Source organism: Streptomyces sp. NPDC127595, assembly GCF_042671685.1.
Classification (GTDB): domain Bacteria; phylum Actinomycetota; class Actinomycetes; order Streptomycetales; family Streptomycetaceae; genus Streptomyces.
In genome coordinates this window covers 1,170,867-1,226,162 of the sequence record NZ_JBHXWK010000001.1, presented here as the reverse complement: position 1 = coordinate 1,226,162, position 55,296 = coordinate 1,170,867, and the positions used below count along the sequence as shown (strand labels likewise).

General features: G+C 69.4%; 54 protein-coding genes and 4 pseudogenes (2 of these 58 running past the window's edge). 23 read left to right on the top strand and 35 right to left on the bottom strand.

Features of this window, described 5'->3' with window-relative positions:
* Window positions 1-109, bottom strand: the beginning of a protein-coding gene (locus ACFVKT_RS05355) for a winged helix-turn-helix transcriptional regulator (RefSeq protein WP_385727694.1). The gene continues 314 nt to the left of window position 1, outside the view; only the first 109 of its 423 coding nucleotides appear in the window; its start codon is at window positions 107-109; its stop codon lies off the left edge, out of view.
* Between the two features lie 87 nt (window positions 110-196).
* On the opposite strand from ACFVKT_RS05355, the gene ACFVKT_RS05350 reads away from it, so the two are divergent.
* Window positions 197-1,018: an NmrA family NAD(P)-binding protein gene (locus ACFVKT_RS05350; RefSeq protein WP_385727692.1), complete on the top strand. Its 822-nt coding sequence runs from the start codon at window positions 197-199 to the stop codon at window positions 1,016-1,018.
* Between the two features lie 118 nt (window positions 1,019-1,136).
* Here ACFVKT_RS05350 and arsM read toward each other — a convergent pair whose 3' ends face one another.
* On the bottom strand, window positions 1,137-1,892 hold the full coding sequence (gene arsM / locus ACFVKT_RS05345) for an arsenite methyltransferase (protein WP_385727690.1): 756 nt from the start codon (window positions 1,890-1,892) through the stop codon (window positions 1,137-1,139).
* Window positions 1,893-1,997: 105 nt separating this feature from the next.
* Between arsM and ACFVKT_RS05340 the strand changes: the two genes are divergently transcribed.
* The 3 genes from ACFVKT_RS05340 to ACFVKT_RS05330 are packed head-to-tail and all read left to right on the top strand — an operon-like array spanning window position 1,998 to window position 3,543.
* Window positions 1,998-2,372, top strand: a complete 375-nt coding sequence (locus tag ACFVKT_RS05340) for an ArsR/SmtB family transcription factor (RefSeq protein WP_385727688.1) — start codon at window positions 1,998-2,000, stop codon at window positions 2,370-2,372.
* Window positions 2,369-3,124 (top strand): aquaporin, encoded by a 756-nt coding sequence (locus ACFVKT_RS05335; protein WP_385727686.1) that lies wholly within the window; start codon window positions 2,369-2,371, stop codon window positions 3,122-3,124. The genes ACFVKT_RS05340 and ACFVKT_RS05335 overlap by 4 nt, the downstream gene beginning before the upstream one ends.
* Window positions 3,121-3,543, top strand: a complete 423-nt coding sequence (locus ACFVKT_RS05330) for an arsenate reductase ArsC (protein ID WP_385727684.1) — start codon at window positions 3,121-3,123, stop codon at window positions 3,541-3,543. The genes ACFVKT_RS05335 and ACFVKT_RS05330 overlap by 4 nt, the downstream gene beginning before the upstream one ends.
* 150 nt (window positions 3,544-3,693) lie before the next feature.
* On the opposite strand, the gene ACFVKT_RS05325 is transcribed toward ACFVKT_RS05330, so the two are convergent.
* The 4 genes and pseudogenes from ACFVKT_RS05325 to ACFVKT_RS05310 form a co-directional block, all read right to left on the bottom strand.
* The gene (locus ACFVKT_RS05325; protein ID WP_385727682.1) at window positions 3,694-4,779 is read right to left on the bottom strand and encodes an SDR family oxidoreductase; all 1,086 of its coding nucleotides are present in this window, start codon (window positions 4,777-4,779) and stop codon (window positions 3,694-3,696) included.
* Between the two features lie 13 nt (window positions 4,780-4,792).
* Window positions 4,793-5,248, bottom strand: a complete 456-nt coding sequence (locus ACFVKT_RS05320; RefSeq protein WP_385727681.1) for a MerR family transcriptional regulator — start codon at window positions 5,246-5,248, stop codon at window positions 4,793-4,795.
* 194 nt (window positions 5,249-5,442) lie between these two features.
* Window positions 5,443-6,762, bottom strand: coding sequence for an Nramp family divalent metal transporter (locus tag ACFVKT_RS05315; RefSeq protein WP_385727679.1), 1,320 nt, complete (start codon window positions 6,760-6,762; stop codon window positions 5,443-5,445).
* A 194-nt stretch (window positions 6,763-6,956) separates the two neighbouring features.
* Window positions 6,957-7,229, bottom strand: a pseudogene (locus ACFVKT_RS05310) (short-chain dehydrogenase); the annotation flags it as partial.
* Window positions 7,230-7,487: 258 nt separating this feature from the next.
* Between ACFVKT_RS05310 and ACFVKT_RS05305 the strand changes: the two are divergent.
* Window positions 7,488-8,900, top strand: coding sequence for a hypothetical protein (locus tag ACFVKT_RS05305; RefSeq protein ID WP_385727677.1), 1,413 nt, complete (start codon window positions 7,488-7,490; stop codon window positions 8,898-8,900).
* A gap of 132 nt (window positions 8,901-9,032) precedes the next feature.
* Here the strand turns inward: ACFVKT_RS05305 and ACFVKT_RS05300 are convergent.
* The 4 genes and pseudogenes from ACFVKT_RS05300 to ACFVKT_RS05285 form a co-directional block, all read right to left on the bottom strand.
* Window positions 9,033-9,791: pseudogene (locus ACFVKT_RS05300) on the bottom strand (SDR family NAD(P)-dependent oxidoreductase).
* Between the two features lie 25 nt (window positions 9,792-9,816).
* A complete protein-coding gene (locus ACFVKT_RS05295) occupies window positions 9,817-11,163 on the bottom strand; it encodes an MFS transporter (RefSeq protein WP_385727675.1) in 1,347 nt (448 codons plus the stop codon).
* Between the two features lie 77 nt (window positions 11,164-11,240).
* Window positions 11,241-11,825 (bottom strand): TetR/AcrR family transcriptional regulator, encoded by a 585-nt coding sequence (locus ACFVKT_RS05290; RefSeq protein ID WP_385727673.1) that lies wholly within the window; start codon window positions 11,823-11,825, stop codon window positions 11,241-11,243.
* A gap of 87 nt (window positions 11,826-11,912) precedes the next feature.
* Window positions 11,913-12,266 (bottom strand): VOC family protein, encoded by a 354-nt coding sequence (locus ACFVKT_RS05285; protein WP_385727671.1) that lies wholly within the window; start codon window positions 12,264-12,266, stop codon window positions 11,913-11,915.
* 165 nt (window positions 12,267-12,431) lie between these two features.
* Between ACFVKT_RS05285 and ACFVKT_RS05280 the strand changes: the two genes are divergently transcribed.
* From ACFVKT_RS05280 to ACFVKT_RS05250, 7 genes are all read left to right on the top strand, one after another.
* A complete protein-coding gene (locus ACFVKT_RS05280) occupies window positions 12,432-13,388 on the top strand; it encodes a GlxA family transcriptional regulator (RefSeq protein ID WP_385727669.1) in 957 nt (318 codons plus the stop codon).
* Window positions 13,389-13,496: 108 nt separating this feature from the next.
* Complete coding sequence (gene gap, locus ACFVKT_RS05275; RefSeq protein WP_385727667.1) at window positions 13,497-14,495, top strand: type I glyceraldehyde-3-phosphate dehydrogenase; 999 nt, start codon at window positions 13,497-13,499, stop codon at window positions 14,493-14,495.
* A 284-nt stretch (window positions 14,496-14,779) separates the two neighbouring features.
* Window positions 14,780-15,193: a cytidine deaminase family protein gene (locus tag ACFVKT_RS05270; protein ID WP_385727665.1), complete on the top strand. Its 414-nt coding sequence runs from the start codon at window positions 14,780-14,782 to the stop codon at window positions 15,191-15,193.
* Between the two features lie 83 nt (window positions 15,194-15,276).
* Window positions 15,277-15,990 (top strand): GntR family transcriptional regulator, encoded by a 714-nt coding sequence (locus ACFVKT_RS05265; RefSeq protein WP_385727663.1) that lies wholly within the window; start codon window positions 15,277-15,279, stop codon window positions 15,988-15,990.
* A gap of 149 nt (window positions 15,991-16,139) precedes the next feature.
* Window positions 16,140-17,393: an MFS transporter gene (locus ACFVKT_RS05260; RefSeq protein WP_385727661.1), complete on the top strand. Its 1,254-nt coding sequence runs from the start codon at window positions 16,140-16,142 to the stop codon at window positions 17,391-17,393.
* Between the two features lie 32 nt (window positions 17,394-17,425).
* Entirely contained in the window at window positions 17,426-18,787 is a 1,362-nt protein-coding gene (locus ACFVKT_RS05255) for an acyclic terpene utilization AtuA family protein (protein ID WP_385727659.1), read from the top strand.
* A 3-nt stretch (window positions 18,788-18,790) separates the two neighbouring features.
* Complete coding sequence (locus tag ACFVKT_RS05250) at window positions 18,791-19,108, top strand: DUF4387 domain-containing protein (RefSeq protein WP_385727657.1); 318 nt, start codon at window positions 18,791-18,793, stop codon at window positions 19,106-19,108.
* An 11-nt stretch (window positions 19,109-19,119) separates the two neighbouring features.
* Here ACFVKT_RS05250 and ACFVKT_RS05245 read toward each other — a convergent pair whose 3' ends face one another.
* The 17 genes and pseudogenes from ACFVKT_RS05245 to ACFVKT_RS05165 form a co-directional block, all read right to left on the bottom strand.
* Complete coding sequence (locus tag ACFVKT_RS05245; protein ID WP_385727655.1) at window positions 19,120-20,550, bottom strand: sensor histidine kinase; 1,431 nt, start codon at window positions 20,548-20,550, stop codon at window positions 19,120-19,122.
* A gap of 11 nt (window positions 20,551-20,561) precedes the next feature.
* Window positions 20,562-21,263, bottom strand: a complete 702-nt coding sequence (locus ACFVKT_RS05240; RefSeq protein ID WP_385727653.1) for a response regulator transcription factor — start codon at window positions 21,261-21,263, stop codon at window positions 20,562-20,564.
* 11 nt (window positions 21,264-21,274) lie between these two features.
* Window positions 21,275-23,509, bottom strand: coding sequence for an MMPL family transporter (locus tag ACFVKT_RS05235; RefSeq protein ID WP_385727651.1), 2,235 nt, complete (start codon window positions 23,507-23,509; stop codon window positions 21,275-21,277).
* A 153-nt stretch (window positions 23,510-23,662) separates the two neighbouring features.
* Entirely contained in the window at window positions 23,663-24,430 is a 768-nt protein-coding gene (locus ACFVKT_RS05230) for a hypothetical protein (RefSeq protein WP_385727649.1), read from the bottom strand.
* Between the two features lie 161 nt (window positions 24,431-24,591).
* Window positions 24,592-25,575, bottom strand: coding sequence for a sugar kinase (locus tag ACFVKT_RS05225; protein ID WP_385728174.1), 984 nt, complete (start codon window positions 25,573-25,575; stop codon window positions 24,592-24,594).
* 101 nt (window positions 25,576-25,676) lie between these two features.
* Window positions 25,677-26,654, bottom strand: a complete 978-nt coding sequence (locus ACFVKT_RS05220; protein ID WP_385727647.1) for an SMP-30/gluconolactonase/LRE family protein — start codon at window positions 26,652-26,654, stop codon at window positions 25,677-25,679.
* Window positions 26,651-26,776: pseudogene (locus ACFVKT_RS05215) on the bottom strand (aldolase); the annotation flags it as partial. The gene ACFVKT_RS05220 and the pseudogene ACFVKT_RS05215, both read right to left, overlap by 4 nt.
* Window positions 26,777-26,820: 44 nt before the next feature.
* Entirely contained in the window at window positions 26,821-27,456 is a 636-nt protein-coding gene (locus ACFVKT_RS05210) for a bifunctional 4-hydroxy-2-oxoglutarate aldolase/2-dehydro-3-deoxy-phosphogluconate aldolase (RefSeq protein ID WP_385728173.1), read from the bottom strand.
* Window positions 27,457-27,483: 27 nt separating this feature from the next.
* Window positions 27,484-28,281: a hypothetical protein gene (locus tag ACFVKT_RS05205; RefSeq protein WP_385727645.1), complete on the bottom strand. Its 798-nt coding sequence runs from the start codon at window positions 28,279-28,281 to the stop codon at window positions 27,484-27,486.
* Window positions 28,275-29,420, bottom strand: coding sequence for a galactonate dehydratase (gene dgoD, locus ACFVKT_RS05200; RefSeq protein ID WP_385727643.1), 1,146 nt, complete (start codon window positions 29,418-29,420; stop codon window positions 28,275-28,277). Before dgoD ends, ACFVKT_RS05205 begins: the two co-directional genes overlap by 7 nt.
* Window positions 29,417-30,178, bottom strand: a complete 762-nt coding sequence (locus tag ACFVKT_RS05195; RefSeq protein WP_385727641.1) for a FadR/GntR family transcriptional regulator — start codon at window positions 30,176-30,178, stop codon at window positions 29,417-29,419. The genes dgoD and ACFVKT_RS05195 overlap by 4 nt, the downstream gene beginning before the upstream one ends.
* Before the next feature lie 49 nt (window positions 30,179-30,227).
* A complete protein-coding gene (locus ACFVKT_RS05190) occupies window positions 30,228-30,986 on the bottom strand; it encodes an SDR family NAD(P)-dependent oxidoreductase (RefSeq protein ID WP_385727639.1) in 759 nt (252 codons plus the stop codon).
* Window positions 30,987-31,042: 56 nt separating this feature from the next.
* Complete coding sequence (locus ACFVKT_RS05185; protein ID WP_385727637.1) at window positions 31,043-33,136, bottom strand: alpha-galactosidase; 2,094 nt, start codon at window positions 33,134-33,136, stop codon at window positions 31,043-31,045.
* Window positions 33,133-34,032 (bottom strand): carbohydrate ABC transporter permease, encoded by a 900-nt coding sequence (locus ACFVKT_RS05180; RefSeq protein WP_385727635.1) that lies wholly within the window; start codon window positions 34,030-34,032, stop codon window positions 33,133-33,135. The genes ACFVKT_RS05185 and ACFVKT_RS05180 overlap by 4 nt, the downstream gene beginning before the upstream one ends.
* Window positions 34,032-34,928, bottom strand: a complete 897-nt coding sequence (locus ACFVKT_RS05175; RefSeq protein WP_385727634.1) for a carbohydrate ABC transporter permease — start codon at window positions 34,926-34,928, stop codon at window positions 34,032-34,034. The genes ACFVKT_RS05180 and ACFVKT_RS05175 overlap by 1 nt, the downstream gene beginning before the upstream one ends.
* A gap of 2 nt (window positions 34,929-34,930) precedes the next feature.
* Entirely contained in the window at window positions 34,931-36,223 is a 1,293-nt protein-coding gene (locus ACFVKT_RS05170; protein ID WP_385727632.1) for an ABC transporter substrate-binding protein, read from the bottom strand.
* Between the two features lie 208 nt (window positions 36,224-36,431).
* A complete protein-coding gene (locus tag ACFVKT_RS05165; protein WP_385727630.1) occupies window positions 36,432-38,564 on the bottom strand; it encodes a glycoside hydrolase family 27 protein in 2,133 nt (710 codons plus the stop codon).
* 254 nt (window positions 38,565-38,818) lie between these two features.
* Here ACFVKT_RS05165 and ACFVKT_RS05160 point away from each other — a divergent pair, with 254 nt between their 5' ends.
* From ACFVKT_RS05160 to ACFVKT_RS05150, 3 genes are all read left to right on the top strand, one after another.
* Entirely contained in the window at window positions 38,819-39,262 is a 444-nt protein-coding gene (locus ACFVKT_RS05160; protein WP_385727629.1) for a nuclear transport factor 2 family protein, read from the top strand.
* 191 nt (window positions 39,263-39,453) lie between these two features.
* Complete coding sequence (locus ACFVKT_RS05155) at window positions 39,454-40,332, top strand: LLM class F420-dependent oxidoreductase (protein WP_385727627.1); 879 nt, start codon at window positions 39,454-39,456, stop codon at window positions 40,330-40,332.
* Window positions 40,333-40,400: 68 nt separating this feature from the next.
* Window positions 40,401-41,921 (top strand): GMC family oxidoreductase, encoded by a 1,521-nt coding sequence (locus tag ACFVKT_RS05150; protein ID WP_385727625.1) that lies wholly within the window; start codon window positions 40,401-40,403, stop codon window positions 41,919-41,921.
* Between the two features lie 19 nt (window positions 41,922-41,940).
* Here ACFVKT_RS05150 and ACFVKT_RS05145 read toward each other — a convergent pair whose 3' ends face one another.
* The gene (locus tag ACFVKT_RS05145; protein ID WP_385727623.1) at window positions 41,941-42,579 is read right to left on the bottom strand and encodes a TetR/AcrR family transcriptional regulator; all 639 of its coding nucleotides are present in this window, start codon (window positions 42,577-42,579) and stop codon (window positions 41,941-41,943) included.
* Window positions 42,580-42,636: 57 nt separating this feature from the next.
* Between ACFVKT_RS05145 and ACFVKT_RS05140 the strand changes: the two genes are divergently transcribed.
* Window positions 42,637-43,104, top strand: coding sequence for a nuclear transport factor 2 family protein (locus ACFVKT_RS05140; protein ID WP_385727621.1), 468 nt, complete (start codon window positions 42,637-42,639; stop codon window positions 43,102-43,104).
* 4 nt (window positions 43,105-43,108) lie between these two features.
* Here the strand turns inward: ACFVKT_RS05140 and ACFVKT_RS05135 are convergent, their stop codons facing one another.
* Complete coding sequence (locus ACFVKT_RS05135; RefSeq protein WP_385727619.1) at window positions 43,109-44,320, bottom strand: low temperature requirement protein A; 1,212 nt, start codon at window positions 44,318-44,320, stop codon at window positions 43,109-43,111.
* A gap of 204 nt (window positions 44,321-44,524) precedes the next feature.
* Entirely contained in the window at window positions 44,525-44,977 is a 453-nt protein-coding gene (locus ACFVKT_RS05130) for a MarR family winged helix-turn-helix transcriptional regulator (RefSeq protein WP_385727617.1), read from the bottom strand.
* 224 nt (window positions 44,978-45,201) lie between these two features.
* Between ACFVKT_RS05130 and ACFVKT_RS05125 the strand changes: the two genes are divergently transcribed.
* Complete coding sequence (locus ACFVKT_RS05125) at window positions 45,202-46,017, top strand: DUF899 domain-containing protein (protein ID WP_385727615.1); 816 nt, start codon at window positions 45,202-45,204, stop codon at window positions 46,015-46,017.
* Between the two features lie 117 nt (window positions 46,018-46,134).
* On the opposite strand, the gene ACFVKT_RS05120 is transcribed toward ACFVKT_RS05125, so the two are convergent.
* Complete coding sequence (locus ACFVKT_RS05120) at window positions 46,135-46,554, bottom strand: MarR family winged helix-turn-helix transcriptional regulator (RefSeq protein WP_385728171.1); 420 nt, start codon at window positions 46,552-46,554, stop codon at window positions 46,135-46,137.
* Between the two features lie 273 nt (window positions 46,555-46,827).
* Between ACFVKT_RS05120 and ACFVKT_RS05115 the strand changes: the two are divergent.
* From ACFVKT_RS05115 to ACFVKT_RS05090, 6 genes and pseudogenes are all read left to right on the top strand, one after another.
* Window positions 46,828-47,271, top strand: a pseudogene (locus tag ACFVKT_RS05115) (YceI family protein); the annotation flags it as partial.
* Between the two features lie 216 nt (window positions 47,272-47,487).
* A complete protein-coding gene (gene wrbA / locus ACFVKT_RS05110; protein ID WP_385728169.1) occupies window positions 47,488-48,090 on the top strand; it encodes an NAD(P)H:quinone oxidoreductase in 603 nt (200 codons plus the stop codon).
* Between the two features lie 189 nt (window positions 48,091-48,279).
* On the top strand, window positions 48,280-49,203 hold the full coding sequence (locus tag ACFVKT_RS05105) for a zinc-binding dehydrogenase (RefSeq protein ID WP_385727612.1): 924 nt from the start codon (window positions 48,280-48,282) through the stop codon (window positions 49,201-49,203).
* A 283-nt stretch (window positions 49,204-49,486) separates the two neighbouring features.
* Window positions 49,487-49,873, top strand: a complete 387-nt coding sequence (locus ACFVKT_RS05100; RefSeq protein WP_385727610.1) for a hypothetical protein — start codon at window positions 49,487-49,489, stop codon at window positions 49,871-49,873.
* Window positions 49,874-50,589: 716 nt separating this feature from the next.
* Window positions 50,590-52,008, top strand: a complete 1,419-nt coding sequence (locus ACFVKT_RS05095; RefSeq protein ID WP_385727607.1) for a ferric reductase-like transmembrane domain-containing protein — start codon at window positions 50,590-50,592, stop codon at window positions 52,006-52,008.
* Between the two features lie 29 nt (window positions 52,009-52,037).
* Window positions 52,038-52,199 (top strand): hypothetical protein, encoded by a 162-nt coding sequence (locus tag ACFVKT_RS05090; RefSeq protein WP_385727605.1) that lies wholly within the window; start codon window positions 52,038-52,040, stop codon window positions 52,197-52,199.
* A gap of 103 nt (window positions 52,200-52,302) precedes the next feature.
* Here ACFVKT_RS05090 and ACFVKT_RS05085 read toward each other — a convergent pair whose 3' ends face one another.
* The 4 genes from ACFVKT_RS05085 to ACFVKT_RS05070 all read right to left on the bottom strand — a co-directional run.
* Window positions 52,303-53,028, bottom strand: coding sequence for a response regulator transcription factor (locus ACFVKT_RS05085; protein WP_385727603.1), 726 nt, complete (start codon window positions 53,026-53,028; stop codon window positions 52,303-52,305).
* Between the two features lie 378 nt (window positions 53,029-53,406).
* Window positions 53,407-54,087: a class I SAM-dependent methyltransferase gene (locus ACFVKT_RS05080; protein ID WP_385727601.1), complete on the bottom strand. Its 681-nt coding sequence runs from the start codon at window positions 54,085-54,087 to the stop codon at window positions 53,407-53,409.
* A gap of 435 nt (window positions 54,088-54,522) precedes the next feature.
* Window positions 54,523-54,765: a hypothetical protein gene (locus tag ACFVKT_RS05075; protein ID WP_385727599.1), complete on the bottom strand. Its 243-nt coding sequence runs from the start codon at window positions 54,763-54,765 to the stop codon at window positions 54,523-54,525.
* A gap of 48 nt (window positions 54,766-54,813) precedes the next feature.
* Window positions 54,814-55,296: the 3' end of a ferric reductase-like transmembrane domain-containing protein gene (locus tag ACFVKT_RS05070; protein ID WP_385727597.1), read on the bottom strand. The gene runs 924 nt beyond the window's last position; the window shows 483 of its 1,407 coding nt (coding positions 925-1,407); its start codon lies off the right edge, out of view — the gene reads right to left on this strand; it ends in the stop codon at window positions 54,814-54,816.

Sequence of the window (55,296 nt, the reverse complement as noted above, 5' to 3'; positions counted from 1 at the left end):
CCCCGATGCGGTCCAGGACGTCGCGGATGCCGCAGTCGGGGTGGTCCTCGCGTCCGCAGGGGTCGAGGTCGGCGGGGGTGGTGGTTACCCCGGTGTGCGTGAGTGACATCAGACTGCCTTCTTGTGGCTCGTGGACGTGCGGTCAAGGATCAAGCGTAGTTACCGATGAGAACCACAACGGCAGATTGCGACTGACATGATTCTGGTGACCGGAGCGAACGGAAACCTCGGCGCGGCCACTCTTGCGGCGCTTCACGCTCGCGCCGTCGCCGCGACGGGCGGCAGCCGCACGCCTGGCGAGGGGATGCGGCGTCTCGACTTCGACGACCCCGCAGGTCTCGATCTCGCCGGCGTATCGACCCTGGTGCTGATCTCCGCCGGTTTCGCGGAGGACGACCAGGTCGTCGCGCGGCACGCGGCGGTCCTGGACGCCGCCGTCCGCGACGGCGTCCAGCACGTCGTCTACACAAGCCTCACCGGCGCCGGTGACCACCTCGGTTTCGCACTCGCGCACCGTACGACCGAACGCCTTGTCCGGAGCAGCGGACTGCCGTGGACGATCCTGCGCAACGGCCTGTACGCCGAACTCTTCGGCGGTCTCCTGATGTGGTCCGACCAAGGTGTGGAGTCCGCGTTCGGGGACGGCGCGCTGGCCGCGGTCGCACGCGAGGATCTCGCCGAGGCGGCAGCGATCGTTGCGGCGAATCCGACACCGCACGACGGACGCGTCTACGAGCTCGTCGGCACGTCGATCACGGCGGGACAGGTGGCCGCCCGACTGGGGGTCCCGCACCACTCCATCAGCGTGGGCGAGTACCGGCGCCGCCTCCTCGACGAGACACCGGGACTGCTGCCGTTCCAGCCGCCGATGCTCGCCTCGATCGCCACTGCCGTCCGGCACGGCTTCCTGGACGGCACGGCGACCGACCTCCCGGACCTCCTTCACCGACCGGCCGGCGACCCACTGGCTGTGGCCGTCGCAGCCGCGTCGGCGACGAGACCAAAGGCCGGCGTCTAGCGGCAGCAGTCAGGCAGCCGGCACCGACATGCGCGCTCCCGACGATCGTGGCGCGCGGACGCGTTCGACCGGGACCTGACAGTTGGCCCGCACTACTGCGGGCCAAGGGCTGCCTGCATCACGCCGGCCCCGGCTTGGTGGCGCGGACGATCGCGGAGTGCATGCCGTCGGCCACAGGGTGGGTCGGGGTGATCTCGACGTCGGTGAATCCGGCGGCTTCCAGGCCCTGGCGGTACTCGGCGAAGGAGAGCGCGCCGGCGATGCAGCCGACGTAGTCGCCGCGCTCGGCACGCTGCTCCGGAGCGAGAACGTCGTCGGCGACGACGTCGGATACGCCGATCCGGCCGCCGGGCGTGAGCACGCGGAAGGTCTCGGCGAAGACGGCCGGCTTGTCGGTGGACAGGTTGATCACGCAGTTGGAGATGACCACGTCGATGGAGTTCCCGGGCAGCGGGATGGCCTCGATGGTGCCCCTGAGGAACTCCACGTTCGTCGCGCCCGCCTTCTCGGCGTTGGCCAGGGCGAGTTCGAGCATCTCGTCGGTCATGTCCAGGCCGTACGCCTTGCCGGTGGGGCCGACGCGGCGGGCGGAGAGCAGGACGTCGATGCCGCCGCCGGAACCGAGGTCGAGGACGCGCTCGCCGTCGCGGAGTTCGGCCACGGCGGTGGGGTTGCCGCAGCCGAGGGAGGCGGCCACGGCCTCGGCGGGCAGGGTGTCGCGTTCGTCGGCGGCGTAGAGGGTGGAGCCGAAGTTCTCGTCGACCTCCACGGCCTGCGGTCCGCAGCAGGCGGTGCCGCCTTCGGTGACCTGAACGGCCGCCGCGGCGTATCGCCGACGGACGGTTTCGCGCAGGTCGGTGGACTGTTCGCTCATGACTCACTCCTGGGTGACGGGGCACGGTGGCGCCCCGGAACGGCTTGTATTGACGTTCGTTGATGCAACCTTGCGCCTTGGATCGGAAGACGTCAACATAGACGCATGTCGAAACAAGAGCTTGTGGTGATCGGCCAGGACGCCGCCTGCTGCGAGGGCCTGAGTGCCGCACCCCTGGACGAGGAACGTGCCGGGGAGCTGGCGAAGGTGTTCAAGGCACTGGGCGACCCGGTGCGGCTACGGCTGCTGTCGATGATCGCCTCGCGCGGGGAGCGCGGCGAGGTGTGTGTCTGTGAGCTGACCCCGGCCTTCGAGCTGTCCCAGCCGACGATCTCCCACCACCTCAAGCTGCTGCGGCAGGCCGGCCTCATCGACTGCGAGCGCCGCGGCACGTGGGTGTACTACTGGGTGCTGCCCGGCGTCCTGGACCAGCTCGCCGCCTTCCTGGCAACGCCGCAGACCGCCGGGGCGAGTACGTGAGCGCGCCGCTCGGCCGCCGCGTCGCCGCCGAAGCCCTGGGGACGGGACTTCTGGTGGCGGTGGTCGTCGGCTCGGGCATCCAGGCCACCGAGCTGTCGGACGACGTGGGCGTGCAACTGCTGGCCAACTCGCTCGCCACCGTCTTCGGCCTGGGCGTGCTGATCACGCTGCTCGGGCCGGTCTCGGGTGCGCACTTCAACCCGGCCGTCACCCTCGCCGCCTGGTTCACCGGCCGTCGTGGCAACACCGGCCCCACTCTGCGCGAGGTCGCCGCGTACGTTCCCGCGCAGGTTGCCGGGGCGATCGGCGGCGCGGTTCTGGCCGACGCCATGTTCGCGAAGCCGCTGGTGGCGTTCTCCACCCACGACCGCCATGCCGGGCACCTGTGGCTGGCCGAGGTCGTCGCCACGGGCGGGCTGATCCTGCTCATCTTCGGCCTGGAGCGCATCGGCCGCGCCGCCATGGCTCCGGCCGCCGTGGCCTCGTACATCGGAGCCGCCTACTGGTTCACCTCCTCCACCTCCTTCGCGAACCCCGCGGTGACCGTCGGCCGCGCTTTCAGCGACACCTTCGCCGGCATCTCCCCCGTGTCCGTCGCCCCGTTCATCGCAGCCCAACTGCTCGGTGCCGCGCTCGGGCTGGGCGTAGTGGCGGTGGTGTACGGACGTGTCGTGTCCGTGCGGGACGAAGTCGTCGTCCCGCACACCGAGCCCGAACTCGCCGCCTCCCCTCTGCAAGGAAACCCGCTATGAGCACCGCAGCCCCGAGTCCCTCCGTGCTGTTCGTCTGCGTCCACAACGCCGGGCGCTCCCAGATGGCCGCCGCATTCCTCACCCACCTCGCCCACGACCGGGTCGAGGTGCGCTCGGCCGGATCGGTTCCCGCCGACGCCGTGAACCCGGCCGTCGTTGCGGCGATGAAGGAGAAGGGCATCGACATCTCCGCCGAGACCCCGAAGATCCTCACCACCGAGGCGGTCCAGGCATCCGACGTCGTCATCACCATGGGCTGCGGAGACACCTGCCCGGTCTTCCCCGGCAAGCGCTACCTCGACTGGCAGTTGGATGACCCCGCCGGCCAGGGCGTCGACGCCGTCCGCCCGATCCGGGACGAGATCGAACACCGCGTACAGGGCCTGCTCACCGAGCTCGGCATCCCGACGACGGCATGACGGGCGCGCGCACGACGATCAGTCTCCGTGCGGAGGCGACGGCGTGCGAGACGGCACTCGACCGGGCGGCCGCTCACGCCTTCGAGGCAGAGCACGGAGTCGTGCTGCGCGTGCGACCCGTGGTCAGCTGGGCCGATTCCACCCTGCCGTTCACGACAGGTGGCTGTCGTTCTCGGGCAGGGTCAGCCCCAGTCGGAACTGGCCCTCGGCGGTCGCCACGATCGTCTCGGTGACGTCCCGGGGCTCCCAACCCAGCATCGAACGGGCCTTCTCGTTGCTGATGACGGGGATGCGGCCCTGCAGACCCGCGGCCTCCCGCAGGCCGGGCTCGGTCTTCGCGGCCTCGCGCATCTGCTCGATGGTCAGTTCGGCGGAGGGCAGTAGGCCGGCGGCGGAGGGGAAGTGCTCGCGAAGGATCTGCGCGATGCCGAACAGGCTGATCGACGGTCCGCTCACGGCGAGAAACCGTTCGCCCGCCGCCTTCGGGTGCAGCATGGCCCGCAGATGCAGGTCCACCAGGTCGCGTACGTCGACCACGCCGAAGTACATGATCGGCACCACGGGCATCTGGCCGGTCAGCATGCGGCTGACCAGTCCGAGTGAGCCGGAGGGCCGGTCGCTCAGCGGCGGGCCGAAGACACCCGTGGGGTTGAGGACCACCAGCTCGATGTCTCCGTGGTCGTGAACGTAGTCCCAGGCCGCACGCTCCGCGAGGACCTTCGACTTGTGGTACGCGGGCAGACCCTCGGTGTCCGGGTCGGTCCAGTCCGCCTCCGAGTAGTGGTTGCCGGGCTTCGCCGTGTACCCGACCGCGGCGAAGGAGGACGTCATCACGACCCGCTGGACCCCGGCCTTGCGGGCCGCGGAGAGGACCCGCAACGCACCGTCCCTGGCGGGGAGGATGAGTTCGTCCTCCGTCTCGGGCGGAGCAACCGGGAAGGGCGACGCAACGTGCAGTACGTGGCTGACTCCCTCCATGGCTTCCACCCAGCCCGCGTCGGCGCCAAGGTCGGCGACAGCGAACTCCAGCCGGTCCGCCGGGTCGACGCCGGCCTGCTGAAGTGCGGCCAGCACGCGGGCCTCGTGTCCGAGTTCGCGGACCGTCACACGAGCCCGGTATCCCTCGCGCAGCACCCCAGCGACCATGTGACCGCCGACAAAGCCGGTGCCGCCCGTGACCAGTACCGTCTCGCCTTCGGGAGTGGAGGCGGTAACATTCTCTGCTTCTGTGCCCATCCTGTTCAGTCCTTCAGTGTGCGAATTGTTCCATTACGTGCGTGATCGCTTCGGCGGCTCGGTTCTCGGCGACGGCGTCCCCGTGGACACGGGCGTCCCACATCTCCGCCTTTCGGCGCAGATACGTCAGGCGTAGTTGAAGCTGCTCGATGTCGGCTGCCAGCTTTTCCGCCTGTGCGGCAAACAGATCCCGCTGCTCGGCCGCCGCGGAGTGTCCTTGGGCGAGCAGGTCCAGGTAGCGGCGCATCCCGCTGACTGTCATCCCCGACGAACGCAGGCAGGACAGTGCTTCGACACGGGCCACGGTGGCCGGCTCGTAGCGGCGGTGACCGCTGGACTCGTCCCGGGCGACGGCTCCCAGCAGGCCGATCTTCTCGTAGTAGCGCAGCGTGGGCTCGCTGAAACCCGACCGTCGCGCCATCTCCTGAACGGTCAGACCCACTGCCTGCCCTCCGGTCCGTGCTGCCATGCAGGAAGCCTCCGATACTTGAAGCGCTTGAAGTCAAGCTCAGGCATGTGTGCCCCCGGTTTTCCGGGCCGTGGGGCCTGGTCTCCGATGCCATGATGATCGACTTGGACGCGTTCCTGCCGCTGGGACGCCTGGCCGGGTGACGGACTGCCCGGCCCGGTCACTCAGCACCTAGGTGCTCACGGTCTGGGCCGTCAGAAGAAGTCCGCCCACGGCTGGTCCCAGATCTGCTTCACGCACAGGACCAGGAAGAGCAGCCCGGCGATGGCGAGCATGGCGTTGCTGAGCAGCCCGTTGCGCCATTCGCTGGGCGTGCGGGAGGAGTTGAGGAGCCAGATCAGGGTGAGGGCGAGGAAGGGCAGGAAGGCGGCGCCCAGGACGCCGTAGAGAATCACCAGGCGGAACGGCTGGCCCTGGAAGAGCAGGACGATCGGCGGGAAGGTCAGCCAGAGCAGGTACGCACGGAACGGCCAGGACTTCTCCCGGGTGCCCGACGCCACTTCCTCCCCGGTCGTCCTGGTGCCGCGATAACGCTCGACGAAGTCCGCGAACATCAGGCTCACGCCGTGCCAGACGCCGATGAGCGAGGTGAAGGACGTGGCGAAGAAGCCGATCAGGAAGAACTTGGCGGTCGCCGTGCCGTACTCCGCCTCCAGGATGTCGCTCAGCTGGATGAGGCCCTGGTCGCCGCTCGCGATGGCGACATTCGCGGAGTGCAGGAGTTCCGCGCCGACGAAGAGCATCGAGATGACGAAGATGCCGGTGGTGATGTACGCGACGCGGTTGTCGAGGCGCATGACCTTCATCCAGCCCGTGTTCGTCCAGCCCTTCGCGTTCACCCAATACCCGTACGCGGCAAGGGTGATGGTGCCGCCGACCCCGCCGATCAGGCCGAGCGTGTTGAGGACCGAGTCCTTCTCGTCGGGGAGTACGGGGAGGAGGCCGGCGAAGGCGTCGCCGAGGTTGGGGGTGACGCGGATAGCCAGGTAGACCGTGACGACGAACATCACGCCCACCAGCACGGTCATGACCTTCTCGAAGACCTCGTACTTGTTGAACCACACGAACACCAGGCCCACCAGGCCGCAGATGACCGCCCACGGCTTGATCGACCAGGAGTCCGGGAAGACGTCGGGGAACAGCGCCTGCAGCGGCAGCGCGCTCGAGGACATCGCCGCCGCGCCGTACACGAAGCCCCAGATGACCACGTAGACGACGAAGAAGTACGTCGTCCACCGGCCCAGGCTCGCCCAGCCGTCGAAGAGGGTGCGTCCGGTGGACAGGTGCCAGCGGCCTGCCGCCTCGGCGAGGGAGATCTTGACCACGCAGCCGATGACCGCGGCCCAGAGCAGGGTGTAACCGAAGTTGCTGCCCGCGACGAGCGTCGCGACGAGGTCACCGGCGCCGACTCCTGTCGCGGCGACGACGATGCCGGGTCCGATGTACTTCCAACTCGACTTGCGCGGCTGGGAGATGGACTCCCCTGACACTGAGTTCCCAGTGGTCTCCGTCATGTGAATCAAGAAAGCGTAAAGAGTACGAGGCCACAAGGGCGCGTACTTCGATCACCACTCGATGTACACAGCGCCCGAGCAGGGCGACCCGCCTCGGGACGGCGACGGCGCCCGTGGGCCGGGAGGGCGGGGCGCGACCCTGGCTGCTCGGCCCTACAACGCTTGGAGTGCCCGTAGGCGGCGGTCCGGTCCTAGCAGCGTCGTTGCCAGTCGAGATCATCGAGATCGATCGGGCCGCCATGCGGTGTCCCGCGCTGCTGACGGTGACCACCCGGAAGACGGGGGAAACGGGCTGCAGGTCCAGCGGCAGCCCGGTCAGAGCGAAGTGCCCGAGGTGGTTGGTGCCAACAGGAGCTCGTAGCCGTCGGCGGTTGTCCGGGTACGGGGTTGTACATCAGGCCCGCGTTGTTGATCAGCACGTCGATCCGGGCGCAGGGGCCGCGCAGTTCCCCTGCCGCGGCGCGGACGCCGACTCGTCGCCATCGCGATCACCCCGTGATCGGCGTGGCCCTCACGACGAGGTCCACGTAAACACTTGTCGCTTTCCCGGGGCGGCCTCTGCCGCGCGGGCGCGTGCACAGTATGAACAGAACTGTGTGATCAATGGTGCGCGGACCGGTGTGTTCCTAGCATCACAGCGCTCGGCGCGATGGCGCGCCACTGGATTCAGGAGCGTTGTTTTGCCCAGACCCAGTCGGAACAGACCTTCCCGTACCGGATCCCTCATGCGACGTGGCGTGGCACTGGCCGCCGGTATCGCGAGCGTCGTCGTCGGGTCGTTGAGCGGCGTCAGCACGGCCCAAGCCACCCAGCTTCACCCCGGGCCGGCCGCGTGCCCCGCGAGCCTGGGTGACAAGGCCACCTGTTACACCGGCCAGGACGCCAACGGGGCCTACTACGCGATCGCCGTGCCCAAGCACTGGAACGGCTCGCTGGTCGTACACGCTCATGGCGGCCCCGACCTGGGTGAAGGGTCGGATCCGGAACGGAGCATCGGCGACCTGGATCGCTGGTCCGTGATGGTGGACGAGGGATATGCCTGGGCCGGTTCGTCCTACCGCCGTGGTGGATACGGAACGCGGATGGCTGCTGCCGACACGGAGAACCTGCGCCGTCTGTTCGTGGATGAGTTCGGCAAGCCGAGACGGACTTACGTGCACGGTCAGTCCTGGGGTGGGAACGTCGCCGCCAAGGTCGCGGAGGTGTACGGCAAGAAGAACGGCCCGTACGACGGCGCTCTGCTCACCAGCGGTGTCCTTGCGGGCGGCTCCCGCGGCTATGACTACCGCGTTGATCTGCGGGTGGTCTATCAGTACTACTGCCAGAACCTTCCGCGCCCCACCGAGCCCCAGTACCCGCTGTGGCAAGGGCTACGTCCGTCGTCGACCCTTACGACAGCGGGCCTGCGGGCCCGCCTGGAGGAGTGCACCGGATACTCCTCGACTCCGCAGGAGCGCACCCCGCTGCAGCAGCGCAACCTTGACGACATCCTCGCGGTCACGCACATTCCCGAGCGGACGCTGGAATCGCACCTGCGCTTCTCCGTGTTCACCTTCCGCGACATCGTGCACAACCGGCTCGGCGACCGGAATCCCTTCAGCAACAAGGGTGTGCGGTACTCCGGTTCGCACGACGACGAGGCACTGAATGCCGATGTCGAGCGTTTCTCCGCCGATCCCGATGCCCGGCGTGATCTGTCCTACGACAGCGATCTCACCGGGCGGGTTTCGATCCCCGTGCTCACCATGCACGCCATCGGCGACCCCACCGCGTTCGTCGAACACGAGGCCGCGTACCGGGCGAGTCTTGAGGGCGCCCATCGCGGGGCGAACCTGGTGCAGACCTTCACCGGTGAGAGCGAGCACAGCGCCCTGAGTGACTCGGAGTACGCCAACTCCATTGCCGCGCTGGCAGCGTGGGTGCGCACGGGGAAGAAGCCCACGCCGCGGTCCGTCGCGTCCTCGTGTGCCTCCTTCGACCGCACCTACGGCACGGGGTGCTTCTACGATCCCGGCTTCCGCCCGTCGCCGTACGCCTCTCGTGTCCTGCCGCGGCCGGGCGGGCTGTCATGGCCGGCCATGACGGCATCGCAGGAGAGGTCTTGGAGCCGGATTGACGGTGTGGGGATCGCCCCGTAGTACGCACAGCGCCGCCGGTCGCCGAACGGCCACCGGCGGCGTCCGGACACGCATCGCACCACCCACCGCGTCGCGAGTTCGGTGACGGACCCGCCAAGGTCAGGGAAGGTTGTCACCGAAGCCTACGAATCCTCAGGCCGAGGATCCGCTGTCGATGACCAGGTCGGTGCCTACTACCGCGCCTGCCGCGGGCGAGGCGAGGTAGAGCACCGCGGCCGCCACTTCTTCGGCCTCCGCGACCCGGCCGAGCGGGTTCTGTGTCTTCACCCGCTCGGCACGGTCGGCCTCGGTCTCGCCCGGCCGCAGCGACATGGGAGCGGCGGAGGCGCCGGGGCTGACCGCGTTGATGCGGATGCCCTGGTGGATGTGATCGAGAGCGGCGGCGCGGGTCAGCGCGGAGACCGCCGCTTTCGAGGTGATGTACGCGGCGGCGTTCGGGATCCGCAGGTGAGCGCCCAGGTTGGAGGAGATGTTGACGATGGTGCCGCCGCCGTTCTCCTTCATGTGGGCGATCTCGTGCTTCATGGCCAGCCAGACGCCGGTGACATTGGTACGCAGCACCGCCTCCCAGTCCTCCTCACTCACCTCGCCGACGGGTACGGCGGCGCGGAGTATCCCGGCGTTGTTGACCGCGATGTCCAGTCCGCCGAAGCGGGTGACGCTCTCGCGTACGAGGTTCTGGAGACGGCCGGAGTCGGTGACGTCAGTGGTGACGGCGGCGGCCTAGCCGCCGGTGGCCTCGATGAGACCGACCGTTTCGTCCAGCGACACCTTGGTGCGTCCCGCGGCGACCACGGATGCGCCCTCGGCGGCGAAGGCGAGCGCTATCGCGCGGCCGAGGCCGGAGCCCGCGCCGGTGACGAGGACGGACTTGCCGGTGAAGCGGTTCATGTCGGTGACTCCCTTGAGTGATGGACTACTTGGTGCGGTGGTTCAGCAGGGCCACGACGGCGAGGGCAATCCCCGTCACGGCCAGAGACCTGGCGTCGCTGCCGAGCGTGAGCAGGAGGGCGAACAGGACGGTGGGGCCGAACTCCATCGCTGTGTTGAACACGCCTCCCGCGAGTCCGGTCTGCTGGTGCGGTACGCCTTCGGTGGTGAGCACGGCGGCGCCCGCGAAGGAGGCCGCGGTACCGGCCGGCAACAGCACAAGGCCCGGCAGCAGTCCGTACGCGTACCCGGCGTGCGCATCGAGCCCGGTGAACGCGAGCAGGGCGAGCCCGGCCGCGCCCGTGCCCAGCCCTGCGGCGGTGACGGCTCTGGCCCCGTGCCGTCCGATGAGCGGTCCTGCCGCCCGGCCCGAGGCGATCAGCACAACGGCGAACGGCACGAAGGCGGCCGAGGTCTGCAACTGCGACCAGTCGCGCACCTGTTGGAGGTGGAGTGAGAGGACCACGAAGGTCATCGAGGTCCCGCAGGCGCTCAGCGCGACGGCCGTGAGGGCGAGGGCCCGCCGCCGGTCAAGGAGGAACCGGGGTGGGAGCAGCGGGTCGCGGGCCCGGCGCTCGGCGTACCAGAAGGCGGCCAGCAGCGCGGTCCCGCCGAGCAGTGGCACGAGCACGCCGGCCGATGACCAGGGCTGGGCGTTGGTGACGACAAGCCCGTAACTGGCCAGGGACATCCCGACGGTGGCGAGCAGAGCACCCGGCAGGTCGAGACTCCTGCCCCGGCTCGGCGCGGTGTCCGGCAGCAGCCTGGGTGTGAGGGCGAGGGCCGCGGTCGCCACCACGAAAGGTACGGCGAAGGTCCAACGCCAGGAAAGCAGCGCCGAGATGACGCCGGAGAGCAGATGGCCCGCAGTCGCGCCGAGCACCGAGAGGCCGCCCCAGGTGGCCATCGCCCTGCCGTACGCGGCGGGGGAAGGGAAGACGGCGCGCAGCACGGCCATCGCGGCAGGCGCGATCAAAGCCGCTCCCGCGCCCTGTGCGAAGCGCGCCGCGAGGAGCGCCTCGATGCCGGGGGCGAGCGGGGCGGCGGCCGAGGCGGCGGCGAAGAGGACAAGGCCCGAGGTGAGGGCGCGTCGGCCGCCGTAGCGGTCGGCGAGGCGTCCGCCGAAAAGCACCAGCCCGGCGAAGGTCAGTCCGTAGGCGGCGCTGAGCAGGATCAAGTCGGCGCGCTCCAGGCCGAATTCACGCCCGATGCGGGGCAGCGGTACGGCGATCGCGGCGAGCGTGAAGATCAGCGTGGTCTGGACGCTGCCAAGGAGGACGAAGGCAGATCGGTGCCGCAGGGTTGCGTCGCCGGCGGCGCCTGTGTCGGTCATGTCTCCCCTGATATTTGACCGATCGGTTCATTATTCGGGCATATGAAAGGGAGCCCGGTGGCTCCGATGAGGGTGGTTCAGTCCAGCAGGGCCAGCACCTGCTCGGCCGCGTCCCGCACCCGGGCGGAATCGCTCGACGCTTTGCCGACGATCCGAATGCCCTGCATCAGGACGAGCAGCATGCGGGCCAGCGCGCGCGGATCGCGGTCCTCGGCAAGCTCGCCCTGAGCCTGGGCACGTACGAGCGCGGAGTAGAGGAGGGTCTCGATGTGCTCCCAGCTGATCTCGACCCGGCGGGCCGCGGCAGGGTCGTGCGGGGCCAGCTCAGCCGCGGTATTGGTGACGAAGCAGCCGTTCAACCGCCCTTCCGGGGAGGCGGCTTCCGCGGCGAAGCGGCGCACCACCGCCCGCACCGCAGGCAGTGCGGGGCCCGGCTGGGACAGTTCGACCAGGAGAAGCGGGTCGCGCGATTCGGCGTACCGGTCCATGGCCTTCAGATACAGCTCGTGCTTGCTGCCGAAGGTGGCGTAGATGCTGGCGCGGCCGATGCCGAGGTGCTCGACGAGGTCGGCCACCGACGTCGCTTCGTAGCCGCGCCGCCAGAACAGCTCAAGGGCTGACTGCAGCGCGGCGTCCGGATCGAATTCCTTGGTTCTGGCCACGCCCAAGACCATAGGCGGATCTAGAACGTTCGGTCAATTAACTGGTGTGTGACAGGGTTCGTGAGGCTTCGATGAGGTGGGGTGCGGTCAGGCGGGCTGCCAGAGCTCGACCCGGTTGCCCTCAGGATCGGTGACCCAGCCGAATCGACCGACGCCTTCCATGTCCTGCGTTTCCTTGGCCACGTCCGCTCCCTTGGCGCGCAACTGCGCGAGCATCGCATCCAGGTCCCTGACCCGGAAGTTGAGCATGGTCTGCTGGGCGCGGGACCCGAAGTAGTCGGTGTCGGAGTCGAACGTCGCGAACACCGTCGGCCCGGCCCCCGGACGCCACAGGCCGTTCTCATCGGCGTCCAGGCCCAGGCAGTCGCGGTACCACGCGCTCAGGGCCGCCGGGTCGGCAGCCCGCATGAAATATCCACCGATTCCAAGCACACGTTCCATGCGGCCAGTTTGGCAGGACGGCGAACCGGCGGGCAGGCACCACACCATCGCCCGGCGGGAACGGCGTGGAGTGAATGAACGGGTCCGGTAGCGAGCCAAGGCTCCCGGCGGGTCTCCCCAGCAATCGGAGCCAGGCTGACGCGACCCCCACGTACCCTCTTCTCCGTGCCAGCCCCATCCCCCCATCACGTCGCCGTCCTCGTGCTCGAGGGTGCGAAACCTCTCGATGTCGGCATTCCGGCCCAGGTGTTCACGACCCGCGCGAGCATGCCGTACGAAGTACGGGTGTGCGGCGCGGCACCGGGTCTCGTGACCGGCGGCGACGGCCTGTCGTACTCCGTCGCGCACGGGCTGCACGCGCTTGAGTGGGCCGACACCGTTTTCGTCCCCGGCTACCGGTTCCCCGACCGCGACGACCCCCCGCCGGCCGTCGTCGACGCGCTGATCGCCGCCCACGACCGGGGGGCGCGGCTCGCCGCCATCTCGACGGGCGCCTTCGCGCTCGCCGCCACGGGGCTGCTCGACGGCAAGCGCGCCACGACGCACTGGCATTACACGCGGGCACTCGCGGCGAAGCGTCCGCTCGTCCAGGTCGACGAGGATGTGCTGTTCGTCGACGAGGGCAGCGTGCTGACATCGGCCGGCGCCGCCTCGGGCATCGACCTGTGCCTGCACATCCTGCGCCGCGACCTCGGGGTGTCCGCGTCGAACCACGCGGCCCGACGCCTGGTCGCGGCCCCCTACCGCAGCGGCGGCCAGGCGCAGTACGTACCGCGCAGGGTGCCCGAGCCGCTCAGCGAGCGGTTCGCGGCCACCCGGGAGTGGGCGCTGCACAGGCTCGGCGAGCCCCTCACTCTTGAAGCGCTCGCCCAGCATGCGGCGGTGTCGCCGCGCACGTTCTCGCGACGCTTCGTCGAAGACACCGGGTACACGCCGATGCAGTGGGTCATGCGCGCCCGCATCGACGTGGCCCGTGAGCTGCTCGAGCGTTCACAGCGGAGTGTCGAGCAGATCGCGGCCGACGTCGGTCTCGGCACCGGTTCAAATCTGCGGCTGCACTTCCAGCGCATCCTCGACACCACGCCGAGCGAGTACCGGCGCACCTTCACCCAGGGCGAGTAGCCCGCCTCCCACCACCTGGCGCGATCCTTGCGAACCGTGGCGATCACGCCACTGTCACCGCCTGGTGCCGCGCGGCAACCTGGTGGTGAACCCGAAGGGACACCACTTATGACTCGTATTGCCATCAACGGATTCGGCCGCATCGGACGCAATGTGCTGCGCGCACTGCTCGAACGCGACAGCGACCTGGAGGTCGTCGCCGTCAACGACCTCACGGAGCCCGCCGCCCTTGCGCGACTGCTCGCCTACGACTCGACGGCGGGCCGGCTCGGGCGCCCGGTGAATGTCGACGGGGACGCCCTCGTCGTCGACGGCCGTCGCATCACCGTTCTCGCCGAGCGCGAGCCGGCGCAGCTGCCATGGGCCGAGCTCGGCGTCGACATCGTGCTTGAGGCGACCGGCCGCTTCACGTCGGCCAAGGCCGCCCGCGCCCACCTCGACGCGGGCGCGAAGAAGGTACTGATCAGCGCGCCTGCGGACGGCGCGGATGTGACGCTCGCGTACGGCGTCAACACCGACGCGTACGACCCGGCCCTGCACACGATCGTCTCGAACGCCTCGTGCACGACCAACGCCCTTGCGCCACTGGCCGCGGTGCTCGACGATCTTGCCGGCATCGAGCACGGCTTCATGACGACGGTGCACGCCTATACACAGGAACAGAACCTCCAGGACGGTCCGCACCGCGACGCCCGCCGCGCCCGTGCCGCCGCCGTCAATATCGTGCCGACCACGACGGGCGCCGCCAAGGCGATCGGCCTCGTGCTGCCGAAGCTCGACGGCAGGCTGTCTGGCGACTCGATCCGCGTGCCGGTTCCGGTGGGATCGATCGTCGAGCTCAACACGACCGTCGCCCGCGACGTGACGCGCGAGGACGTGCTGGCGGCGTACCGCGCCGCGGCGGAGGGGCCGCTCGCCGGGGTACTGGAGTACTCGGACGACGCGCTCGTCTCCTCCGACATCACGGGCAATCCGGCCTCGGCGATCTTCGACTCGGCCCTCACCCGCGTCGACGGCCGCCACATCAAGGTGGTCGCCTGGTACGACAACGAGTGGGGTTTCTCCAACCGCGTGATCGATACGCTCCAACTCCTCGCCGCCGGCTGACAGGTAGCCAGGGCGACCCTGCGGAGCGCTGGCGCGAGGCCGTCGGCGCTTCTGCACTCGCCCCGCCGCCGTGCGGTACAGGGACACCCTGAAGCAGGGCCGGACCGGTCGTCAGCCGGGTCCGGCCCTGCTCGTTTCAGTTGTCCTGGCCACGACGTCCTCGGCTGGGCCGAGCCCCAGAAGGATCCGTCACTCCTGGTCGAAACAAGCGCCCCGCCGATACTCGCTTGCACCCCATCGGAACTCGGGTCAACGTCACCTGACACCTGACGAAGGCAGAGAAGATGACCAGCAGGACTCACCCCGTCGACCACGAACTCATCGAGGCCGCGGCGCACGTCGCCCGCACGCACTGCCAGGGCGACAACCACACCATGGCAGCCGCGGGCCGCGCCCAGGACGGCCGGATCGTCACGGCGGTGAACGCCTATCACTTCACCGGAGGACCCTGCGCCGAGTTGGTCCTTATCGGCGCGGCGGCCTCCCAGGGCATCTACGAGCTGGACACCATCGTCGCCGTGGGCGACCGCGACCGAGGCGTTGTTCCGCCGTGCGGCCGGTGCCGTCAGGTCCTTCTCGACTACTTCCCCACCGTCAAGGTCATCGTCGGCGAGGGCGAGCGCACCCGAACCGTCCCTATCACCGACTTGCTGCCCGCGAGCTATGTATGGGCCAACCATCAAGTCGTCACCGAGTAGACCGCGCCACCCGCAACGTTCCGGAAAACACCTCGCAACGAACCTATTGACTGTTTGCTATAGCAGGAGTCACGCTTACGACCATGAGCAATGCCCTCGGTCCCATGGAGACCACATCGCTGGCCGACCAGGCCTACCAGCGACTGCGTGACGCGGTGCGCGAGGGCACCCTGCGGCCCGGCGAGAAGATCACCGAACGCGATCTCGCCGCTCGCCTCGGCGTCAGTCCGACGCCCGTGCGCGAAGCACTGCGCCAGCTGGTGCACGAGAAGGTCGTCGAGCGGGCGGGGCCCCGGGCGCTGCGGGTCGCTGACCATTCCGCCTCCGCGCGCTCGGAGGTCGTGGAGGCGGAGGTGCGGCTCTCCGCCCTGATGGCCCGCCTGGCCGCCCGCAATGCCACCGACGCCCAACTCGCCGAACTGACAGAGCTGCTGGACCGGGCCGATCACCTGGTCGCCGAGACGGAGCAGGCGCTGGCAGAACAGGGGGAGGGCGCCCAGGTGACCGACCGGCTCACCGGCGTTTTCCGACTGCTGCGGCAGTTCCACCACCAGGTCGAAGCGTCCGCGGGCAACACCGTCCTCGAAGGCCTGCTGCACCAGGCCCGCGCCTTCAGTGACGAGGAGCGCCTGGACCTGACCTTCAAGCTCGCCCCGGAGCGGGCCGAGTCGTTCCGCCGCCGCTACCGCGAACACCGTGGCCTGCTCGACGCACTCCTCGATCGGGACGAGGACCGAGCCGAGCAGCTCGCCATGCACCACCACCGCGAAGCGCTGATCCAGCTCTCCAGCACCTGATTCCCCCGCCGGCCGACCGCTCGTCGACCCTGCGGGAGGTGGCCGACGAGTAGCCGCCCTTAGGTTGCTATAGCATATGGCAAGGAGCCGCCATGCTGCCCGAAACTCGTCCGCCCACTCCAGGCGGAGCACCGGCCACCCTTCACCAGGTGGCCGCAACTCCCACCCGGATGAGCGGCAGCACAGTCCTGTGGGTGACTCTGGCGGTGTTCGCCCAGGAATCGGTGTGGAACTTCTACGACGCCCAGGTCCCGGCCCAACTGCGCCAGTACCTGTCCTCCGCCGGCCTGGTGGGACTGATCATGGGCATGGACAACGTGCTCGGCGTCATCGTCCAGCCCACGATGGGGTATCTCTCCGACCGGCGGGCCGGCGGGCGCCTTGGCCGATGGCCGATCATCCTGGCCGGTGCCTGCCTCGCCGCGGTCCCCTTCGCGCTCATCCCCTGGGCCCGCAGCCTGCCCGCCCTCATGATCTGCATTTTCTGTTTCGCGCTCATCGCCAACGCCTTCAAAGGCATCACCGAGACCCTGGTCTCCGACTACGTCACGGTCGAGAACCGAAGCAAGGCGCAGGGGTTCATCAAAGCCGGCGTCAGCCTCACCATCGTCATCTCCTCCCTGGTCAGCCTGCTGGTGGTCGACCGCAGCCTCACGCTGGCCTTCGCCATCCCGCCGGCGCTGATGCTGATCATGCTCGGACTGTCCTGGATGTTCCTGGGCCGCCGCCACTCCCAGGTGGTCCTGCCCACACACGCCGGCCAAGCGACGGGCGCGGAGTTCTCCTCGCCTTGGGCGGTGGTCAAGGACCTGGCGCGGGATCCCTCCGGCTCCCGGATGCTGCTGATGGCCGGCGTCTTCTGCTTCGCCGGCATGTGGTCCGCGCTGCGCTCCCTGCTCACGCCGTACGGCATTGAAGTCCTGGGCCTGTCGCGTGGAACGGCCGGCGGCCTCGCACTGCCCGGCGCGGTCGCTTTCCTGATCGCGGTCGTGCCCATCGCGTACGCCTCGGGAAGGCTCGGTCAGGTCCGCGCGATCCGGTACGGCGTGGGTCTGTTCGTCATCGGCCTGCTGGTCGGATTCATCAACCCGAGCCCCACGATGACGATCGTCTGCATGGTCCTGAGCTCGCTCGGTTACGCCGTCTTCGCCGTCAACGCCCTGGTCGCGCTCTGGAGTCTGGCCCCCAACGACCGCGTACTGGGCACCTACACCGGCCTCTACACCGTCGCCTCGGCCTCCGGAATGGCCCTGGGCCCGGCGCTGCTGGGAGTCACCGTCGATCTCACCGGCTGGCGCTTCATGCTCCTGAACGCCGCGGTCTTCGGCGCCATCACCTTCGCCGTCTTCACCTGCCTCGCCCGCCAAGGCGCCACCAGGTCCATCCCACCTCACACGACGTGACGTACCGACAGAAAGCGCCCAGAGAGACCCTCATGGAATTCCGCATACTCGCCCCCACCGGTGCCCTTGGCGCCGGCTTCGACGCCGACGCCTTCCGGCGGGGCGTCGAGGCCCGTCCGCATGTCATCGCCTGCGACGCCGGATCCACCGACAGCGGCCCCGCCGCGCTCGGCTCCGGCACCCCGAAACTCTCCGCCCAGGCCGTCACCCGCGACCTGCGCCTGCTGCTCAAGGCCCGCGACACGCTCCAAGTGCCGCTGATCATCGGCTCCTGCGGCACCAGCGGCCGTGACACGGGCGTCGACTGGGTCGCGGAGTTCACCCGCTCCATCGCGGCCGAGGAGGACCTCCACTTCAGACTCGGCCTGATCTACTCCGACCAGTCGGCAGACCGCCTCCAGTCCCTGTACGACGAAGACCGCATCCGGCCGCTGCCCAACGCGCCGGAAATCGAGCGGGAGTTGTTCGCGCGCAGCCACACCGTCGCCATGATGGGCGTCGAGCCCATCCAGCAGGCCCTGGCCATCGGCTGCGACGTCATCCTCGCCGGACGGGCCAGCGACACCGCGCTGTTCGCCGCGCTGCCGCACATGCGGGGCGCCGATCCGGGCCTGACCTGGCATATGGCCAAGACCGTCGAATGCGGCGCGGCCTGCGCGATCCCGCCCTCCGCCAACGGCCTGCTCGTGCATCTGCGCGACGACCACTTCGACGTGACCACGCTCGCCGAGGGCAGCCGCCTCACCCCGCGCTCAGTCGCCGCGCACACCCTGTACGAGAACGCGGACCCGTTCCACATCCTGGAGCCCTCCGGCACGCTGGACACCACTCACGCAACCTACGAGGCCGTCGACGAGCGGACCGTCCGGGTCCGCGGCGCCTCGTACATGCCGGCCGACGGCTACACCAACAAGCTGGAGGGCGCCGAACTCGTCGGCCACCAGACCGTCATCATCGGCGGCGTACGCGACCAGGTCGTCATCCAGCGCCTGCCCGAACTCCTGCCGTTCGCCGAGAAGTACTTCGCGGCGAAGATCCTCGACGTCTTCGACGGCCAGGTCGACCCCGACACCATCGACATCAACTACCGCCTCTACGGAGCCGGAGCCGTCCTCGCCGACCACGAACCCGACGCACTCGACCCCGCCGAGATCGGCGTGCTCATCACGGTCACCGCTCCCGACCAGGCGACCGCGCACGCCATCTCCACCTTCGTGGCCCACGCCAGCAGCCATCTGCCCATCCCCGAGTACGACGGGCTGGTCTCCACCCTCGCCTACCCGTACTCGCCGCCGGAGATGGACCGCGGCCCGCTCTACCGCTTCACCCTCAACCACGTCGCCACCGGCGTCACCCCCCTCGAACTCTTCCGCACCACCACCGAGGAGCTGTAGCCCATGGCCACCCTGATCGACTACTGCTCCCTGGTCCGCTCCAAGAACGCCGGGCCCTTCACCCTCACCCTCGACTTCATGTGCCACGACGAACACACCTACCGGGCCCTCGTCGACACCGGCTTCCTCAACCAGGAACTCTTCGCCGGCCTGTTCGGCACCGACGCGGAGCGGATCCTCCTCGTCAACCACCCCCTCGCCCTCGCGGTGAAGGTCTCCCTGCCCCGCCCCACCGTCCAGGGCGACCTCCGCGACAGCGACTGCTACGCCGGACAGCAGTACGCCCCTCTCATGGCGATGAAGCTGCCCGAACTCCCCTGATTACGGGTGCGTCATGGGCCATCGGTCTCGGCAGGAGTGAGCGCCGGGAGAGCGACGGTGACGGTGGTTCCCGTTCCGGGAGTGGAAGCGACGTGCACGGTTCCGTGATGGGCGTGCACGATCGCCTGGACGATGGCGAGGCCCAGCCCGGAACCGCCCTGAGCGCGGCCGCGGCCGGCGTCGGCGCGCCAAAACCGGTCGAAGACGCGTGAGAGGTCTTCCGCCGGGATGCCCGGACCGTGGTCGGTCACCTGAATCCGCACCGTCGACGCCGTCGCTTCGACGCTGACGTTGATCGCGGTACCGGGTGGAGTGTGCTGGATCGCGTTCCCGACGAGGTTGTTGAGGACCTGCTGGAGACGGGGGCGGTCACCACTCACGTACACGGGTTGGGGTGCGGCCAGGTCGATGGCTCGGTCGGGTGCCACGACCTGGGCGTCCTGGACGACCGTGCTCGCCAGGCGGTGCAGGTCCACCCGCGCGGAGTCCAGGGGCCGTCCGGCGTCGAGGCGCGCGAGCAAGGAGAGTTCCTCGACCAGCAGACGCATTCTGCCGACTTCCCCGTCGACGCGTTCCAGGGCTCGGTTGAGGTCGGCAGGGTTGCTGAGACCGCCCTGGTTGTAGAGGTCGAGCCAGCCGGAGATCGTGGCCAGCGGAGTGCGCAGTTCATGGGAGGCGTCGGCGGCGAAGTCGCGGATCTGGTTCTCCGCCCGCGCCTGGGCGTCGAACGCGTTGTTGACGGCGATGGCGAGGCGGTCGGCCTCCGCGTGTTCCCCGTGGACGGGAAGCCGTCGGTCGCGGGCGCCCGAAGCGATGTCGTCGGCCGTGTCGGCCATGCGCCCCAGTGGTCGCAGACCGATCTTGAGGATGAGCAGGGCGATGGCGAAGGCGAGAACGAGGGTGATGCCGACGCTGGTTGCCTGGCCGGAGATGAAGTCGGCGACGGTGACCCGGTCGATGTCGGTGCGCATGGTGAGGATGACGGCGGAGGCGTCGACCACCCGGTCCGAGGTGGTGATGGTCAGGCCTGCCGTGGGGATCCGCAGGGCGAGCAGATCGGGCACCGCCGGATTGTCGTCGACGGTGACGACCTGGTCGAGGCGGTCTGCGGTCAGGGCGTTCATCTCCTCGGGCACGCCCGCACCGACCTGCTCGGCCACCCTGCCGTCGGCGTCGATGACCGTGATGCCGAGCAACGGCGCCACCAAGGTGGCCAGTTGCTCGCCGTCGACGGTCTGGGGCTGCTCCTGGAGCAGTTCGTGGACGCGGTCCCCCGCGTCACGCAGGGTTACTTCGGCCCGGTTGTGGAGATAGCTGCGCAGGGTCAGTGCGCTGGCGACGGAGTTGCCGATGAGCCCGGCCGCCAGTAGCGCCAGGACGCCGATCAGGAGGCGGGCGCGAATCGTTGTCAGCCGGTGCGGCTTGAGAGCGGAGAGCCACACGCGCGGCGCCTTCATGAGGTGGGACGCCGCAGGCTGTAGCCGATTCCGCGGACGGTGTGGAGCAGCGGTTCGCGGCCGTGGTCGATCTTGCGGCGCAGGTTGGACACGAAGCGTTCCACTACGACGGAGTCGCCGCCGAAGTCGTACTGCCAGACCGCTTCGAGGATCTGTGAGCGGGTCATGACATGACCTGGGTGGGAGAGCAGGAAGTGCAGCAGGCGGAACTCGGTCGGGGAGAGCTCGATCGGCTCCCCTGCGCGGTGCACGGAGTGACGTTGCTCGTCGAGTTCGAGGTCGGCGTACCGCAGGACGCCGTCGTCCACGGGGCCCGCGCTGCCCCGCGCGCGGCGGATCAGCGCCTGTAGACGGGCGCCGACCTCGACGACGCTGAAGGGCTTGGTGACGTAGTCGTCACCGCCGAGTCGCAGGCCGCGGACACGGTCCTCGATGGCGTCCCTGGAGGTCAGGAAGAGCACCGGCACGGTGATGCCGCGGGAGCGGATCAGCTGCAGTACGTCGAAGCCGTCACCGCCTCCGGGCAGGCCCACGTCCAGGACGATGACGTCGGGGGTGTGCCGGGACAGGCTGTCCAGGGCCTGCGGCACGTCGCCGGCGAGATGGACCTCGAACCCCGCGAAGCGCAGGGCCGAGGCCATCAACTCGCGGATGCCGGCGTCGTCGTCGACCACGAGGACCGTGTCCGGGGAGTTCATGAGAAGGCGTCCTAGTGCGGGCCGTGCACATACGTCACGGGAACGGGTTCGGTCCTGGTCGAGTCCAGCGGCCCGGGTTCGGCGTCGTCCAGGCGTGCGCCTTCAACATCCAGGTCGGGCAGCCACTTGTCCAGGCGACGCGGCAGCCACCACGCACCGTGCCCCAGCAGCGACATGACGGCCGGGACCAGCGTCATCCGGACAGCGAACGCGTCGATGAGGACACCGACCGCCAGTGCCAGGGCGATCGGCATGATCGCCGGATCGTGGCCGAACAGGAAGCTCGCGAACACAGCCACCATGATCAGTGCGGCGGCGGTGACCACCCGGGCGGCGTGCCGGGCGCCGCCGATGATCGACACATGAGGCCGCTTCGTCCTGACGTACTCCTCACGCATGGCCGAGACGAGGAAGACCTCGTAATCCATGGCCAGCCCGAACAGCACGGCCATCACGATGATCGGCACGAAACTGGCGATCGGCCCGGTGGAGGGCACTCCGAGCGGCCCGGCGAGCCAGCCCCATTGGAAGACCGCGACGATCGCACCGAACGACGCGCCGACCGACAGCAGGAAGCCGACGGTTGCCTTGACCGGGATGGCGATGGACCGGAAGGCCGCCATCAGTAGCAACAGCGACAGCCCGACGACCACGAGGGCGAAGGGCAGCAGCGAGGCGCTGAGTTTGTCCGAGACCTCGATGCTCACAGCAGTCTGGCCGGTGACGGCTATGTCGCTGCCGCTTCGCGCCGCAAGTGGGGTGACCTGGTCCTGCAGCCGGCCGACCAGCTCACTGGTCGCGGGATCACGCGGCCCGGTCTCCGGGATGACCTGTACGCGGGCCGCGGCGCCGTCGCCGGAATAGTCGACGGGGCTGATACGCGCGATGCCCTTCACGGCGGCCAGATCCTTGGCGACTTCCTGGCTCGTGGTCTTCAGGGTGCCGGACGGCGCGTCGGTCACCAGCACCACAAGGGGACCGTTGGCGCCGGGGCCGAACGCGTCACCGATCTTGTCGTAAGCCTGCCGGACCGCGGACGAGGCCGGTTCGCTGCCGTCGTCACTCAGTGCGAGTTGGAGCTGCGTCGCGGGGAGGGCGAGCGCGGCCAGCGCCAGTGTGACCGTGACGAGCGCCCGCCATGGCCGACGCACGACCGCCCCGACCCAGCGTGCCCCCATCGAGGGCTTGGCGGCGGGATCGTCCGCGTTGCGCATCCTGCGCGCGCCACGCGAGTCGGGCTTCGGACGCAGCCTCTCGCCGGCGACTGCCAGGAGGGCGGGCAGCAGCCCGAGCGACATGGCGACCGCGACGGTCACCGCTGCCGCGGCGCTCAGACCCATCGAGGTGAGTACGGGTACCCCGGCGACCGTCAGACCGGCCAGCGCGATGATCACGGTCAGTCCGGCGAACGCCACGGCGCTGCCGGCGGTCGCGGTCGCGCGAGCCGCGGCCTCCCGCACACTGCGGCCCTGTGCCAGCTCGGCGCGGTGGCGCGAGACGATGAAGAGGGCGTAGTCGATGCCCACCGCGAGGCCCAGCATGATGGCGAGCGTCGGCGCCTTGTCGGACACGCTCAGGACCGATGACAGGCCCATCAGCCCCGCCATGCTCGCCACGACCGCGAGCAGCGCGGTGATCAGCGGCATTCCCGCGGACAGCAGGGAGCCGAAAGTGATCGCCAGTACGGCGAGCGCGACGAGTACGCCGATCCCCTCCATCGGCCCCACCGGGGGCTTGGACTCCTTGTACGCATCGCCTCCGAAGAGCACGTCGATGCCCGCGGCACGACTGCTCGCCGCGGTGTCCTTGAGCGCGTTGAGGTCGCCGGCGCCGACGTCCTTGTCCTTGGGCACCGAGAACTCGACCTGGGCGACGGCGGTCTTCGCGTCCGCGCTCACCGTCCGGGTGCGCAGCGGGTCACTGACCGAGGTGACGCCGGGCACGGTGGCCGCGGCGGTCAGCGTCCGCTTCAGCGCGTCCGCATTCGCCGGGTCCTTGAACGACGTGCCCTCGGGCGCCTCGAAGACGACCTCGGCGCTCTGCCGGTCCGACGACCCGAAGTGGCGGTCCATCTTCTCCAGCGCACTCTGCGCGGCCGACCCCGGTATGTCCGACCTGGTGTCGAAGGTGCCGGCAAAGGAGACCCCGAGCGCGGCGATCGCGGCGACGACCAACATCCATACAGCCAGGACCGTACGGCGCCGGCGTACCGCGAACACCCCCCATCGATACAGCAGCACAGCCATGATCACAGTCCATTTCCGTCAAGAGGCGTCAGCCAGGGCCTCAGCAAAGCTGTGCTGCTTGACGGTTCAGCTCCGCTCAACCTGACGAATCCTTGACGGTTTCCGCGGGGGACGCCGACGTTGTACCGGAAACCGATCCGACGGCCTGTCGGATCAGGAGTGACCACGCGTCCCAGGCGACTGCCCCGCCGACGGCGGAGGTATTGGCGGCGGTGTCTGCGGCGTGGACGGGTCCTCGTCCCCCAGCTCACCGCGGAGGGCGGCGAGGGTGAAGGCCACCATGGAGGCCAGGAGGAGGAGGGCGAGCGGTCCCCAGATGGCGGGTATCGACCACAGCGGCCAGTTGTTGCCCGCCTGCGCCCAGAGCGTCAGGATGGCTGTGCCGCCCAGGCCGACGCCGTGCCACCGCACGACGGTCGCTGCTGCCCTGTGACGCCGGTTGCGCGGCGTGAGGAGTGGCCACACGCTTCCGACCAGGCCGGTCAGACCGAAAGAGATCAAGGCGAGCGCGCCGCCGAGGCGATCCTCGGGCCACCCCACAGGCCCGGCGGACGTTTGCTGCCGCTGCCCGTCGGCGTCCCGTACCTCGACGATCTGCCCGTGCCAGATCAGGCCGACGACCTTGTCGCCCGGCTCCATCCCCGACATCACCGGGTCGGTCTGCCGGAAGGTCACTTCCCACGCCTCACCGGAGGGCAGCAACAACTCCGCCTCCGGCGACTCGCGCCGCGATAGGCGATGCGCGTCGGCCTTCCGGACGGTGAATTCCTGCTCCCAGAGACACCCCGACGCCTCCACCGGGGCGGAGACGCACTCCGCCGCGGCATGGAAATCCCGCTCGCTCTCCAGCGCTCCACGGACCTCGAAGGCCATCGCCACCCCCGCGGCGACAGCCACGGCAGCGCACAGCAGCCAGACCACGGTCCCTATTATCTTGTGCTCCCCCGACCCCACCGCGCCTCATCGCCTTCCCCACGAGTTCTCTACCCGCGTATTTGAGCACAGCGGTCGGACATCGCCCCCTGCCGGCAGGGCGCGACCCATCAAGCCGGCCGAGTCCAAGTAACGATGAATCAGATGAATCAATCGATCACGGCGGCCCGCCAGCTCTCCTCGTCGGCGTCCAGGAGAGCCGTGGCGAGGGCGGGGCGTAGCAGCGGGCCGTGGTCGGCGGTGACTCTCAGGGCTGATGCGGCGGTCAGGTGCCCCAGGCGCAGGGAGCGGACCACCGGCAGTTGTCGCAGGAGGCCGCTGAGGAATCCGGCGGCGAATGCGTCGCCGGCGCCGACCGGTTCGGCGACGCGAACGGTCAGGGCGGGCACGCTGTGGGCGGTGGCCCCGACGAACGCGGTCGCGGCGCGGTCCCCGTCCTTCACCACGAGAACGGGCGGGCCAGGCAGGAGGTCGCGGACCCGTTGGGCATCGGCGATCCCGTCTCCCCACAGGGCCTGTGCCTCGTCGAGGCCGACGAGGACGATGTCGGCGCGATCGGCGAGTGGTCGCAGGACCTCGGCGGCGGAGCGGCCGGCCCACAGGGCGGGGCGGTGGTTGACGTCGAAGCTGACGGGCCACGGTCGGTCGGGCCGCAGCGCGTGTTCGACGAGGGCGCGGCAGCCCGGCGACAGGGCGGGGGTGATGCCGCTGAGGTGGACGAGCGCCGCCCCTGCCAACGCCGGGTCGTCGAGCACGTCGGGGGTGAGGGCCGAGGCGGCGGATCCGGCGCGGTGGTAGCGGACGCGGGTGCCGTGCACGCCGGGGTCCTTGACCAGTAGTCCGGTGGAGCGCTCCGGGTCGGTGCGGACGCCGCTGACATCGACACCGCCCGCGGCGATCCGGGCGCGGACGCGGCGGCCGAAGGGATCGTCGCCGACCGCGGAGACCCAGCGGGCGGGGATGCCGTGGTCGGCGAGGTAGAGGGCGACGTTCGACTCGGCGCCCGCAATGTCGACGCGCAGCAGATCCGCGCCGTCCAGCGGCCCTATGGGCTCGGGGGCGAGGGCGGCCATGGTCTCGCCGATGCAGACCACGGGGCCGGAGCCGGGGCGCAGTGGCCAGTGGGTGCTCAGGGTGAGCCTCCTAGGGGGTGTCGGGGCGAGCCGCCGAGGCGGGGGCGCGGTGCACCGCCGGGGCTGGAGCCGGCATGCAGTGGGTGCTCATGACGGGCTTCCTAGGGTGTGTTGGGGCGAGCCGCCGGGGCCGGGGCGGAATGCGCCGCCGGGGCTGGAACGGAGGGGACCGACGAGGCAGGGGCAGAGGACGCCGCCGGGGCCAAGGCGGAGGAAGCGACCGGTCGGTACGACGCGGCCGGAGCACCTGGCATATCCACCCGTACGGAAAAGACGGCACCGTCGAGCGCTCCTGGTGCCGCCAGGCCGATGCGCGCGCTGGTGACGAGGAGCGTACGACCGTCGAGGCCGCCGAGGCAGAGTCCCGCGGGCTGCCCGGCGGGCAGGTCGACGATCCTGTCGAGGCTGCCGTCGGGGCGGTATCGGTGGACCTGCCCGGTGCCCCAGACGGCGGTCCACACGCCGCCCTCGATATCGGTGGTCATGCCGTCGGGACTGCCGGAGCCGAGGGTGACGAAGGGCTCGGGGGTGCCCAGGTCGCCGCTCACGGGGTCGACCGGGTAGCGGCGGATGACGCCGCGGGCGCTGTCGGCGAGGTACATGACGGCGCCGTCGGCCCTGAAGGCCGGGCCGTTGGGGATCGTGATGTCCCGCAGGACGCGGGTGACACGGCCGTCATGGTCCAGCCGGTAGAGGGAGCCCGCGTCCTCCGTGGCCTCGTACGCCATGCTGCCCGCCCAGAACCGGCCGTGCGGGTCGGCGACGCCGTCGTTCATCCGCATCGGCGCGGGTGCGCCGTCCTCAGGTCGCGCGATCCACTCGACGCCGCCTGCGGGGTCGATGCTGCAGATGCCGGTGCCCGCCGCCGCGATCCAGTGGCCGGGGCGACCCTCCACCGGTGCCACGGCGCCCAGCGGGCAGGGCAGTTGGGCGAGCAGGGTGAGCGGCACGTCGGACCCGACCGGTACGGCGAGCAGTCGGCCGGTGAGGATGTCGGTCAGCACGGCACGGCCGTCCGTCCAGCGGATGCCCTCGCCCAGTTCGAGGCGGTCGGTTCCCAGGACCGCGGGGGCGGTCATGGACGGACCTCCGGGCGCACGACGCCCAGGAAAGTACAGGCCCGCTCGCACAGGACATTGAGGTCGCCGCCCGCGGCAGCGTCGCCGATCAAAGGCGATCCGACACCCACCGCTATCGCGCCCTCGCCCAGTCCGAGTCGGTCGCTCCCCAGGACCGCAGGGGCGGTCACCGGCGGGCCTGCGGGCGGACGACGTCCAGGAAGGTACGGGCGCGCTCGCGCAGGGCGCTGAGGTCGCCGCCCGCAGCGGCGTCGCCGATCAGAGGCGATCCGACACCCACGGCTATCGCGCCCTCGCGCAGGTAGTCGGCGGCCGCCGCCGCGTCCACTCCCCCGACGGGTACGAAGGGCAGGTCCGGGAAGGGTCCGCGCAGGTCCCGCAGATAGCCGGGGCCTCCGGCGCTGCCTGCCGGGAAGAGCTTGAGGGCGTCGGCGACGAGCCGCTGTGCCTGGAGGACGTCGGTGGGCGTCATCACTCCGGCGAGCACGGGGAGTCCGAGTGCCCGCCCGGTGGCGATGCCGTCGCTGACCGCCGGGGTGACAAGGAAGGCCGCCCCGGCCTTCTGGGCGGCACGGGCGTCGTCGGAGCTGAGCACTGTTCCGGCGCCGAGCATCGCATCGGGGCCGAGCGCGGCGCGGGCCCTCGCGATGACATCGAGCGCGGCGCGTCCGGAGAGGGAGACCTCGATGAGAGCGACGCCCTCCTCCGCGAGAGTGAGTACGGCGGCCAGCGCGGCGTCCGGGTCGCTGCCGCGGACGATGGCGAGCAGCCGGTGCGCGCGCAGCGCGGCGAGCAGGTCCATCCGAAATCCCTTCAGATTCATGGGGGTTCAGGGTCGTCGGGTCGCGGTGACCGTGAGCCGCCAGGCGACCTCTCCGGTCGGTGGCACGACGGCGGTGTCCCCATCGTTCGCCGCGGCGCGGTCGAAGACGCGGCCGAGCATCGGCTCGACACCGATCGAGCGGTAGGGCGCGCCCCGAGGGAAGCCGCCGAGGTTGCGCCAGAGGGCGACCGCGACTGGCTGCCCGTCGGCCTCGACGGACAGGTTGAGCGTGTCGGCGCCGTCGTGCACGGACACCCCGGAGGCGAGGACGACCGCTCCGACGGCGCTTCCGTCGTCCGGGCCGAGCCGGTCCAGCCGTACACCGTCGGCATTGGGCCAGGCGCCGGCGACCCAGCTGTCGCCCTCATCCGGGTACAGCCGAGTCACCGCCGGTCGCGCCACGCCGATCCGGGCGGCCGTCGAAAGGTCCAACAACGCGTGGGCCGCCCACACGAAGCGGTAGCCGGGCTCGGCGGCGAGCAGGTAGTCGGCGACGAGCGCGTCCCCTCGCGCGCCGATACGCCGGGTCAGGCGGAAGTCGGGACACTCCGCGACGTCCTCCTTCCCCGCCCTCCGCCAGGGCCGCGACCAGGCGTCCCCGTGGTCGGGCAGCCCGCGCACGGTGGGCACGCACTCCTCCAGGCCGCCGGCGTCGGCGAAGGGGTCGCCGGGCCGTACCGTACGTCGGCGGGGCTCGTCCCGGTGCCACAGCCACTCGCGGCCGCCCGCGGTCAGCGACGTCCAACGTCCGCCGCTGGCAAGGTCGGTGGTGACCCGGACCGGCAGCCGTTTGACGCTCACCATTCGGCGAAGGAGCCGTCTGCGTGCCGCCAGACGGGGTTGCGCCAGACGTGGCCGGACCGGTCGGCAGCGCGTACCGCGTCCTCGTCGACGGAGATGCCGAGTCCGGACGCCCCGGTGCGGTGCGCCTGGCCGTCGACGAAGCGGAAGGGCTCGGTGTCGACCAGGTAGGACAGCAGGTCGGCGTCCTTGTTGTAGTGGATGCCCCGACTCTGTTCCTGGATCAGGAAGTTGGGGGTGGCGAAGGCGACCTGGAGGCTGGCGGCCAGCGCGATGGGGCCGAGCGGGCAGTGCGGTGCCAGGTGGGCCCCGAAGGTCTCGGCGAGCGAGGCGATCCGGGTGACCTCCGATATCCCGCCGGCGTGCGACAGGTCCGGCTGGGCGACCGCGACGCCCGCGGTCAGCACAGGGAGGAAGTCGGCCCGCCCGTAAAGCCGTTCGCCGGTGGCCAGCGGCACGGACGAGGCGGCGACCAGTGCGGCCAGCAGGTGTGACTGCTCGGGCAGAACGGGTTCCTCGACGAACAGCGGGTGCAGGGGGGCTATCTCGTGGAGCACGCGGCGCGCGTTGGCGGCGCTGAAGCGGCCGTGGAAGTCGACGGCGACGTCCCGGTGCGGGCCCAGGGACTCGCGTGCGGCCGCCACGCGCTCGACGACGGCAGCCGTCTCGGCGGGGCTGCCGATCGGCGGGGTGCGCCCGGCGGCGTTCATCTTCACGGCGGTGAAGCCGGCCTCCACCTGTGCGGTGACCTCCTCCTTGATCCGCCCGGGTTCGTCGCCGCCGACCCAGGCGTAGACCCGTACGGTGTCGCGGACCGGGCCGCCGAGCAGGGTGTGCACCGGCACCCCGAGGGCACGGCCCGCGATGTCCCAGAGGGCCTGGTCGATGCCGGCGACGGCGCTGGACAGGACCGGGCCGCCCCGGTAGAAGCCGCCCTTGCTGAGCACCTGCCAGTGGTCCTGGATGCGCAGCGGATCCTGGCCCACCAGGTACTCCGCCAGCACCTCGACGGCTGCCCTGACCACCTCGGCCCGGCCCTCCACCACCGGTTCGCCCCAGCCGACGACACCGTCGTCGGTCTCGATGCGGCAGAACAGCCAACGGGGCGGGACGAGGAAGGTCTCGACGCGCGCGATCTTCACTGTGACTGGCCGTCCTTCTCCTTGGCGGAGCCGTTCGCGCTCTCGGGAGCGGTTGGGCCGCCGAGCTTGTCGAGGTCGCGCGTCGCCTGGTCGAGCAGGGCGCGCATGGCGGATTCCGCCGCGTCCGGGTCCCGGTCGCGCACGGCGTCGAGGACGGCGCGGTGGCTGGGGACCGGGTCCTCGCTGTGCGGGGCGCTGTGCACGAGCTGATCGCGCTGGGCCAGGCCCGACTCGATGACCATTTCCATGCGTTCGAGCAGTTCGTTGTGGGTGGCCGCGAGCAGCGCCCGGTGGAAGGCGAGGTCGGCCTCGACGGCGTCACTCGCGCCGCCCTCCTTGCCCATGGCGGTCAGTGCCGCCTCCAGCGCCCGGAGGTCGGCGTCGCTGCGGCGCGTCGCGGCCAGCCGCACGGCGGCGGGTTCGACGATGCCGCGGACCTCGCCGAGGTTGCGGAGCAGCGCGGGGTCAGCGCCGGTCCCCTTGCTCTCGGCGAACTGCCAGCGCAGCACATCGGCGTCGAGCAGGTTCCAGTCGGACCGGGGCCGGACGAAGGTGCCGCGCTTCTGCCGGGCGTCGACCATGCCCTTGGCCGCGAGGACCTTGAGCGATTCGCGCAGGGCGGTGAGGCTGACGTCCAACTCGCTCTGCAGGGCCGCCATGTCGAGCGTCGCTCCCTCGGGGATCTCGCCGCTGAGCACCCGGCGGGCGAGGGTCTCCACGGTCTGGCCGTGCACTCCGCGGCGGGCGTATGGCGTCATGTGTGTGCCTTTCTTGCTGGTCGGTCGGTGGCCGGAGCGGTCGGTGCTGTCAGGCGGAGGCCTTGGTGACGCTCCAGCCGCCGTCCACGGCCAGGGTGGATCCGGTGATGTAGGAGGCTTCGTCGGCGGCGAGGAAGGCGACGGCGGCGGCGACTTCCTCGGGGGTGCCGAAGCGGCGGGCCGCGGTCCCGGCGACGCTGAGCTCGCGGTCGGCCTGCGGGACACGGTCCCAGGCGGCGGTCAGGATCGGTCCCGGCAGCACGGCGTTGACGCGGACCTCGGGGCCGTACTCGACGGCGAGCTGGCCGCACAGCGACAGCAGCGCGCCTTTGCTCGCCGCGTACGCCGGGTGGCCGGGGATCCCCCGCTGGGCGTGGACGGAGGACACGAGCACCACGGCTCCTCGGTGCTCGCGCAGGTCGGGCAGCGTCGCCCTGACGCCCAGGAAAGCACCGGTGAGGTTGACCGAGAGCTGTCGTTCCCAGGAGGCGAGGCTCAACTCGTGGGCAGGTGCGACCGCCACCGTGTACGCGTTGCTGACCAGGATGCCCACAGGCCCGAAGCTGTGGGCGGCGGCGACAACCCGCACCCAGTCGTCCTCGCTCGCGACGTCGGCGGCGACGAAGAGGGCCCGGGCCCCGTCCCTGCGCAGCCGTTCGGCGGTCTCCTCGCCGCGATCGGCGGCGATGTCGACCAGGACGACGGCCGCGGCCTCCGCGGCGAGGCGTGCCGCGGAGGCCGCGCCGATGCCCGACGCGGCACCGGTGACCACGGCGACGCGGTCGGTGAAGCGGGCGGCTGGGTTCATGAGGTGGATCGTCTCCTGTCCGAGAGGGAGGTGGGGTTCCGATTCTTTCGCTGTCGTCACTGCCGGGCCAGGACGGTCAACTCCGCGTCGTGTCCGGCGGTCCAGGCGAACGGCAGCCCCGAGTGGAGCAGGTACGCGCCGCTGTAACGGGTGCCGGTTGCGGTATCGGCGTAGACAGCTTCCGGTGCGAGTCCGCGCAGCCGCAGTCGGGATGCCCGGCCGGGCACGAGGGGCGCGCCGTCGAGCGGGCCGGTGCTCCAGGCCGTCACCACCAGGCGGGCGCCGCCCTGTTCCTCGTACTGGATGCCGTACGTCGGGTCGGCGGGGCCGCCCAGCAGGTGGAGCTCGCCGTGGTGGACGACGTCGCGGACCTCCTTGTAGCGGGCGATCCACTCAGCGGCCTCGGTGCGCTGCTCCGGCGTCCACTGGCGGATGTCGGCGCCGATGCCCAGCACCCCGGCGATGGAGTTGACGAAGCGGAAGGCGAGCGAGCGGGGCCGGGGGTCGAAGAGGCCGGGGGCGTCGGTGACCCAGGAGCTCATGGTGTGCGGGGCGTGTGCGTGGAGGTAGCCGTACTGGATGCGCAGCCGGTCCATGGGCGCCGTGTTGTCGCTGGGCCACACCACATCGGTACGGGCGATGGTGGCGTGCTCGACGCGGGCGCCGCCGCCCGCGCAGCCCTCGACGGTGACGTGCGGATGGGCCAGGCGCAGGTGGTCCAGGACGCGCAGATAGCCGGCGACGTGGGCGGCGTCGAGGTCCTGTCGCTCCGGGTCCTCGCCCGCCGGGCGGCCGCGCTCGGTCGGCGGCCGGTTCATGTCCCACTTGAGGTAGCTGATGGCGTGGTCGCCGAGCAGCCGGTCGAGGGTGCCGATGACGAAGTCCTGGACGTCGTCGCGGCCGAGGTCGAGAAGGAGTTGGTTTCGTACGAGCGTCGCGGGCCTGCCCTCGATCCGGTACACCCAATCGGGGTGCTCGGCGTAGAGCTCCGAGCGGGGACTGATGCCCTCGGGCTCCACCCACAGGCCGAAGTCCATGCCCAGCGCACGGACGTCCTCGATGAACTGGTCGAATCCGCCGGGGAATTCGGCGGGGTCCGGATACCAGTCGCCGAGGCCACCGGTGTCGTCGGGGCGGCCGGGGAACCAGCCGTCGTCGACGACGAAGAGTTCGGCGCCGAGTTCGGCGGCGCTCTTGGCGAGCTCCAGTTGCCCTGCGGCGTCGACGTCGAAGCCGGTCGCCTCCCAGGAGTTGTAGAGCACCTTGCGCGGCCGGTCCACGCGCTCGCCGGTGAGGTGCCGCTCGTAGCGGTGCCACACGCGGGCCAACCCGTCGAGCCCGTCCGGGCTGAAGGCGCATGCCAGCCGGGGGGTGACGAGGGTGGCGCCGGGGGCGAGCCGGACGGCGCCCTCGTGCGGGACACGGCCCGCGCGGACTCGTACGGCGCCGCCCGGTTCGGCGTCGGCGGTGATCCGCCAGTTGCCGGACCACTCCAGGGCGATGCCGTAGGTGGGGCCGGCGCCCTCGGCTACGTCCTGGACCGCGAGCCAGGGGTGGTACGCGTGCCCTGCCGAGCCCTGGGTGCTCTCCATCTCGAACCGTCCGCGCTCCAGCACCACGTCCTTCAGCTGGAACTCCTGCGACCACTGCCCTGCCAGGTACGTCAGCCGCGCGCCGCCCTGGACGGGCACGTTGACGGCGGCGGAGTCGAAGCGCTCAAGGCGTACCTCGCTGTCACCGGTGCAGGTCAGCTCCGTCCAGCGCAGGACGACGTCGGTGCCGGGCCCCGTCTCGTAGCAGAGCGTCGTACGCAGCCCGAGCATGTCGTCGGCGAACTCCAGGCGCAGCGCCCGGTCGCCGTCCTGTGTCGCGCCGTCGAATCGCCACCAGCTGCCGCGGTCGCCGCCTGGGCATGCGGCGATCAGGTCGGCGCCGGTGAACGGCCGCAGCCCGTAAGGGATGTACTCGGCCGGGGCGGCGTCGGCGGGGGTGATGAAGTGGGTGCGCCGCGACCAGTCCATGGGCGAGGGCCCGTCCTCCGCGCCGTGCGGCCCCCAGGCGGCTAGCTCGGCCCAGCGTCCGTCGCCGCCGAGGGTGACGGCGTAGGTGGTGGTGTCGGTGCGGAGCAACCACCGTTCGTGCGTGGTCACTTGACGGCTCCGAGGTTCAGTCCGGCCACGAAGTGGCGCTGGAAGCGGAGGAAGACGGCCACCGTGGGTGCGGCGGCGATCACCGAGCCGGCCGCGATGACGTTCCACATGGAGACGTACTGGCCCTGCAGTCCGATGAGGGAGGCGGTGATGGGCATCTGGGTGTCGGTGCGCAGCACGGTGATGGCCCACAGCAGGTCGTTGAAGATCCAGGTGAACGACAGGGCGGTCAGCGCCGCCAGTGCCGGGCGGGCCAGCGGCAGGATGATCCGCCAGTAGATCTGCCAGGGGTTCGCGCCGTCGATGACGGCGGCCTGCTGAATCTCGCCGGGGATCGATCGCATGAAGCCGTGCAGGACGAAGACGTAGAAGCCGACTCCGAAGCCGACCTGCACACCGATCAGGGCGTACAACTGGTCGTAGATACCGAGCACTTCGCTGAGTTTGGAGACCGGGATCAGCAGGATCTGCGGGGGCAGCAGGTTGCCGCCGAGCATGAGCAGCAGCAGGACGCGCCGGAAGGGCAGGTCGTAGCGGCTGAGCGCGAAGGCCGCCATGGAGGCGAGTCCGAGCGAGAGCAGCACGGTCGGGATGGTGACCAGCATGCTGTTGATGAGGGCGCGCTGCTGGCCGCCGTCCACCCACGCCTGACGGAAGCTGTCGAAGGTGAAGGAGTGCGGCCAACTGCCCACGCCGTGGGCGGCGATGTCGTCGAACGTCCGGGTGCTGGTGACCAGGACGAGGGCGATCGGCAGCAGCCACAGGGCGGACAGCAGGCTCGCGGAGAGGTGGAAGCCGGCGGTGCGCCAGGCGCGGGCCCGGATGACGGGTCGGCGGGGAGCCGGCGGTGGTACGACGCTTTGGGTGACGCGCTCGGCGGTTTCGGTGGCGGTCATCAGTCGGCCTCCCGGAAGGCGCGCACGAGGTAGCTCGCGATGACGCCGAAGGCCAGCACGAAGATGACGACGGCGAGTGCGGAGCCGTATCCCAGTCGCAGGGACTGGAACGCGGTGGAGTACATGTAGGTGCTGAGCAGTTCGGAGGAGTGGTACGGGCCGCCGCGGGTGAGCGCCCACACCACGTCGAAGGAACGCAGCGAGTCGATGACGATCACCGACAGGACGACCGCGTTGACACCCCGCAGTTGCGGCAGGGTGATGTGCCGGAACTGCTGCAGGCGGGTGGCGCCGTCGACCTTCGCCGCCTCGTACAGCACGGGGTCGATGCCCTTGAGACCGGCCAGGTAGAGCACCATCACATAGCCGACCTGGCGCCACAGCGCGGGCACGATCACCGCGTAGAAGGCGGTGTCCTCGTCGGCGAGCCAGGCGTGCTTCCAGCCGCCGAGACCGAACGCACCCAGCACGTTGTTGATCAGACCGTCCGGCTGGTACATGGCCTGCCACACCAGCGCGGTGGCGACGAGTGAGAAGACCACCGGCAGGAAGAGCGCCGCACGGTAGAACCCGATGCCGCGCCGGTCCTGCTGGAGCAGCAGCGCGGCGCCGAGGCCGAGGGCGGCGGACAGCCCGCCGAAGAGCAGCAGCCACAGCACCGTGTTGACCGCGGCGGTGCGGAAGACCTCGTCGTGCACCATCTCGCTGAAGTTGCCAAGACCCACGAACTTCGGGGCCGACAGGCCGTCCCAGGAGGTCAGGGCGAGGTAGAAGCCCTGGAGGGCCGGCCAGAAGACCCAGAACGCCTCGGCGAGCAGCGGGACGAGGACGAAGGCCAGGACCACCGGGGGCACCCGCGTGGCCCTGGACCGTCGTGTGGAGCCGAGCAGAGCCATCGTCACTGGCTCCAGATCTTCTGTGCGCCGCGCTGCCAGGTGGTGAGGATGGAGCCGATCTCCTTGGGCTTGGCCAGGTAGTGCACGAGCGCCGTGTCCGCGGTCGGCTGGAGCGCGTCGCTGGAGTCCCGGTTGAAGAACTGCGTCACGTCGGTGGCGCTCTCGATGAGCTTGCGGCCTTTGAGGACCAGCGGCGTGCCGGCGTCCTTGGCGTCGGGGTGCGTGGGCAGCGCGGTGCCGGAGGAGTTCTTGAGGTACAGCTCCTGCCCCTCGGCGGAGGCCAGGTAGCGCAGCAACTCCTTTACGCCCTCGACGCGTTTGGTGCGGGCGCTGGCGAAGTACCCGTCGGTGGGCGCCTCTTCGGCGACCGGCACCTTCGCGTCGATGATGGGGAACTGGAAGAAGTCCAGGTCGTCCAGGGCGTCCTTGGGTGCGGCGTCGGCGAAGAAGGTACCGATGAGCATCATGCCGGTGCGGCCCTGGAGGAGGGCGGTGGTGGCGTCCTGGAAGGGGATCGCCGTTCCGTCGGGGTCGAAGTACGGGCGGGCCTGGTCCCAGGTGTCGAAGACCTTGCGGACCTCGGGGTCGTCGAAACGGTGCTTCCCGGCGAGGAGTTCGCGGTGGTACGCGGCGCCGTTGACGCGGATGTCGAGGTAGTCGAACCACGCGGAGGCGACCCACGGGGTGTCGCCGCCGGCGCCGAGGCCGATCGGCGCCACGCCCTTGCTCTTGAGCTTGTCGCACAGGTCCAGGAACTCGTCCCAGGTCTTGGGCTCCTGCACGCCCCACTTGGCGAAGTTGGACTTCCGGTAGAACATGCCCCACCAGTAGTAGCTGGTGGGCACGAAGACCTTCTTGCCGCTGGAGGCCGAGGTGCACAGGTTCTTCAGTGCGTCGGAGTAGCCGGCGAGTTCGGGCTTGTCCCAGATGTCGTCGAGACCCAGGAGCAGGTCCTTCTTGGCGTACGACTCGGCGACGGAGCCGGGGTACCAGGTGTAGACGTCCGGCGGGTTGGCCGAGGTGAGGTAGGTCGGCAGCTGGGTACGGAAGGTCTCCGACGCGACGGTGTTGAGCTGCGCCTCGGCGCCCCCGCGCTTCTCGAAGGCGGCGACGACCGCCTGCATCGCGGTCTTGGCCTGCGGGGAGGAGAGGTTGGACTGCAGGGTCACCGGGCCGCCGGACTTTCCTCCGGAGGCGGACGGAGTCTGGGTGACGCAGCCGCTGAGCAGCGCGCCGGTGCCGATCGCGCCCGCTCCTGCGAGGAATCTGCGGCGGGTGGCGTTGAAGGCGGTCATCTGTGCACTCCCTATGTGCCCACGGAACGGAGCTGAGGCCCCCTGACGGCCCGGCTCTTGGTGCGGCAGACGCAGCCTGTCGCGGGGTCCTGGCGCCGTCAAGATTAATTACTAATTTATTTCCCGGAGGGTGTGCTCCCTGGCCGAACAAGACCCGGAAGCACACCCGTTGATGCCGAGTGGTGCAGGCAGAGCGGGGTGAGGGAGCTCAGAGCCCGGTCTGGTGGACGCGCCCGTCCACCCCTCGGAAGGCGGCCAGCACGCCGCCGTCCGCCCCGGCGACCGCGCCGAGCGCGCCATCGAAGACACCGCTGCCGAACTCGGTGTTCTTGCTCCAGCCTGCCCAGCCGCCGGAGACGGTCCAACTGCGCGTCCAGAGCGTGTAGTCGCCGGCCCGCGTGTACAGATGGACGGTGTCGCCGGAGACCACCAGCGTCGGACTGCCGCTGATCGTGCCGCCGAGCGCGGTCCAGTCCGACCATGTGCCCGAGGTGTCACGGGACCGCCACCACACCGCGTCGTCGGCGGTGCGTACGGCCACGTGCAGGCGCCCGGCGTCGTCCGCGACGGCCGACGGGCGCCCGTAGAACGGACGGTCCTGCGGCGCGTCCAGCGAGGTCCAGCCGGAGGCAGGCCCGCGGGACCACACGGCTCCGTCCGCGCCGCGGCCGAACAGCGTCCAGTCGTCCGGGCCCGCGAAGGCCACGGTCGGCGCGTCCGTCAGCGTGCCGCCCAGGTTCTGCCAGCGGCCCCAGCGCCCGTCCGCGTAGACGCTCCGGTAGGCGGTGCTGTCGGTGCCGCGCACGAAGACGTCGATCCTGCCGCCGGCCGAGGCGTACGCGGCGGGCTGGCCGAGGACACGGCCGTGCGTCGGGCCGCCCAACTCGGTTGTCCTGGAGGCGGACCAGTCGCCGCCGCGCGCTGTCTGAGCGCGCAGCGCGCCGTCCGTGCCGCGGGTGAACACGGTGAGCGTGTCGCCGCCGCGCACCAGCGCCGGGCTCGCCGACGAGCGGCCGGGAAGCTGCGCGCCGGGGGCCTCGTCGGTGCCGGCCAGCTTGAGGAAGGCCGTGCCGTGCGCGGGGACACGCACCGTGTACGAGCCGGTGAAGGTGCCGCGCGAGATTCGCGCCCGCAGATCGCGCACGCCGACCTTGCCCGCCAGGCCCGCGTCGGCGAAGGTCACCGTACGGTCCTGCGCCTGGTCGGAGCGGTTGAGGAGGACGACCGCACGCTTGCCCGCACCCTCCAGCACCTTGCTGTAGACGTCGCCGACCGAGTCCGTCGCCACGCGGGCGCCCTGGATGCCCAGCCGGTCCTGGTTGACGGCGATGATCTCGGGGTTGCGCAGGGTGTCGATCATCGACTGCGGCAGGGTGCGCGGATCGCTGCCGAGCACGAGCGGCGAGGCCATCTCCGCCCACATCACGAACTGCGTGGTGGACTCCTCCTCCGTCAGTTCGTAGCCGCCCTCGGTGAGTTTGCGCATCGGGATGAGGTAGTCGGGGTCGTTCCAGTGCCCGGGCCCCTGGGCCTCGGGGTGCCAGGCATTGGCGTCCACGCTGCGCAGGATGTTCGGCCACTCCCCCGCGGTCGGGGTGCCCCAGGCGATGTCGGTGCCGGTGCGCCAGGAATCGGCGGTGGTGGGCCCGTAGACGAAGGCGTTGTGCGCGTCCTGCTCCGGGGTGTGTGGCATGCCCCAGTCGTCGGTGAGCGGGTTGCACAGGTTGAGCAGCATCTTCCGCCCGGACTTGGCGACGGCGTCACTGAACTCCTTGAAGGCGGGGCCTGGTTCGAGCCCGGCACCGATGCCGCAGAGGAAGTCGACCTTGATCGCGTCGATCTTCCACCCGGCGAACTGGCTGGCGTCCTCCTTGTAATGACCCCGGCTGCCCAGGCCGCACCACTTGCCGCCGTCGTACTCACCCGCGTCGGTGTAGATGCCCGCCTTGAGGCCGCGATTGTGAAGGTACGTCACCAGCGCGGGGATGCCGGAGGGAAAGCGCGTGGGGTTGGCCACGAGCCGGCCCGTCTCCGCGTCACGCGGCTGGTCCGCCTGCCAACCACCGTCCAGCCAGACGATGTTGTAGCCGCTGTCCCGCAGCCCGCTGCTGACCAGGTAGTCGGCGACCTTTCTGACCTGCTCCTCGGTCGGGGCGCCGAGCCCGTAGTAGGTGTTCCATCCCATGTACGGCGTGGGGGCCAGGCCACTGTCGTAGTACTGCGGCGCGCCCTGGTCGTCCCCGGCGTGTGCCGCCGGAACCGCCGACCCGACCAACACCACGACACCGAGTGCCGTCGTGGTCCGCCGCAGTCGCGCCGTCCCCGCACGTTGTGAAGCCACTGAAGTCTCCCGAGAGTTGGGTGCTCTGGGCACACTGCTCCGGACGTGCCGGGCGCCGGTGCCACGGCGGAAACTGTGGCCGGACCCCTCAGGGCTGTCAACATTAATTGCTAATTAACTTAAAAACGGGATCCAGCCTCTTGGGGATGCACCGCTTGCCCTACCTCAGAGGTAATCGTCTCGGCGCGCCCACACTGACAGGCTTGGTGATCTCCCCGCGTCGAAGGACGCGGACCAGGACAGAGAGGCCGGCCATGTCCATCGCCGCACCCATGAACACCCGCACTGTTGTTGAGGAGTTGCTGCGCAGAATCGGCGAGGGCGACCCCGCGCGCATCGCCGAACTGTATGCCGAGCAGGGCGATTGGAAGCTCGACTGGCCGGAGGCCGAGCACGGTCGCAGCGCCACGCCGTGGATCCGTCACCGGTCCACCCGGGCCGACGCGGCTGCCCACTATCGCGAGCTTGCCGAGCACCACCTGCCGGAGGGTGCGGCGACCGAGGTCGAGCGCATCCTCATCGACGGAGGCGACGCGGTCGTGCTCGGCGAGATCCGTCAGACCGCCCGGCCCACCGGACGTGCGTATCACGCGCGGTTCGCTCTCCATCTCACCGTCGAGAACGGCCTTGTCACCCGCCATCACGTCTTTGAGGACAGCCTGGCCGTCGCCCAGGCATTCGAGGCGGAGAGCCACTGAAAGGCCCCCGGGCCGCCCCACAGTGCGCAGACTCAGGGCCTCGGGGCGGCTTGCGCCGAGGGCGGCCCCACACGCAAGGCGGCGTTGCCCAGGGCCCGCCCCACCCCCATTTCCTTGCTTGACAAAGCATATACCCATCCAGGCATACTCGATGGCCATCAGCCCTGTGGTTCGCACGACGGAAGGCCCGCATGAACCTCGGCATCGCCATCGCGGATTTCACCCAGCCCGGGGGCCCGGCGGGCATCGCAGGTCACGTGGGCCGCCTCGCCCGCAGCGCGGAGGAGTACGGCTTCACGCGCATCGCCGTCATGGATCACCTCTTCCAGATCGGGATCGTGGGCGCCTCGGAGCAGGAGATGCTGGAGGCCTACACGACCTTGGGCTACCTGGCCGCGTCCACCGAACGCGCGGAACTTCTCGCCCTGGTGACCTCCGTCGGCTACCGCGAACCCGGACTGCTGGCCAAGATGGTCACCACGCTCGACGTCCTTTCCGAGGGCCGCGCCGCCCTGGGCATCGGCGTCGGGGCCGGTTTCAACACCGCCGAGGCGCGCGGGCTCGGCCTGCCTTTCCCTCCGGTCGCGGAGCGCTTCGAGCGACTCGAGGAAACTCTTCAGATCTGCCTGCAGATGTGGAGCGAGGACGACAAGCCCTTCGACGGCCGGTACTACCGGCTCGAGCGCACCCTCAACTCCCCCAGCACGGTACGGCGACCCCGCCCGCCGATCCTGATCGGCGGATCCGGTGAGCGGAAAACCCTGCGGCTCGTCGCGGAGTACGCCGACGCCTGCAACCTCTTCCACGGACCCGACCTCCCCCGCAAACTCGACGTACTCCGCAGACACTGCGATCACGTCGGGCGCGACTACGCCGAGATCGAGAAGACGGTCCTGCTCCCCCTCGACCCCGGCGCACGGGGTGAGAACATCCAGGCCCTGCTCGCGGAACTCCGGCGACTGGACCACATCGGCATCGACCACGTCATCGGACCGATCCGCGGAGCCGACCAGCACGCAGCGCTGCAACTGCTCGGCGAGCGCCTGGTGCCGGAGGCACGGCAGATCTGACCAACCGCGTCACGCGGTCGCGAACGCCATTTATTTGCTTGCTAACGCAGCTATATAGGGAGACGCAGATGAGCAACACAAGCGAGGCCGATGTCGATGTCGTCATCATCGGCGGAGGTTCCGCCGGCGCCGCGCTCGCCGCCAGGATCAGCGAGGATCCCCAGCGCACCGTGCTGCTGATCGAGGCGGGACCTGACTATCCCGCCGGCCGGGTCCCCGAAGGGCTGCTGGCCCCGCAGCTCCTGGCCGACCCCGATCACGACTGGGGGTACACGGCGCGTGCCACCGACCGTGCCCCGAGCATCCCCGCACCGCGCGGCCGGGCCATGGGCGGCAGTTCCGCGGTGAACGCGGGTGTGGCGATCAGGGCACATGCGGCGGACTTCGCCGCCTGGGGAGAGCGCTACGGGATCAAGGGCTGGTCGTACGAGGAGGTCCTGCCGACCTTCAGGGACATGGAGAACACGCCGACCGGCGACGACGCCTACCACGGCCGTACGGGCCCCTTCCCCATCCGGCAGTGGACGTACGAGGAACTCACCTCTCCGCTACGGGCGTTCGTGGACAGCTCGGCTGACCTGGGGTTCCGGCGGAACGACGACTTCAATGCCGACCAGCAGGGCGGCACCGGCGGTTACCCGGTCAACATCGTCGACGGAGTACGCCAGAACACCGCCCTTGTGTATCTGACACCGCAGGTGCGGAGCCGCCCCAACCTGACGGTGCTGAGCGGCGTCACGATCGACAAGGTGGTCATCGAGGACGGCGTGGCGCGAGGCGTGGTGAGCGCGTCGGGCACGGTATACCAGGCCGGTGAGGTTGTGCTGTCCGCAGGGAGTTACGGCAGCCCTGCCATCCTGCTCCGCTCCGGTGTCGGCCCGGCCGAAGATCTGCGGGCTCTCGGTATCGACGTGGTCTCCGATCTCCCGGTCGGCCGCAGGCTGCAGGATCACCCTTTCTTCCACTCGCTGTTCGCCCTCGCACCCGAGCACCAGACCATGACGTCCGCCTTCCAGGCCCATCTGTGGTTCGCCTCGCGCGACGCGCACGCCGGCGAACTGGACCTCAGCATCGTCGCCACCCACCTGCCGGACGCCTCTTTCAGTCCCACCGACGGGGCGATCCTCCTCGCCGCCGCCCTCACCGGGCCGGAGTCGCGCGGCTCGGTGCGGCTGGCCAGTCGCGATCCCCACGACGCCCCGGTCATCGACAACAACTTCTTCGCGACGGCCAGGGACCGCGGTCGCATCCTGGAGGCGGTGAAGCTCGTACGCCGTCTGGCGAGCACCCCGCCGTTCGCCGGCACGGTGGCGGCCGAACTCGCTCCCGGTGAGGCGGTGCGGAGCGACGAGGAGCTGGCGGCGGCGATCGCGGCAGGAATCTCCACCTACGGACACCCGACCTCGACCGCGCCCATGGGAGGGCCCGGGGACGAATGGGCGGTCGTCGACGAGTCGGCGGCCGTGAAGGGGCTGACGGGACTGCGCGTGGTGGACGCCTCGATCATTCCCGAGGTTCCGTCGACCGTGACCAACGCGACCACCATCATGATCGCAGAGCACATCGCACGGCGCGTGTACGGGAGTTGACGAGACTCGGCGCCGACTCCTACGAACGCCCGGACAGGTCGGTGGAGTCGGCGTCGGCAGTCCACCAGGCGGGAGCGCATGCCACGGCCGCGTCGACCAGGTCGTCCTTCGTGACGGACGGGTCGTTGAGCCATGCCCTGATGGCGCCGGCGAAGCCATGGGCCATGAACTGCGCGATCACCTGACGGTTGGCGTCAGGGAGCCCCGAGCGGTCACCGCGGGCCATGAACTCCAGGGCGTAGTCGCTGAAGTGGTGCACAAGGGCGTCGTACACCCCGCTGTCCGCGGGATCCGCGAGGGCGTGCCGATACACCGCGATGAACCGCTCGACGTGGTCGGCCACCTCCTTGGTGGCCAGGCGAAGCAGCTCGCGGTCCGCGAATCCGCCCTGCGCACGCCGCTCATCCTCCAGCCGGTGGCCGTGCTCCAGGTCAGCCTGGAGCACCTGGATGAGCAGGTCCAGCGGGGTGCTGTAGCGGTTGTAGAACGTGGCACGGGTGACCCCGGCGCGTTCGGCCAGTTCGGCGACGGTGATCTGGGAGACGGGCCGCTGCGCGGCGAGGTCCACGATGGCCTGCCCGAAAGCCCGGACTGTGCGGGTGATCCGTGGATCGATCCGGTCGTTCAGCGTTCTGCCCTCCCTGTATTCACATTGCACCCTGCCATGATCAGTGATTTTATACACATGTCAAATAGTGCGTGGAAAGGAACCGTCATGGCCTCCCACACTTCGATCCCGCCGCAGGAAGCCGCCGACCGGTTGGCCATCCGCGAGTTGGTCGACACCTACGCACACTGCGCGGACCGACGTGACGCCAAGGGCCAGATGGCCCTGTTCACCAAGGACACCCGCTTCCTGGTGTTCATGGACGCCACGGCGACGGAGCCGACGCAGGAGCTGCACGGCCGCGAGGCCCTCGCCCCGGTGTTCGACAACCTCAACACCTACCGGACCACCACTCACTTCAACGGCCAGAGCACCGTCACCCTTGACGGGACCCGGGCGACGGGAGAGAGCTACTGCCTCGCCCACCACGTCTCGGTCGATGAGTCCGGACAGCGCACCCTCATGATCGCCTCGATTCGCTATCTCGACGAATTCACCAAGCAGGACGGCGACTGGTACTTCGCCGAGCGCCGCCTGATGGTCGACTGGACCGAGACCCGCCCCTCCGCACCCTGAGAGGTCAGAGGGCGGCTGTCTCGTCCCGCGCCAGTCGGCGTACGACGGCAAGTCCCCACGGGATGCCGAGGAGGACGACGAGTGCGAGCCCCAGGACCAGCGGGGCAGGACGTAGAGCGCCGAGAGCAACGGCCGCGAGGGCCACGACGAGACAGGTGCGGGCGAGCGGCCGGTACAGGTCACGGTCGTCCCGCCAGACCTCCAGGCCGGTCGCGAGGAGCATCGTCGTCGCGAGCACCACAGCGACGCCCCCGCACAGGACCCAGGCCGTTGCGACGGGCGTCCGGCTGTCGTGCGCGTGCTCTACCAGACCGACCATCGCGGCACCCATGGCGGTCAGCGCCGCCGTGAGCGGCAGGTGCGTGAGCATCCACTGCAGGGTCACCCAACGAGTGCGTCTGGGGCGGCGGTGTCCGACGAAGTCGAAGTACGTCCACCACACGCCGAATCCGACCACCACGGCCACGAGCCCGACCGCGAGGTTCATGGCGCTGGTCGGCTCGCCGGCCAGCCCGTTCACCACGCCCGTGACGGTTTCGCCGAGCACGATGATGATGAAGAGCCCGAACCGTTCGGTGAGCGCGTCGGTGATGGCGAGCGCCGTCATCTGGGCCGGCGCGGCTGCGACGGTCACCGCCGCGAACCCGACGAGGTAGGCGACAACCAGCAGCGCCCAGGTCAGCATGCGGGCGTCGGGCGACAGGAAGGCACTCGCGACGAGGACGACCGCACAGGCAGCAGTTCCCGTCACGTACAGCCGACTTGGCTTCCGGAACTCCGCCGTGCTCCCTCGGGAGGACAGCAGCCAGAGCAGAGCCAGTACGGCGAAGAGAACTCCAGCGGCGATGGCGAAATGACGTCCCTCCTCGCCGCCCGCCTCGGGGATGAAGGCCCCCAGCGGGACGAGGACGAGGATCTGCAACAGGAACAGGCTGCGCCCCCGGGCGTCGTCGTGGCCGTGCAGATCGTGGTGCAGCGTGCCGTTGAGCCAGGCGATCCACACCAGTGCGAACACCACGGCGAACTCGCTGAGCCCGTGCCAGGTGAGGTGGTCGGCCAGGTGGTGGGCGGCCTGGGCGACCAGCACGACCACGATCAGGTCGTAGAAGAGTTCAAGGGGGCCGACCACCCGGTGCTGCGGCTGTTCGCCATGGGCGCGCGGCGGTCGCCACAACTGACGGCGCACCCGGGCCCAGTTTCCTTGTCCCGAAGTCATGTCGGTCACCTCAGCCGTTGAGCGTGCCCGCCCGGTGCGCGCGGTTTCATGGCGTCTCCACACGAACTGGCTGGATCCCTTCTATTTGACACTTGTATATTAACACCGTCCGGAGCGTGCGCCGTCGGCACGCAGAAGGTCCCGGACACGGGGCGCGTGTCCGGGACCTTCGCGATCACCGTCTTGACTGACGAACGAGGCATCTCAGTCGAGCTTGTCGGCCACCGCTTCGAACTGCCTCGCCATGGTCGGCAGCGACCGACCGTCGAGCAGGTCCATGACCCGCTTGCGGGCACTCGCCAGGTGTATCGGATACGCCGCCTCAAGCCGTTTCAGCCCTTCAGGGGTGAGGGTCGCGACGTTCCCCCGCGCGTCCCCCTCGAAGCGCCGCTTGACGACCTGCCCGCGGCTCTGCAGCGATTCCACCACGCGGGTGATACGGCTGGCCGACAGCGCGGTCGCCAGGGCGAGATCCGCCATGCGGAGTTCCTGGTTCTCGGCCTCGGAGAGGTTCATCAGTACGACGTACTCGGTGAGCGTCAGCCCGGTCGAGCGCAGCAGATCGTCATCCAGCGAGCGCGGCAGCGCGACGATGATGCGCATCAGGGCACGCCAGAATCGCTCTTCCTGAGCGAGCAGGGGATCTTCGGCGGTCATCCCTGCAGATTAGCGTGCTCAAGCAAGGAATCTCAATGTGCGGCAACCTCTGCCGACTGGCTGGAGCGGGTCAGTGACCTTGCCGGCCCGACGTGTTCCGTGCAGGTTCGACCGAGGGCGCGCCTCCGGCCGCGATGAGTTCCGGCCGGATCGCGAGTCTGTTCTGGTGAGCGTCGTACGACGCCGTACGACGCTGCCCGGCCGGCGACACCACGGAGGACACCATGACGACCACGCCCGCCGACGCGAGCAGCGATCTCCCCGGCAAGCCGCCCGTCGTCGACCTGGCCACCTGGCAGGCGGCGCGCGAGAAGTTGCTGGTCCGCGAGAAGGCGCACACCCATGAGGGCGACGCGATCGCCGCGGCCCGCCGCCGGCTGCCGATGGTGGAACTCGACGGGACGGTCGAGGTCGTCGGGCCCAACGGACCGGTCCCGTTCCTGGACCTGTTCGAGGGGCGCGACGAACTCGTGGTCTACCAGCACATGTGGTACGACGGCGCGCCGCACCAGGGGCAGTGCGAGGGCTGCACCACCACGGCCTGGCACATGAAGGACGCCGTCTATCTCAACGCCCGGGGCGTCTCGTACGCCGTCCTGACCTCGGGCCCGTGGGACGAGGTGGCCTCCTTCGTCGAGTTCATGGGTTACACCCAGCCCTGGTACTCCGTGCAGGGCATGGACACACTGGCCGGTGGAGGAATGGGGCACATCAGCTGCTTCCTGCGCGACGGCGACCGCGTGTTCCTCACCTACTCCACGACGGGCCGCGGCAACGAGCCGGTCAACGGATCCCTCGCCCTGCTGGACATGACGCCCTACGGCCGCGGCGAGGCGTGGGAGGACAACCCCGAGGGATGGCCCGTGATCGGCGACGTCCGCGAGGGGCATCCGTCCGGCGGCGGTCAGGCCTGCTGGTACTGGCGCTCGGACGCCGACGGCGTCGCCACCTGGGGACCGACCAGCCGGCCCGTGCCGCAGTGGACCCGGCCCGGTGCGACGCCCGTGGAGACCCTTGGCCGACGCGGCCAACACCACTGACGGGGGGGGTGAGAGAGGCGCCGTCGGCTTCGGCTTCGGCTTCGGCTTCGGCTTCGGCTTCGGCTTCGGCTTCGGCTTCGGCTTCGGCTTCGGCGAAATGTGTCGGGGCCGTCCCAGTCAGCCGGCCGCTCCCCAATACACAGGGCGTCGGGAAACGAGCGGATCAGCCACCGACTGCAGCCCCTCGGCGAGCTTGTGGACCAGGGCGGGATCGAGCTGGTCCACGACTCGTCGGCGGGCGCTGGCCAGATGAGCCGGGTAGGCGCGCATCAGCCGCCGCCGGCCGGCTTCCGTGAGCACGGCCGTGCTCCCCCGGGCATCCGTCGAGTGACGTCGCTTCACCACCAGGCCTTGAACGCGCAGGGTCTCCACGAGCCGGGTGATACGGCTCGCGGACAAGGCCGTTGCGGCGGCCAGGTCGTTCATGCGCATGCAGTTGCCCTCCGTCTCGGAGAGATGCATCAGGACGATGTACTGCGTGAGCGACAGGCCCGTGGAGCGCAAGAGATCCTCGTCGAGCGCCCGGGGCAGCGCCACCAGCAACTTCTGCAGTGAACGCCGGAGGCGCTCCTCAGCACCGTTCAGCGGTTCTGGGGACGTTGGACCCGTTCGGCCCGCGACGTGCGGTGGTTGCTGTGTCGGCACCTCTCCCGCCCCCCTCTCTTCCGAGCTCCTGGCGAGAACACTCAAGCACAGGTTTTACTTGCTTGACAAAGCATTCCCCGTGGGGTTGAAAATACTTGCCAAAGCAAGCAATAGTGCCGCTACGGGTCGCACCAGCGGCAACGACGAGCGAGAGGCCAGAAGGGCATGAGCGTTCGACTGCCCCCAGCCGGGACCTACGAGATCGATCCAGCGCGGTCGTCCCTCGCCTTCACCACTCGGCACATGTTCGGCCTGGGCAAGGTGACCGGCACGTTCCAGTTGGAGTCGGGGAGTATCACGGTCGCCGAGCCGGTCACCCGATCCACCGCACAAGCCGTCGTCGAGGCGGGCAGTTTCCGGACCGGCACGCAGCGCCGTGACGACCATGTGCGCTCCCCCGCCTTCCTTCACGCGGACCGCTACCCCCGTATCGGATTCGAGTCGACCACGGTTGCTCGCGGTGCGGCCGGCGCCTGGATCGTCAAGGGCGTCCTCACCGTCCGCGAACACCGAGCACCTGTCGACCTGACGCTGGACTCCCTGTCCGTCGAGAACGGATCGCTGCGGATATCGGCCTCGGCGACGGTCGACCGCTACCGCCATGGGCTGACCGCTTCGAAGGGACTCGCAGCGCGTCGGCTTCGGCTCTCCCTGACCGCCATCGCCCATCCCGACCCCAGTACGGCGGCCCCCACCACCAGGACTACGGCGGCTCCCGCCGAAGTACCCACGACGACTCCCACCACCCGGACCACGGCGGCTAGAGCCGACGTACCGACGACGGCACCTGCCGTCGAGACCGCAGAACAGCGAGAGGAACTCCCGATGTCCCCCAAGATCGCAGTCATCTACTACTCGTCGACCGGCACCGTGCACGAGCTGGCGGAGTCGGTGGCCGACGGTGCCCGCAAGGAGGGTGCAGAGGTACGACTCCTGCGGGTGTCCGAGCTCGCACCCGAGGAGGCCATCGCCGCCAACGACGCATGGTCGGCACACGCCTCTGCCACCAAGGACATACCGGTGGCGACCGCGGCCGACATCGAGTGGGCCGACGCCGTCATCTTCGGCAGCCCCACCCGCTTCGGCAACATCGCCAGCCAGCTCAAGCAGTTCATCGACACGCTCGGTGGGCTGTGGGCGCAGGGCAAGCTGGCCGACAAGGTCTACAGCGGCTTCACGGCCACCGCCACCGCGCACGGCGGGCAGGAGTCCACGCTGCTCGCTCTCTACAACTCCGTGCACCACTTCGGCGGCATCCTCGTCACCCCGGGCTACACCGACCCGGTGAAGTTCGCCGACGGCAACCCCTATGGCACCAGCCATGTCAACGGTCAGGGAGCGATCCCCGTCGACGACACCGCTCGCGCCGCCGCCGTCTACCAGGGCAAGCGCGTGGCCGCCGTCACCGCGCAGTTCAAGGGCGCCTAGGAGTTGGGCGGTCATGTGCCGGCGGCAGCCCTGGGGCTGTCGCCGGCGCACGGCTATTTAACGCGGGAAAGCGTCAGTTGTTGCAGCAGAAGGGCGGCAAAGGCCGTGATGCAAGCAGTGGTTCTGGGCGTGGACCGGAAGATCGTGCTCGAGTCGAGGGCTGAGCCTGTGCTCCGTTCCGATCAGGTGATGGTGGATGTCGACCTGTGCGGGCTCTGCGGCACCGACCTTCACGCGCCGCGGATGCAGGAGGTCTACCGGGGCGGTTTCGTCATGGGACACGAGTCGACGGGTCGGATCAGCGGTGTGGGGGACGCGGTCGAGGGCTGGGAAGTGGGACAGCGTGTCGCCGTCAATCCCAACGGGAACGTGTGCGGGCGATGCGTGTACTGCGCCTCCGGTCGGCCCAACTTCTGCCACCAGGCGACGATGGAGACCGCACTGGGGCTCCAGATGGACGGAGCCCTCGCACGCCAAATGGCCGTATTCCCTGGCACGTTGAGGGCAGTGCCCGCGTCGATGGGCCGGCTCGAGGCGGCCTGGGTGGAACCCGCGGCCACCGCACTGCGTGCGGCGGTACTGGCCGGTGACCTCAAGGGCACCACGGTGGCGGTCTTCGGCGGAGGCCCGATCGGGCAGCTGGCGTGCCGCATCGCGGCCCAGCGGGGCGCGAACCACGTCATCCTGGTCGAGCCGGCTCCGGAGCGCCGCCGCTTCGGCCCGGCGTCACGTGCCGAGCTGACCCTGAGTCCGGCACAGGCAGGCGTCCAACTCGACACCTCCACGGTGGATGTGGTGTTCGAGTGCTCGGGAAGCGCCGCGGCCAGAACGGAAGCCCTCCGGCTGCTCACCCCAGGTGGGGTCCTGGTCAACGTGGGTGCGGGGCCCGGTGGCGGATTCGATCCCGACGTCGTTCTGCTCAAGGAGCTCACCATCCGCGGTTCGTTCGTCTACGGGGCCGAGTTCGACAGCGCCATCGAACTGCTCGCCCGCGGAGACATTCGCGTCGACGATCTCACCACGGAGATCGCGCCGGTCGAGGAGGCACTTCGAGCGATCGAGAACCTCCGCTCCGCAGAGGTCATGAAGGTGTTCATCGCGCCCAACGGATGACACCCACACCACAGTCCATCCCGCCAGGAGCATTGTGCAGCGCTCGGCCCGGAGTCTGAGGAAAGCACATCTTAGGCGTTTTCTCATACTCGGAAACATCCGGAGCGCACCAAATGAAGTGTTGCGCCCCGGAGGACCGCAGAACATTTATGAGTACGTCTCATATTCACCTGAGGGAGCCTCATTCATGAGGCATGGAAAGCGATTCAGGAATTTATCCGCACGGCTTCCATGCCTAGCATGAACACGTCCACGAAATCGCCCCCACAAGGGAGTAGAACGTATGCGTGTCACGTCTCTCAAAGCCGCTGCCATAGCGACGACTGCGTCAGTCGCACTGTTCGCCGGCGCCGCCGGTGCGGCAGAAGCAGCGCCCAGTGCAGCAAAGCACCGGGTTTCCAGCACGTCGAAGGTCAGCGCGGGCACTTCTGTCGCGACCAAGAGCTTCCACGGCGGCGCGGTGACCGTGACCGTCGACGCCAGTGGCTCCAAGAACATCAAGCACACCTGGAAGTTGAGCGTCGCGGGCAAGCAGTTCACCTCCGGAACCTACAAGGAGAACGACAAGAAGAAGACCTGGACCTTCACCAAGGTCCAGGCCGGTGAGCTCAAACTGTCAGCTCCGGCCGCCAAGGGCGAGGTCACGAAGATCACGCTTGAGTGGAACTGATCTCGGGCGGCCCATGACTCGTGCCCGTGCGGATCAGTGGTCCTTCACCCCCAGCCACCGGCCGCACGGGAACGATCGCCACACCATCGACGCGCACCTCACACGCCACGGGACTCGGCGTGCGAGGTGCGCGTCGCACTGTTTCGACGGCACCCGTGGGCCGGTGGTCGACCGCTCGGCAGACCCTTCCGCCCATTGCCGCAGCCCTCTCCATGAGAGAAGTCAGTCTTAGGGCCACCACAAACAGGGACGCAACACTGAGTGCTCAAGGTGCTTTACGGGCGGGACAGCCACCCACGGTTGAGACAGATCCCGTCAACAAGCACCGGTGGAACCGTCACTTACACGAAAGGCAGGAAGGCAATGCGCCGACTCTCACTGGGGGCTCTTGCGGTAATCGCCGCCGCGGCTCTGCTCACTGGCTGCAACGACAGCTCCTCGGAAGACGGCACCAGTGGGTCCTCGACCAAATCCACGGCACCGAGCAACGCCACCTGCGCACCCGCCAGTTCAAAGGCGGGCGATGACACACCAGGTGACTGCGACCACACAGGCAAGCCGGGCGAGAACAAGTAGAGAAGCGGCGGGATTCGCGGCCGCCACCGCCTGGACACTTTCTTAGAATGGTCACAAAGACCTCCACCATCCTGAAAGGCGCAGCACAGTCCACGTGTTGGGACTGTGCTCCAGGCCTCGGGTGTGATGAGAGGGTGTCCATGGGAACGATCCATCAGGTACCACCAGAACGGTCGCCGCAGCCCCCGGCCGCGACGCCCCCGCGTCCACAGCGATACCGGCCCGGGTGGGGTGATCTGCTCGGCACGCTCGCGATCTTCGCGACAGTCGCCCCTGTCGGTCTGTGGCTGCTCAATCACGGGCTGCCGGTCCCGCTGGGAATGAAGTCCACCGTCGGCATGCTGGGTCTGCTGTGCTCGCTCATCGCGACCCAGCTCATGCTCCTGCTGGTCGTCCTGCTCGCACGGATCCCCTGGGTGGAACGAGCTTGGGGACATGATCGCCTGGCCCGGCTGCATCGCTGGACCGGATTCGCGTCGTTCTGGTTCATGATGGCCCACATCGTGGCCCAGACCCTGGAGCGGGTCTCCCGCGACTGGTCGACCGCCTGGCAACGGACGTACGAGATCTTCGTTGTTGAACCGTGGATGCTCGCCGCCACCGTCGGCACCGTCCTCATCCTCGGCGTGATGATCACGTCGATGCGCTGGGCGCGCCGTCGGCTGCGCTTCGAGAGCTGGCATCTACTGCACCTGTACACCTACCTCGGCCTGATCTTCATCCTGCCGCACATGCTGGTGACGGGGCCGGAGTTCCATGCCCAGTGGGCACGCACCGCACTGTGGGGCGAATACTTCCTCGCCGCTGCCTGCATCCTGGTCTTCCGTCTCGGGCTGCCCCTGTACCGGTCGCTGTATCACCGCCTGCGTGTCGAGCAGGTGAGCACCGAAGCGCCCGGCGTGGTGTCCATCTCGCTGACAGGCCGTCGGCTGGACCGACTGCACGCCAAGTCGGGGCAGTTCTTCATCTGGCGCTTCATGGACGGACCCGGTTGGACCCGCGGTCACCCCTACGCCCTGTCCGCGGCACCTCAGCGTGACCGGCTCCGCATCTCGGTCCGGGAGTCCGGCGACGGCAGCGCCCGCGCCATCACGCTGCAGCCCGGTACCCGCGCCCTGATCGAGGGACCCTACGGCACCATGACCGCACGTCAACGCCGCTGGCCGAAGATGCTGCTCATCGCCGCCGGAATCGGTATCACGCCGCTGCGGGCCCTGTTGGAAGACACCTTGTACGACCCGGGCGAAGCAACCTTGATCTACCGCTTCAGCAGCGAGACCGACCGGCTCTTCACAACGGAACTGCAAGAGCTCGCCACCCGACGCGGCGTCGAACTGGTCCTGCTCCCAGGAGCACGCAGTCCCGACGGCTCATGGCTGCCTGCCGACTACGGTGCGGAACCCGACGAGATCGACGTACTGCGCCACGCCGTTCCCGAACTGGTCTGCCGCGACATCTACGTGTGCGGCCCTCCGCCGTGGGCCTGCGCGGTCCATGCCACGCTGCGGCGCGCGGGCGTACGCGAGGAAGACATCCACACCGAAGTGTTCGCCTGGTAACGGGCCCTGTCCCAAGGAGCGACGCCGTCATGCATCGCATCACCCTGTGGAGTGCTCTGGTCATCTCTGCCGTCGGCCTGGTCGTGTGCTACATGGTCAACGCCGGTGGTCTGACTGCCAACCCTGCCGTGCCCACCGACAACAACAATGCGCCGGGAACCCACGTGCCGGCTGAGACGGAGGAGAAGTAGCCGCCCGTCCTGCCCCCGCTGTGCGAGCAACGCCCCCTGGACTCACGGGAGTTCAGGGGGCGTTGCTCGCACAGGCCGAGCCCGGGGGGCCGCGAACCGACCGTCAATGGGTCGGCTGGGTCGAGGCACCCGTCTCCAGGATGTAGCCGACGCCCCGAACAGTGCGGAGCAGCCGCGGTAGGCCGCCCACTTCAAGCTTGCGACGCAAGTACATGACGTACACGTCGACGGTGTTGGACGTGGGTCCCCCCTGTTCGCCCCACAGCGATGTGATCAACCAGTCCCGTTTCAGGACCTGGCCGGGGCGCGCGAGGAAGAGTTCCAACAGGGCGAACTCGGTACGTGTCAGGTTCAGGTTGCGGCCGTCACGGGTGACCTGGCGATTGGTTATGTCCATGCGCAGACCACCGAAGGTCAGGACCGACCGACGAGATCTGGTGACCTCGCTGCGCCGCAGAAGGGCACTGATCCGGGCCATCAGTTCGTCGGCGACGAACGGCTTGAGGACGTAGTCGTCGGCACCGGTCTCCAGGCCTGTCACGCGGTCACCGATCGCGTCGCGCGCCGTAAGCATCAGTACGGGAACCTCGTCGCCGCGGGCGCGCAGCCGCCTGCACACCGTCAACCCGTCCGTGCCGGGGAGGAGTACATCGAGGACGATGAGGTCGGGGCGCAGCCGGGCAGCCGTCCTGAGCGCCTCTTCGCCGTCCGAGGCGAGGAGCACTCTGTAGCCGCGGCGGGTAAGGGTCATCTCCAGCACGAGGCGAATCGCCTGTTCGTCATCGACGACGAGAATGCTCGGGCCGTCGTGGGGGGTGGTCATTGCCATGTCTTGTTCTCCGAGGTCTGTCGGAACACGGAGCGGGCGGAGGCGGGGAAGATGTGCTGCGCCAGGGGCCGAGGTGTTGTGCCCGACCGGAAGAGGCCGGTGCACCGCAACTTGAGCCGCTGCGTCGCCAGGTACCTGCGGCTGTATGCCGGTCCACCTGTGGGCGCTGCTTTCCCTCTTGAGGCTCTGCGAGCTCACTGAACAGGACACTAGGCCGACTTTTTGAGGGCGCTATAAGAAAATTCAGACGATTACTGCCTGCACACAAACCTCACATCCCCACAGAGAATTACCGAGGGGCTTCAGCGTTCGCCGAGTTCAGGGAACGAAGATCGTGAGTGCCGAGCAGGACCCGACAGCCCGGGGCGCCGCGGCTCGTCAGGTCCGCGGGAGCGCTCCGCAGTGGCAGGTGGCGGATGCGGGTGCCAGGAGGTGGTGGACGTAGGCGGGTGGCAGGTTGGAGAGGACGATCTCGCTGCCGACCACGTGGGGGGCTATGGCCTCGCGCAGTGCGTACCGGGAGAGGGCCTGGCGGGGATGGACGCGTTGTATGGCGCCGCCTCCGAGGTAGCTGAAGAAGGAGAGTCTGCCGCCGGGGCGGAGGGATGCCAGGAGTTGGCGGACGACGGCTTCGATCTGGGCGGGTGGGAAGTTGGCGAAGGGCAGTCCGCAGACGATGGTGTCGTAGTGGCCGAGTTGCTGGTCCTGGATGAGACCGTGGTGCAGGCGGGTGCGGTGGGCGACGGGGGCCAGTCGTGTGTCGTGGCGCAGGGCGGCGGCCAGGTGGTCGGCGAAGGGGCCGTTGGCCTCGACGAGTTCGAGGGTGTCGTGCGGGCCCAGGCGGGGGGCGAGGTGGCGGGTGACGGCTCCGGTTCCCGGTCCGACTTCGAGCACGGCACGCGGCTGGTGTGGGGTGCCGGGCTGGACGTGGCGGGTGAGGGCGCGGCACAGGGCGGCTCCGCTGGGCGTGATGGATCCCGTCATTTTCGCGGTCCGGGTGAACTGCCGGAGAAAGGCCAGGGCTTCTGCCATTGCGGCTGATGCGGTGCGGGTCGTCACGTGGGCACCTTCGCGTTGCTGAGGAACGGAGTGGATTGAAGCTGGGGAATGTGCGGCGGCAGCGCGCTGGTGACGAGCCCTTCAGCGCATGGCGGTCACAAGGAAGACCTGCCGAGCGGTTCAGCGCAGGCCAGTCACAAGGAAGGCCGGTAAAAGCGGAGGGGTTTCGTGCCCGTGGTCCGGCCCAAATGGCCCGCAATGGCATCGCGTCACAAGCGGTGTGGTCCGCGGGAGGATTCACTGCGCTGCGTGAGGAATGGGCGGCGGCCGTACCGGCAACCCAGGTTGCCGAGTTCAGGCGCAAGGACGCAGGTGGTGCGCAGGTGAAGCGTGGCCGTCCCGGTCCAAGAGGTGACTCGGGAGGGCGAGTTGCTGGGACCGTCCGGTCGGTCGAGGACGATCCCAGCAGGTGAGGATGTACCCGGCGGTGCGGGTCTACTTGCTCTCGCCCGGCTTGCCGACATGCTCGCCGTCGCCCGGCGTGTCGTCTCCGGCCTTCGCCTGACCGGCAGGGGTTGCGGACGGGTCGGCGCCCGGGCTGGCAGGGGCCGTCGCGACGGACTCCTCGGTCTTCGTTTCGCCTCCCTTCACCCCGCTCCCCGAAAGGTTGAGCTGGTAGGCGAAGAGAAGGGCGCTCAATGCGAGCGTGGCTGTGAGCCATAGCGTGATGCGACGCATGATTACTCCTGTGATGTGTGAGAAGTGCGGTTGACGGGTGTTGCCGGATTACCAGGCGAATTCCTCGGTGTGCAGGCTGTCGCGATGCACACCGGCGGCCCTGGCCGCCTTGCGGACCGCTGAAAGCCAGGCCGGCGGACCGCAGACGTAGACATCGCGATGGGCGACGTCCGAGACGAGTTCCTTGAGCACTTCGGCGTCATCGGCCTGGGTGCCGACGCCGGCCGGCAGCCACGAGTCGTCGGCGCGGCGGCGACCTGGCATGAAGTGCAGTTCGACACCGCGCCGGCCGGCGAGCTCCCGGAGTTCATCGGCGAACGCCGCGTGTTCGGCTTCGGTATAGCGGTAGAGAAGGACGGCTTCCCCACGGGCGTAGGGGGTGTCCTCGAGCAGGGCGCGCATGGGGGTGACGCCGATCCCGGCGGCGATCATGAGCATCCGGGGGTGGCTGCGCTGCCGTGCCGTGAGGGTGCCGTAGGGGCCTTCGATCAGTACGCGGGTGCCGGGCTTGAGCCGGGCTTGCCGCTCGCT

What these genes read in the sequence shown, in the direction of transcription:
- ACFVKT_RS05350 (WP_385727692.1), top strand. Translation starts at nt 197, where the DNA reads ATGATTCTGGTGACCGGAGCGAACGGAAACCTCGGCGCGGCCACTCTT.
- arsM (WP_385727690.1), bottom strand. Translation starts at nt 1,892, where the DNA reads ATGAGCGAACAGTCCACCGACCTGCGCGAAACCGTCCGTCGGCGATAC.
- ACFVKT_RS05340 (WP_385727688.1), top strand. Translation starts at nt 1,998, where the DNA reads ATGTCGAAACAAGAGCTTGTGGTGATCGGCCAGGACGCCGCCTGCTGC.
- ACFVKT_RS05330 (WP_385727684.1), top strand. Translation starts at nt 3,121, where the DNA reads ATGAGCACCGCAGCCCCGAGTCCCTCCGTGCTGTTCGTCTGCGTCCAC.
- ACFVKT_RS05325 (WP_385727682.1), bottom strand. Translation starts at nt 4,779, where the DNA reads ATGGGCACAGAAGCAGAGAATGTTACCGCCTCCACTCCCGAAGGCGAG.
- ACFVKT_RS05320 (WP_385727681.1), bottom strand. Translation starts at nt 5,248, where the DNA reads ATGGCAGCACGGACCGGAGGGCAGGCAGTGGGTCTGACCGTTCAGGAG.
- ACFVKT_RS05315 (WP_385727679.1), bottom strand. Translation starts at nt 6,762, where the DNA reads ATGACGGAGACCACTGGGAACTCAGTGTCAGGGGAGTCCATCTCCCAG.
- ACFVKT_RS05305 (WP_385727677.1), top strand. Translation starts at nt 7,488, where the DNA reads ATGCGACGTGGCGTGGCACTGGCCGCCGGTATCGCGAGCGTCGTCGTC.
- ACFVKT_RS05295 (WP_385727675.1), bottom strand. Translation starts at nt 11,163, where the DNA reads ATGACCGACACAGGCGCCGCCGGCGACGCAACCCTGCGGCACCGATCT.
- ACFVKT_RS05285 (WP_385727671.1), bottom strand. Translation starts at nt 12,266, where the DNA reads ATGGAACGTGTGCTTGGAATCGGTGGATATTTCATGCGGGCTGCCGAC.
- gap (WP_385727667.1), top strand. Translation starts at nt 13,497, where the DNA reads ATGACTCGTATTGCCATCAACGGATTCGGCCGCATCGGACGCAATGTG.
- ACFVKT_RS05270 (WP_385727665.1), top strand. Translation starts at nt 14,780, where the DNA reads ATGACCAGCAGGACTCACCCCGTCGACCACGAACTCATCGAGGCCGCG.
- ACFVKT_RS05265 (WP_385727663.1), top strand. Translation starts at nt 15,277, where the DNA reads ATGAGCAATGCCCTCGGTCCCATGGAGACCACATCGCTGGCCGACCAG.
- ACFVKT_RS05255 (WP_385727659.1), top strand. Translation starts at nt 17,426, where the DNA reads ATGGAATTCCGCATACTCGCCCCCACCGGTGCCCTTGGCGCCGGCTTC.
- ACFVKT_RS05250 (WP_385727657.1), top strand. Translation starts at nt 18,791, where the DNA reads ATGGCCACCCTGATCGACTACTGCTCCCTGGTCCGCTCCAAGAACGCC.
- ACFVKT_RS05240 (WP_385727653.1), bottom strand. Translation starts at nt 21,263, where the DNA reads ATGAACTCCCCGGACACGGTCCTCGTGGTCGACGACGACGCCGGCATC.
- ACFVKT_RS05235 (WP_385727651.1), bottom strand. Translation starts at nt 23,509, where the DNA reads ATGGCTGTGCTGCTGTATCGATGGGGGGTGTTCGCGGTACGCCGGCGC.
- ACFVKT_RS05220 (WP_385727647.1), bottom strand. Translation starts at nt 26,654, where the DNA reads ATGACCGCCCCCGCGGTCCTGGGAACCGACCGCCTCGAACTGGGCGAG.
- ACFVKT_RS05210 (WP_385728173.1), bottom strand. Translation starts at nt 27,456, where the DNA reads ATGGACCTGCTCGCCGCGCTGCGCGCGCACCGGCTGCTCGCCATCGTC.
- ACFVKT_RS05205 (WP_385727645.1), bottom strand. Translation starts at nt 28,281, where the DNA reads ATGGTGAGCGTCAAACGGCTGCCGGTCCGGGTCACCACCGACCTTGCC.
- ACFVKT_RS05195 (WP_385727641.1), bottom strand. Translation starts at nt 30,178, where the DNA reads ATGACGCCATACGCCCGCCGCGGAGTGCACGGCCAGACCGTGGAGACC.
- ACFVKT_RS05190 (WP_385727639.1), bottom strand. Translation starts at nt 30,986, where the DNA reads ATGAACCCAGCCGCCCGCTTCACCGACCGCGTCGCCGTGGTCACCGGT.
- ACFVKT_RS05180 (WP_385727635.1), bottom strand. Translation starts at nt 34,032, where the DNA reads ATGACCGCCACCGAAACCGCCGAGCGCGTCACCCAAAGCGTCGTACCA.
- ACFVKT_RS05175 (WP_385727634.1), bottom strand. Translation starts at nt 34,928, where the DNA reads ATGGCTCTGCTCGGCTCCACACGACGGTCCAGGGCCACGCGGGTGCCC.
- ACFVKT_RS05170 (WP_385727632.1), bottom strand. Translation starts at nt 36,223, where the DNA reads ATGACCGCCTTCAACGCCACCCGCCGCAGATTCCTCGCAGGAGCGGGC.
- ACFVKT_RS05160 (WP_385727629.1), top strand. Translation starts at nt 38,819, where the DNA reads ATGTCCATCGCCGCACCCATGAACACCCGCACTGTTGTTGAGGAGTTG.
- ACFVKT_RS05155 (WP_385727627.1), top strand. Translation starts at nt 39,454, where the DNA reads ATGAACCTCGGCATCGCCATCGCGGATTTCACCCAGCCCGGGGGCCCG.
- ACFVKT_RS05150 (WP_385727625.1), top strand. Translation starts at nt 40,401, where the DNA reads ATGAGCAACACAAGCGAGGCCGATGTCGATGTCGTCATCATCGGCGGA.
- ACFVKT_RS05140 (WP_385727621.1), top strand. Translation starts at nt 42,637, where the DNA reads ATGGCCTCCCACACTTCGATCCCGCCGCAGGAAGCCGCCGACCGGTTG.
- ACFVKT_RS05135 (WP_385727619.1), bottom strand. Translation starts at nt 44,320, where the DNA reads ATGACTTCGGGACAAGGAAACTGGGCCCGGGTGCGCCGTCAGTTGTGG.
- ACFVKT_RS05130 (WP_385727617.1), bottom strand. Translation starts at nt 44,977, where the DNA reads ATGACCGCCGAAGATCCCCTGCTCGCTCAGGAAGAGCGATTCTGGCGT.
- ACFVKT_RS05125 (WP_385727615.1), top strand. Translation starts at nt 45,202, where the DNA reads ATGACGACCACGCCCGCCGACGCGAGCAGCGATCTCCCCGGCAAGCCG.
- wrbA (WP_385728169.1), top strand. Translation starts at nt 47,488, where the DNA reads ATGTCCCCCAAGATCGCAGTCATCTACTACTCGTCGACCGGCACCGTG.
- ACFVKT_RS05105 (WP_385727612.1), top strand. Translation starts at nt 48,280, where the DNA reads ATGGTGGATGTCGACCTGTGCGGGCTCTGCGGCACCGACCTTCACGCG.
- ACFVKT_RS05100 (WP_385727610.1), top strand. Translation starts at nt 49,487, where the DNA reads ATGCGTGTCACGTCTCTCAAAGCCGCTGCCATAGCGACGACTGCGTCA.
- ACFVKT_RS05095 (WP_385727607.1), top strand. Translation starts at nt 50,590, where the DNA reads ATGGGAACGATCCATCAGGTACCACCAGAACGGTCGCCGCAGCCCCCG.
- ACFVKT_RS05090 (WP_385727605.1), top strand. Translation starts at nt 52,038, where the DNA reads ATGCATCGCATCACCCTGTGGAGTGCTCTGGTCATCTCTGCCGTCGGC.
- ACFVKT_RS05085 (WP_385727603.1), bottom strand. Translation starts at nt 53,028, where the DNA reads ATGGCAATGACCACCCCCCACGACGGCCCGAGCATTCTCGTCGTCGAT.
- ACFVKT_RS05075 (WP_385727599.1), bottom strand. Translation starts at nt 54,765, where the DNA reads ATGCGTCGCATCACGCTATGGCTCACAGCCACGCTCGCATTGAGCGCC.